Origin of the sequence: Crossiella sp. SN42 (genome assembly GCF_023897065.1) — a bacterium.
Lineage (GTDB): Bacteria > Actinomycetota > Actinomycetes > Mycobacteriales > Pseudonocardiaceae > Crossiella.
In genome coordinates, this window is sequence record NZ_JAMHIV010000008.1 from 1 (window position 1) to 55,953 (window position 55,953).

Sequence of the window (55,953 nt, forward strand, 5' to 3'; positions counted from 1 at the left end):
GTTCCGGCGGCACCGCCAGGGGCGGCCTGGGCCCGGCGATCGCGTGCAAGATCCACCACACACGACCTCTAGCCGATCGCCAGGCCGATCCCGGTGCCGAGGGACCACACCAGCATCGCCAGTGCGGTGTCCTTGAGCACCGGGATCAGCTTGAGCCCGGAGTCCCCGCGCAGCACCCGTCGCAGCGAGAAGAACACCAGCGGCGCGGCCAGGAACCCGAGCAGCGCCCACGGTTCCCGGAAGCCGATCAGCGTGGTGAGCAGGAACGGCACCACCACCAGCGCGGTGTAGAGCCCGCGGGTGTCCCGGTCGCCGAGCAGCACGGCCAGGGTGCGCTTGCCGGTCTCCCGGTCCGAGGGGATGTCGCGCAGGTTGTTCGACACCAGCACCGAGGCGGAGAACAGGCCCGCGCCGACCGCGCCGCCGATGCCCGCGCCGGTGAGCTCGCTGGACTGGATGTAGAGCGTGCCGAGCACCGCGACCGGGCCGAAGAAGAGGAAGACCGCGATCTCGCCGAGGGCCGCGTAGCCGTACGGCTTCTTGCCGCCGGTGTAGAACCAGGCGGCCGCGATGCACACCGCGCCGAGCGGGATGAACCACCAGTGGCCGGAGGTCACCGCGATCACCGCGCCGGCCACCGCGGACAGCGCGAAGCAGGCCAGCGCGGCGCGCAGCACCGTCTTCGGCGGCGCGGTGCCGGAGCCGACCAGGCGGAGCGGGCCGACCCGGTTGTCGTCGGTGCCGCGGATGCCGTCGGAGTAGTCGTTGGCGAAGTTGACCCCGATGACCAGGCTGAGCGCGACCACCAGGCACAGCACGGCCTGCAGGGCGTTGAAGCCCTCCACCGCGGCGGCGGCGCCCGAGCCGACCACCACCGGCGCCACCGCGTTCGGCAGGGTCCGCAGACGAGCACCTTCAACCCACTGGGCGACTGTCGGCATGCCGTCATCCTGCAACACGGCTGGTGGGAACGCGTGCCCGCCCCCGCGCGGGCGGGCACGCGCCACGGTCAGCAGCGGCCGACCGTGCCCACCCCGGCGATGTAGGCCTTGGAGACGAACTTCCCGGCGCTGATCCGGAACCAGACGTTGCTGGTGCCCTGGGTGCCGGTCACGTTCTCCCCGGTCACCTGGCACTCCACCTTGACCCTGGCGAAGTTCGCGGCCAGGCCGACCTGGGCGTTGGCCGAGCTGGCCCCGGTGCGCACGTTGAGCGTGTCGCCCGAGGTGCGCACGGTGCCGAAGGTGCCGCCGCCGGTCCACAGGTACTCCACGGTCACCCAGGAGTTGTCGGTCAGCTTCAGGCCGTCCCAGAACGTGCCGTCGGCCAGGTCGATCCCGGCCGGGTTGGCCACCTTGCGGCCGAAGCCGTCCTTGCCGCCGTTGTAGCCGTCCTGGTAGGCGGCCTGGGCCTGCGGCTTGCCCTGCGGCAGGTTCTTCCACATCTCCCTGGTGGCCGAGGGGTTCCAGTAGTCGTCCTTGATGTTCCACGGACCGACGTCCCACACCGGGGCCCATTCGCAGCGACCGTTGGCCGCGCACACCTTCACGCTGTAGGTGCCGGTGCCCTTGCTGGCCAGGCCGCGCCGGGACGGCAGCGCGACGAAGTGGTCCCTGGCCACGATCACGTGACCGTTCGCGGTGGTGCCGCCGACCAGGCCCTCCCTGGTGGCGAACACCCGGTAGCTCAGGCCCTGCACGCCCTGTGCCGACGGGGCGCTGGGCGCGAGGTCGGCGGTGAGGGTGAGCGCGGTGAGCTTGGGCGTCTGGCCCTTGGGCGCGGTGAGCGCGACCCGGATCTGGATCACCTTGGACGGCGCGGAGATCACCGCAGGCTCGCCGGGCTTGGCCTCGGCCCACTCGGTCCACTCCTCCTCGCCGAGCTGACCGCGGACGTCGATGGCCAGCTCCGCGCCTGCCGGGACCTCGCTGCGGACGGCGGCCGCGACGCGGTTGACCGGCTGGTCGAGCTGGTGCGGGGTGAGCTGGAGGAAGCCGGTGGCCAGGCCGGTGCGCGCGCTGGCGTGCTCGGCCGCGGTGGAGCCGAGGGTGACCGCGCCGCCGGTGGTGCTGACGTTGCTGTCGTCCTCGTCGATCACCGTGAGATCAGGAGTCCAGGTCGGGGGACCGGTTGGCGTTGCGACTGCTGGTGCGGTTAGCAGGGCGAGCAGGGCAATCGTTGGCATGGCGAGGCCCAGTAATCGCGTCCGGGCCTTGTTCGGGACGCGCATGACTGCTCCGTTCCCCGGAGCACGCGGAGCGGATCAACCGCAGCAGGGGCCGCATGTCCGGATCGCCCAGACAGGGAAACCGGACAAGTGGTGAGTTGTCAACGGATCGTATGAACCAGTTGAAAGTTGGTAACCGGTTTGGCCTAGTCGGGTTCGGCCAGCAGCTCGCCGACCGCGCGCCGGTCGATCTTGCCTGGTCCGCGCAGGGGCAGCTCGGGCAGGAACACCACCCGGCGCGGCGCGCAGGCCCGGCCCGCGACCTCCCGGACCGCCTCCCGCAACCGCTCCGGCGCGGGCGGCTCGGTCCAGTCGGCAGGCACCACCGCGGCCGCGACCGCCTGGCCCCACTCCGGATCCGGCACACCGACCACGCAGGCCTCCAGCACGCCGGGGCAGTCCGTGAGCGCGCGCTCGACCAGCGCCGGTGGCACCTTCTCGCCACCGGTGATGATCACGTCGTCGGCCCGGCCGAGGATCTCCAGCCGCCCGTCCCCGGTGAGGCGGCCCAGGTCGCCGGTGCGGAACCAGCCGTCGGCGAACACCGCGGCGGTGGCCTCCGGGGCCAGCCGGTAGCCGTTGGCCAGCGTCGGACCGCCCAGCTCCACCGCGCCGCCCTCGCCCAGCCGGACCTTGGCCCCGGTCAGCGGCAGGCCGTCGTAGACGCAGCCGCCCGCGGTCTCGCTCATGCCGTAGGTGGTGGTCACCGCCACGCCTTCGTCCCTGGCCGCGCGCAGCAGCGCGGGCGGGGTGGCCGCGCCGCCGACGATCACCGCGGCGAACCCGCGCAGCGCGGCCAGCGCCGCGCCGCCCTCGGCGACCAGTCGGGAGAGCTGGGTCGGCACCAGCGCGGTGTAGGCCCGGCCCTGCGCCAGCAGCGGCTCGGCGGCCGCGGCGAAGGCGGCCGGGCGGAAGCCGGTGGCGGAGTCGAGCACGCAGGGGTCGAAACCGGCCAGTAGGGACCGAGTGAGCACCTGGAGTCCGGCGATGTGGTGCACCGGCAGCGCGAGCAGCCAGCGACCGGGACCGCCCAGCCGCTCGTGCGTGGCGGCCGCCGAGGCGCGCAGCGCGGCCTCGGTGAGCAGCACGCCCTTGGGCGTCCCGGTCGAGCCGGAGGTGGGCACGATCAGTGCCACACCGAGGTCTTGCTCACCCTCTTCCGGTCTAAGGGCGGCGGCCACCCGCTGTCCGGCCAGGCCCGGGGCCAGCGGCAACAGCGCCGGACCGCCGTCCAGCGCGGCGCGCAGGGCGTGGTGAGCATCACTAGCCGAGCCTGCGGTGTTGTCGCAGGTCAGGGTCAGAATCGGACGGCAGCGCATCGGGGTTAGCCTAATCTTGTGACCGCGACCGACCCCGCCCACTCCTCGATCGAGCTCGCTGCCGACTGGAAGTCGGATGGCGACTACCGGGACATCCGGTACGAGACCGCGGAGGGCATCGCCAAGATCACGATCAACCGGCCCGAGGTGCGCAACGCGTTCCGGCCGCAGACCCTCTTCGAGCTCTCCGACGCCTTCAACCGCGCGCGCGACGACGACCAGGTTGGCGTCATCATCCTCACCGGGCAGGGCGATATGGCCTTCTGCTCCGGCGGTGACCAGCGCATCCGCGGCAACGACGGCTACATCGGCGAGGACGAGGTGGCCCAGAAGGGCATCGGCCGCCTGAACGTGCTCGACCTGCAGATCCAGATCCGCCGCACGCCCAAGCCGGTGATCGCCATGGTCGCCGGGTACGCCATCGGCGGCGGCCACGTGCTGCACGTCGTCTGCGACCTGACCATCGCCGCGGACAACGCCAGGTTCGGCCAGACCGGCCCCAAGGTCGGTTCCTTCGACGGTGGCTACGGCTCCGGTCTGCTGGCCAGGATGGTCGGGCAGAAGAAGGCCCGCGAGATCTGGTACCTGTGCCGCCAGTACGACGCCCACCAGGCCGAGGCCATGGGCCTGGTCAACACGGTGGTGCCGCTGAAGGACCTGGAGAAGGAAACCGTGCAGTGGTGCCGCGAGATGCTCCAGCACTCGCCGCTGGCCCTGCGCATGCTCAAGGCCTCGCACAACGCCGCCGACGACGGCCTGGCCGGCATCCAGCAGCTCGCGGGTGATGCCACCCTGCTCTTCTACATGTCCGAAGAGGCGCAGGAAGGCCGCAACGCCTACACCGAGCGGCGCAAGCCCGACTTCGGGAAGTTCCCGAAGCGACCGTGAACCCTTCCACAGCGCAAGCCAGGGTCGTCGTTGACGAGTTGATCCGCAACGACGTGCGTCAGGTCGTGCTCTGCCCCGGCTCGCGCAACGCCCCGCTGTCCTTCGCCCTCTACGAGGCCGCGAAGGCAGGCAGGCTCACCCTGCACGTGCGCATCGACGAGCGCAGTGCGGGCTTCCTCGCCCTCGGCCTGGCCAAGGGACTGGCGCACCGGCCGCACCGGCGCGGGTTCGCCGCCGTGGTGTGCACCTCCGGCACCGCGGTGGCGAACCTGCACCCGGCGGTGCTGGAGGCGTACCACTCGGGGGCCGCGCTGCTGGTGGTCACCGCGGACCGGCCGCCGGAGGTCTACGGCACCGGGGCGAACCAGACCATCCAGCAGAACGGCGTCTACGGCGGCGCGGCGGGCACCATCGACTTCCCGGTGGCCGAGCGGCGGGCCGGGCAGAACGCGGTGTGGCGCGGGCTGGTCTGCCGCGCGGTGGTGCAGGCCGACACCGGCACCCCGGTGCACGTCAACATCCCGTTCCGGGAACCGCTGGTGCCGGACGGGGACCTGGCCGACTGGCCGGAGCCGCTGGACGGGCGGCCGGAGTCCGAGCGCTGGACCTCGGTCAGCCCCGGCTTCGTCGGCACCGACCCGGTCGGCGGCGGCCCGATCTTCCACCTGCGGCCGCGCACCCTGGTCGTGGTGGGTGACGCCGACCTCAACGCCGCGCACTCCGCCTGCGAGGTGGCGGCGAAACTGGGCTGGCCGGTGATCACCGAACCGACCGCGATGAGCGGGCCGATGGCCTCCGGCGCGGTGGTGCTGCAACACGGTTCGCTGCTGCTCAACGCGGGCGAGCTGCCGGAGCAGCTGCGGCCGGACTCGGTGGTGGTGATCGGGCGGCCCACCCTCTCCCGCGGGGTGCAGAAGCTGCTCAAGACGGTGCCGGTGGTGCACGTGGTGCGCAACGGCGAGTCCTGGGCCGACCCGCAGCACGTGGCCACGCACGTCACCGGCTACCTCGGCCTGGACGACCTCAACTACGCGGCCATGGACATCGAGCAGGGCAGCCGCAACTGGGTGGAGACCTACCCCGGCGACCCGGACTGGCTGACCGACTGGCAGCAGGCCGACGCGCTGGCCTCCTCGGTGGTGGCGGAGCTGCTCGCCGGTGAGCAGTGGCCCACCGGGCTGCACGTGGCCCGCGCGCTGATGAGCGAGCTGCCGGAGGACGCGGTGCTGTTCCTGGGCAGCTCCAACCCGGTGCGCGACATCGACCTGGTCGGCGCGCGCAGGCTCGGCCCGGTGGTGATCTCCAACCGCGGCGTGGCCGGTATCGACGGCAGCGTCTCCAGCGCGATCGGCGCGGTGCTCGGCGCGGTCAGCGCGGACAGCCGGGTCGGCCACGGCTACGCGCTGCTCGGCGACCTGACCTTCCTGCACGACCTCAACGGCCTGCTGCTCGGCCCGCTGGAGCAGCGGCCGGACCTGACCATCGTGGTGCTCAACGACGACGGCGGCGGCATCTTCTCCTTGCTGGAGCAGGGCGCGCCGGACCACTCGGACTCCTTCGAGCGGGTCTTCGGCACCCCGCACGGCTCCGACCTCGGCGCGCTGTGCGCCGGCTACGGCATCCGGTACCGGCTGGCCACCGACGGGGCGGACTTCCGGGCGGCGCTGCGACCGGCGCCGGGCATCCAGGTGGTGGAGGTGCGCGCGGACCGGCAACGGCTGCGCGCCGTGCACGAGCTGTTGCGGACCAGGGTGCGGGCCGTGATCACCGCGTCCTGAGCTCGTTCAGTTTTTCCGTTTCACCCCATCCCATGTCCTGGGCATACCCGTAACAGCCTGGTGCTGACCTGCGCATCTGACTATGTTCCAGCGTGCGATTACCTGCACGATCGCACACTCAGGAGGGGCAACCATGCTTCGACGACACAGCCTCCGCGTGGCGGCGGCGACGGCAGCGGCCGTCGCGCTGCTCGCGTGGCCGGCGTCGGCTGGCATCGATTCGGTCGGTACTCCCGGCATCGGTGACGAGTACCACCCGAACGACGGCAACGGCGGATACGACGTCTCGCACTACGACATCCGCCTCAAGTACCAACCGGCCAGCGACACGCTGACCGGCACCACGACCATCGTGGCCGCGGCGACCCAGGACCTGACCCGGTTCAACCTGGACTTCGCGCTGCCGGTGAAGTCGGTGCGGGTCAACGGGGCCAAGGCGAGCTTCACCCAGACCCCCGAGGCCGAGCTGGTGGTGACCCCGGGCCGCCAGGCGACCAAGGGCTCGCTGCTGACCGTGGTGGTGGAGTACGAGGGCGTGCCCTCCACGGTCAAGATCAACGGCCAGACGCTGTGGAAGCGGACCTCCGACGGGGCGACCGCGATCAACGAGCCGCACATCGCGCGCTGGTGGTACCCGAGCAACGACCACCCCACGGACAAGGCGACCTTCGACATCAGCGTCGCGGTGCCCACCGGGGTGGAGGTGCTCTCCAACGGCTCGCTGAAGAGCCGGGCGGTGCAGCCGGGCGGCTGGACCCGCTGGAACTGGCGCTCCACCAAGCCGATGGCGACCTACCTGGCCTTCCTGACCATCGGCCAGTTCGAGATCCACCAGAGCACCGGGCACAAGGGTCAGCCGTTCATCACGGCCTACTCCGAGGGCCTCGGCGAGTTCGAGGGCGCGGCCAAGGCCTCGCTGGAGCGCACGCCCGAGGTGATCGAGTACCTGGAGACCGTCTTCGGCGAGTGGCCGTTCGAGGCCCAGGGCGGGGTGGTGCCCAAGGAGGGCCTGACCTTCGCGCTGGAGAACCAGACCCGGCCGACCTACGCGACCGGCTTCTTCCGCAACGGCGTCAACGTCAACGTGGTGGTGCACGAGCTGGCGCACCAGTGGTTCGGCGACTCGGTGTCGGTGGCCAAGTGGCGCAACATCTGGCTGAACGAGGGCTTCGCCACCTACGCGCCCTGGCTGTGGTCGGAGCACAAGGGTGAGGGCACCGCGCAGGAGTGGTTCGACTTCACCTACGCGCGCTACGCCGAGAGCGACCCGTTCTGGCAGGTCGTCGTCGGCGAGCCGGGCTCGGGCAACGAGTTCCACAACGCGGTGTACGACCGCGGCGCGATGGCCGTGCACGCCATCCGCAAGACCGTCGGCGACCAGGTGTTCTTCCAGACGGTGAAGACCTGGACCGAGAACAAGAAGTACGGCAACGCCACCATCGAGGAGTTCAAGGCGCTGGCCGAGGTGCTCTCCGGCAAGAAGCTGGACGAGGTCTTCAACACCTGGCTGTTCACCAAGGGCAAGCCGAAGCTCAACCCCGAGGTCTCCACCCAGGGCACCGAGCGCGCGGCCAAGGTGAAGGAGCCGAAGAACGCCAAGAAGGCGATCGAGAACCAGCAGATCCTGCACGACCTGTCCGCCCGCGCGGGCAAGTAAGTCCACAAAGGACGGCGGGAACTCCTTCTTCGCGAAGGGGTTCCCGCCGTTTCCTTATGCCCCTTCGAGCGCGTCCCTGACCGGAATCATCTTGGCCCGCGCCTCCGCCACCTCGGTGTCCGGATCGGAGTCGGCCACGATCCCGCACCCGGCGAACAGCCGCGCGGTGTTGCCGTCCAGCTGCGCGCACCGCAGCGCGATGCCCAGCTCCCCGTCGCCCGCGCCGTCGATCCAGCCCACCGGTCCGGCGTAGCGGCCCCGGTCCATGCCCTCCAGCTCGGCGATCAGCGCCACCGCGTCCGGCGTCGGCGTGCCGCCCACCGCCGCGGTCGGGTGCACCGCCTGGGCCAGCCGCAACAGCGAGCCGTCGTCGTGCAGCCTGCCGCGCACGTCGGTGGACAGGTGCAGCACGTTGCGCAGCCGCAGCACCTCCGGCGTGGCCGGGGCGGCCAGCTCGGCGCACAGCGGACCGAGGCAGTCCACGAAGGAGCGCACCGCGTACTCGTGCTCCTCCCGGTTCTTCGCCGAGGCCAGCAGCTCCGCGGCCAGCTCGTCCTCGGTAGCGCCCTCGCGCGGCCAGGTGGTCCCGGCCAGCACCCGGGAGGAGAACTCGGACCCGTTGCGCCGCAACAACAACTCCGGGGTCGCGCCGACCAGCCCGGCCACCGAGTAGGCCCAGCAGCTCGGATACCGGCGGGCCAGCCCGGCCAGCAGGAACCGCGGGTCGAACGGCTCGGCCGCGGTGGCCAGCAGGTCGTGCGCGAGCGCCACCTTGGCCAGCTCCCCGGCCCGCATCCGGGCCACCGCGGCCCGCACCGCCTCCCGGTACCGGGTCACCGGCAGCCGGCCCTCGGCGTAGCGCACCAGCCCCGGCCCGCGCACCGGCCGCACCGGGTCCCCGGCCGGCTCGCCGATCTCGGTCCGCCAGGCCCGCCCGTCCCGCCGCCCGACGATCACCCGCGGCACCACCAGCACTGACTCGGCGGGCCCGTCCGCGAACGTCACGCTGACAAAGGCCACCGCCCCGGTCCCGGGCAGTCCCACCTCATCCTCGACTTCCACCGAGGCGCGCAGCTCCCGCCACCAGTCATCCGCGGCGGCGAACCGGCCCGGCCCGGAACAGCGGAACTCGGCCGCCACTCCCCAGCCGACCAGCCCGTCCCCCTCCCGCACCCAGGCGAGCACGTCGTTGGCGTCGGGCAGCTGTCCGAGCAGGTCAACCCCGGCGGGCAGCTCCCGGGTGCGCACTCGCACGGCGCGCGCACTGCGGCGATACGGAGCGAAGGTCACCCCAGCAGCGTATGGCCCGCGCCCGCCCGGCCGCGCGCACTACAGTTCGTGCTGTGGCGGAGAACGCAGGACTACTGGACCGGCTGCGCCGTCGCGTGGCGACACTGCCCAAGCCGCGCAGGCTGCGCCGCACCTCGGTCGCGGTGCTGGCGGCCGCGAGCCTGCTCACCCTGATGTGCGTGGTGCTCTTCGGCGCCATGCTGGTCAACGACTACAAGATCGGCAAACGCACCGGCACCGCCGTGGCCGAGGTCCAGGCCGTCACCTTCGGCCGCACCATCGTCCGCTACAACACCCCCGACGGCGCCATCCACAGCCCCAGCCGCGGCATCCTGTACCCACAGGGCCTGGCCGAGGGCAACATGGTCCAGGTCGAGTACGACCTCAACGCCCCGGACGACCTGGTCCGCGTCGCCGGCCGGCACGCCTGGATGGGCATCTGGCCGATCATCGCGGTGATCGCGGGCGCGTGGGTGGTCGCGTATCCCCTGGTTCGCTGGCTGGAGAAGCGCCGGCAAACCTGAGCCGGGGAACGATCACGGCTCGGTCCAGCACGGCCAGCGCAGGATCGCGAACAGCAGCGGCGCCGAGACGGTAAGTCAGTCCCAGCGGGGCCTCCCATCTGCGGGACGCTTGGTGAGGTGACAACTGGCCGACGATACGTTCCGGATGTGGCCTACGAAACTCGCGACCCCTGGCAGCCGCTCTGTGACCGCCTCTGCTGGGCCGTGGTTGTCATCACGGTCTGCGCCGCGATCTTGGTCTTCTTCCATCCGGTCACCAAGACCATCGTCGCGCTGGGCGGCTGCCTGGTGGCCACGGTCCTAGCGGTGTTCTCCTGGCGAGCGCCGACCAAGCGGGAGTCGGCTTGGTTCACGCTCGGCGCCTTGGTTGCCCTCGACGTCGCCGGGCTGTGCTTCGCCTGGATTCCCGTGTGACACTTTCTTCCAACTTCGGCGATTCGGTGTAACATCGAGCGTGTTCCCGACCGGCCGGAGGTGTCTGCCGTGCTCGAAACCGAACCGCCAGGGCTGGAAGCCGAGTTCACCGCCACGGTCACCGCGGACGGGCGGATCGAGCCGAGGGACTGGATGCCGGAGGCCTACCGGGCCACCCTGATCCGCCAGATCGCCCAGCACGCGCACTCGGAGATCATCGGGATGCAGCCGGAGGGCAACTGGATCAGCCGGGCGCCCAGCCTGCGGCGCAAGGCGATTCTGCTGGCCAAGGTGCAGGACGAGGCCGGTCATGGGCTGTACCTGTACGCGGCGGCGGCCACGCTGGGCGCGGACCGGACCGACCTGACCGAGAAGCTGATCAGCGGGCGGCAGAAGTACTCCTCGATCTTCAACTACCCCACGCTGACCTTCGCCGACGTCGGCGTGATCGGCTGGCTGGTGGACGGGGCGGCGATCTGCAACCAGGTGCCGCTGTGCCGCACCAGCTATGGGCCCTATGCCCGCGCGATGATCAGAGTCTGCAAGGAGGAGTCCTTCCACCAGCGGCAGGGCTACGAGCTGCTGATGACCATGATGCGGGGCAGCGAGAACCAGCGGCGGATGGTGCAGGAAGCGGTGGACCGCTGGTGGTGGCCGTCGCTGATGATGTTCGGGCCGCCGGATGACAGCTCGCCGAACACCGAGCAGTCCATGGCCTGGCGGATCAAGCGGCACACCAACGACGAGCTGCGGCAGAAGTTCGTGGACATGTCGGTGCCGCAGGCCGAGGCGCTCGGCGTCACCTTCCCCGACCCGGAACTGCGCTGGAACGCCGCGCGCGGGCACTACGACTTCGGCACGCCGGACTTCGCCGAGCTGATGCGGGTGGTCAAGGGCGACGGGCCGTGCAACGCCGAGCGGATCGAGCACCGGCGGCGGGCGCACGAGGACGGGGCCTGGGTGCGGGAGGCGGCCGCGGCCTACGCGGCCAAGCGGGCGGCACGGGCGAAGGGAGTCGCGTGATGGCAGAGGTGCGTTCCTCCTGGCCGCTGTGGGAGGTCTTCGTGCGCGGCCGGCGCGGGCTCAACCACGTGCACGTCGGCTCGCTGCACGCCCCGGACGCGGAGATGGCCGTGCGCAACGCGCGCGACCTCTACACCCGGCGCAACGAGGGCGTGAGCATCTGGGTGGTGCCCGCCGAGTCGATCACCGCCTCCAGTCCGGACGAGAAGGACCCGTTCTTCGCGCCGGCGGGGGACAAGGTCTACCGGCACCCCACGTTCTACGACATCCCCGACGGCGTCCCGCACCTGTGAGGCACTGATGTCCTTCGACAACGCCTACCAGGCACTCGCCGAGGAGCACGACGACGCCCGGTGGGCCTACGGTTCCGGCTTCCACGACGAGATGTCCACTGTGGACAGAGCGATTCCGTCCATAGTGGACCGTGCGGACCTGTTCGCCTACGCGCTGATGCTCGGCGACGACGCGCTGGTGCTGTCCCAGCGCACCGCCGAGTGGTGCTCGAACGCGCCGGAGCTGGAGGAGGACGTGGCGCTGGCCAACATCGCGCTCGACCTGCTCGGCCAGGCCCGGCTGCTGCTGACCCGTGCGGGCGAGGTCGAGGGCGCGGGCCGCGATGAGGACCGGCTGGCCTACTTCCGGGACGAGACCGAGTTCCGCAACGTCCGGCTGGTCGAGCAGCCCAACGGCGACTTCGCCCAGACCATCGCCCGCCTGCTGCTGTTCGCCACCGCCCGGCTGGCCCTGTTCGCCAGGCTGTCCGCCTCGGCCGACCCGGTGCTCGCCGCGGTCGCGGCCAAGGGCGTCAAGGAGCTGGCCTACCACCGCGACCACGCGGCGCAGTGGACCGTCCGGCTCGGCGACGGCACCGAGGAGTCGCACCGGCGGATGCAGGCCGGGCTGGACCGGATGTGGCCGTACCTCGAAGAGCTGTTCACCGCGCACCCGGTGGAGCTGCGGCTGGCCGAGGCCGGGGTCGCGGTGGACCCGAGCGAGCTGCGCGCGGAGGTGGACGCGGTGCTGGACCAGGTGCTGGCCGCGGCCACGCTGACCCGCCCCGAGGTCCTTCCGCTGGCCACCGTGGGCGGCCGGGCCGGGCGGGACGGCGTGCACTCCAAGCCGATGGGCTACCTGCTGGCCGAGATGCAGCACATCGCCCGCTCCCAGCCGGACGCGGTGTGGTGACCGCCATGGCACCGTCCACAGTGGAGCGAGCACGCGCGGCGGCCGAGGCGGTGCTCGACCCCGAGCTGCCCGTGCTCACCCTGGCCGACCTCGGCGTGCTGCGCGAGGTCGCGGTCAGCGGCGACAGCGTGCTGGTCACCATCACGCCCACCTACTCCGGCTGTCCCGCGCTGGACGAGATGCGCGCCGACCTGCGCAAGGGCCTGCGTGAAGCGGGATTCGAGCGCGTCGAGGTGCGCACCGTGCTCAGCCCGGCCTGGACCACCGACTGGATCAGCGAGGACGGCCGCCGCAAGCTCCTCGAGCACGGCATCGCGCCGCCCCAGCGGATCGGGCCGCGGCTGGCCGGACCGGTGCCGCTGCGGCTGGACCCGCCCAGCGCGGTGGTGCCCTGCCCGCGCTGCGGATCACGGGACACCGTCGAGCTGTCCCGGTTCTCCTCCACCGCGTGCAAGGCCCTGCGCAGCTGCTCGGCCTGCGCCGAACCCTTCGAGCACGTCAAGGAGATCTGATGGCCGCTCCGGCGATGTCGCGCCCTCGCGCGGCCTTCCACACCCTGGAGGTGGCCAGGGTCGACCAGTTGTGCGCGGACGCGGTCGCGGTCACCTTCGCGGTGCCCGAGGAGCTGAGCGCGGAGTTCGCCTTCCGCCCCGGCCAGTACCTGACCCTGCGCAGGCTCACCCCGGACGGCGTGGAGGAGCGGCGGTCCTACTCGATCTGCGCCCCGCGCGGGCGGGCCCCGCAGATCGGCGTGCGCCGGGTGGACGGCGGCCTGTTCTCCTCCTGGCTGGTGGACGAGGTCCGCGCGGGCGAGAAGATCGACGTGCTGCCGCCCTCCGGCGGGTTCAGCCCGACCGAGCTGGGCGGCCACCACGTGCTGCTGGCCGCGGGCTCGGGCATCACCCCGGTGCTGTCCATCGCGGCCACCCTGCTCGCCGACTGCCCGGACAGCCGGGTCACCCTGTTCTACGGCAACCGGCGCAGCGACACGGTGATGTTCGCCGAGGAGCTGGCCGACCTCAAGGACGCCTACCGCGGCCGCCTGCAGCTGGTGCACGTGCTCAGCCGGGAGCGCGGCGACGTGGAGCTGTTCGCCGGGCGGCTGGACGCCCAGCGGATCGGCAAGCTGCTGGACCTGCTGGTCCCGGTGCGGGATATCGCGCACTGGTGGCTGTGCGGGCCCTACGGCATGGTCACCGCGGCCCAGGACGTGCTGCTGGCCAGGCAGGTGCCCGTCGAGCGGGTGCACCAGGAGCTGTTCTACGTCGACGAGCCGCCGCCCGAGCTGGTCCGCGAGGAAGAGTCCATTGTGGACGGTGAAGCGGCCGAGGTGGTGGTGCTGCTGGACGGCCGGGAGACCGTGCTCGCGCTGCCCAGGGACACCCCGATCCTGGACGCCGCGCAGCGGGTCCGCGCCGACCTGCCCTTCGCCTGCAAGGGCGGGGTCTGCGGCACCTGCCGGGCCAAGGTCACCGAGGGCGAGGTGCGGATGCGGCGCAACTTCGCGCTGGAGCCGCACGAGGTGGCGGCCGGGTTCGTGCTGACCTGCCAGGCCCTGCCGGTGACCGACACCGTGACGGTGGACTTCGACGCCTGAGCTTGCGGTAGCCCGTAAATTGGGGTGGGTGACCACCTTGCCTGGTATTCCGGGCTTGCCCGAGCGCGGGCCGCGCACGTCGCTGGCCCGTGTGCGCGTCCCCCGGCTGTCCACCTCGACGGCGCTCGGCTCGCTGGCCGGGGCGGTGGCCACCTTCCTCGGCGGCCACCTGCTGGTGCCGGTGGACGCAGACATCCCGGTGCTCCCTGTGCTGGTGCTGATCAGCCTGGTCGGCGGCGGGCTGGGCGCGCTGGCCGGGGCCACGCTCGGGCTGCTGCGCGGCGGCCCGGTCGCCGAGGCGCTGCCGGAGCCCGCGCCGGAGCCGGTCGCGCCACCGCGGCCGTCGATGGCCCGGCCCGCCGAGTTCCGCGCGCCGCCGCCGGATGTCTGGACCGCGATGTTCGAGGAGTGCGCCGGCTCGCTGCGCCGGGTCCGGCATGCGGCCGAGGCGGTGCCCGCGTCCCCGGCCAAGGACTGGCTGGTCCGGATCCTGCGGACCATGCGCGGCGAGCTGGACGCGGCGCGGACGCTGGCCGAGACCGGGCGGCGGCTGCACGCCGGGCCCGAGCACCCGGCGCGGGTGCGGCTGGCCGCGGCGGTGGCCGAGTTCGCCGCGGCCGAACGGCACCTCGGCGAGATCATCGTGCGGCTGGCCGGCGCGCCAGGGCTGCATCGAGCGGGTGACGAACTGCGCATGCTGGAACAGCAGCTGCCCCTGTTGCGTCAGATCGACCATGACTGACCGGGATCCGCGCCACCGCGAGCACAACCCGGTGCTGACCGGGTTCCTGATCGGCTACGGCGTGGTCTTCCTGCCCTTCCTGCTGATCCTGATCATCAGCGGGTCCTTCGCCGGCGGCACCGCGGTGATCGCGCTGTTCTCGCTGCTGTTCGGCCCGGCCATCGTCGGCGGGCTGCCCGGACTGGTCATCGGCGGCGTGGTGATGGCGGTCAGCACGGTGGGGGAGCGCCGCCGTCCGGCGCTGCCGCCGCCGATGCCCGCGCACCGGCCGCTGCCGCCGCTGCCGCCGGTCAACGACGCCTGGTCCCGGCTGCTGGCCGACTGCGAGGGGCCGGTGTGGCGCTGCGACCAGGCCCTGGCCCAGGTGCCGCCCTCGCCCGCGCGGGACTGGCTCAGCCAGATCGTGGCCACCATGCGGGCCGAGCTGCCCACCGCGCGCTCGCTGGCCGAGACCGGCCGCCGCCTGCACCCGCCCCGGCAGCCCCGGCTCACCGAGCACCCGCTGTACCGGCGGCTGGTGGCCGCGGCCGCGGAGTTCTCGGCCACCGAGCGCCGGATCGGCGAGCTGATCACCCAGCTGATGGCCCAGCCCGACCTCAAGCGGGTGGACAGCCAGCTCCAGCTGCTCGAACAGCAGCTGCCGCACCTGCGCCAGGCGGACTGAGGCATCGCCTGATCAGTTCGTTTCCCGGCGGAGGGGCTGGTCCCGCTGTTACCGTTCCGCCGAACGGGGGGAAGGACCAGACCGAGTGCGCCAGAGGACCCCATGTCAGCCATGTCCCGCCTCCTCCCCGGAGTCGTGTGCCTAGTCGCGGTGATCGCGGCGGGCTGCACCACCGCCATCCCCGGCACCCCGCAGGCCGCGCAGACGCCCAGCGGCGCTGCCCGGCCCACCAGCACCGGACGGCCGGGCGCGCCCGTGGAGTCGGACAAGTCCTCCGAGACCGCGGTCGCGCTGATGAAGAAGATCCAGGAAGCCGACATCTGTGCGCTGCACGACCAGGAGTTCCTGAAGAAGTTCGGGCCCAAGGTGATCGTCACCCCCGGGCCGGGCTTCCACGGCTGCACCGGGATCGGCGGCACGCCCAACGCCGAGCACTTCTGGCTCTTCGAGCTCAAGGTGGGCGCGCCGTACGAGCCGAAGGACAAGGCCAAGGACAAGGCCGAGGACGTGGGTGGCCGCAAGGTCTACTTCCCCACCTTCAGCAGTGGCGACAAGGACGACACCTGCCACGCCAAGATCCAGCTCGGCCAGACCGACTTCTCCGCCACCCTGCGCGCCCGGATGGTGCCCAACACCGGTAAGCCCGCGCCCTGGCCCGAGCGCTGCCAGCAGGCAGGCGCCTACCTGGCCCAGCTCGCGCCGAAGCTGGAGTCGCCGCCCGCGCGCACCGCGGCCCCGGACAGCCGCCTGCTCGGCAAGGACCCGTGCGCCAAGAAGGACCAGCTCACCGCGCTGTACCCGAACTACCAGCTCCAGCGGGTGGACTACGTCAGCCCGTACGACTGCCGGATCTACCTGACCAGCCCCACCGAGCCGCTCAAGCTGCTGGTCAGCGTCAGCTGGGACCTCGACGACGAGCCCGAGGCCAACTCCAGCGGCGGCCTGCGCGCCGAGAAGATCACCATGGCCGACCTGCCGGGGGTCCGGGTGATGAGCGTGGACCAGGGCAAGGGTGGCCGCTGCCTGAACTCGATCACGGTCAAGCCGGGGCAGAAGGACGTGAAGTTCAGCGCCCACCTGGTCAAGGTGGAGGCCGACGTCTCGATCGACTTCAGCAAGCCGCCGAACGGCAAGCAGGTGCCGCCCGCCGACTGCGGCACGGTGAACCAGGCCACCGAGCAGGTGCTCGCCGGGCTCTAGGCGAGTCGGGTTAGGCCCCGCGATGGGTCAGTAGCCGGGCGTACCGGCGGGAGCGCAGGTCCAGGCGCTGCCGCCGGTTCAGCACCACGTGCAGGAACAGGGTCACCGCGCCGAGCAGTCCGCCGACGACCATCGGCGTGCCGTCCTCGGCCGCCGCGCCCAGCGCCAGCAGCAGCAGGCTCAGGCCGAGCCCGATCGCCACGGGCGCGTACCTGGTGCCGGGACTCCACACCCACGCCTGGTCCGCCTCGGCCTCCGCGCGCAGGTCCGCCGCGGCCTGGTTGAGCAGCGGATCCTCCAGGCCCAGCGCGGTGATCCGGTCGGCCAGCGACCGGCAGGTCTCCGCCTGCCGCCGCGAGATGATCATCGGCGCGCCGCCCCTGGTGTGCGCCCGGACCTCCAGGCTGTCCGCGTAGAGCGCGAGGCCGAGGTGGAAGCGGGTCACCGGATCGCCCTGGCGCTGGGCGAACCGGGTCTCCATGATCGACAGGGCCGGCTGGGTGGCGCCGGTGGCCAGCAGCGCGACCACCTCGCCCAGCGCGGCGACCTCGTTGGCCGGGTCCTGGGCGAGCGCGGTGCGGTAGCCGGTCAGCGCGCCCTCGTGGTCCTGCGCCAGGGCCAGTTCGTCAGCGGTCAGCACCTGCTCGTCGGCCGGGGAGGAGCCGGGGGCCCGCAGTCCCCACTTGGCCCGCACGATGGTGCGCAGTCGGTCCGCCTGGACTTCGGTGGTCATGGGTGAAGTCTGGCGATAACGGTCGAATCTTCTGTGACCTATGACGCAGTGGGGCTGCTCCGCCGGGGCTAGCTTCCTCGAGTGCCTCCGAACGGAACCCCCAGGCAACTGAGTTCCTTGGCGCTGGGCGCGGTGCTCGCGCTCGGCTGGCTCACCGTCAGCGGTGGGGCGATCGCGCTGGTCACGCTGACCGGCGACAGCTATCAGGAATATCCCGTCGAACCGAGCTTCGAGCCCACCGACACCTACTTCCCGACCTACTTCCCCACCGCCCGCCCGACCACCCGCACCACCCGGCCCACCACCCGCCGCACCAGCACGCCGACCACCACCGGTGAGACCACCACGACCGGCCCGTTCGGCGGATTCGGAGGAGAACGGTGACCGACACCGTGTTGCCCTGGGCCAGGACCGCGACCCGCCACGCGGCCAGGGCGCCGTGGCGGCAGGAGGACGAGACCACCCGCTACCTGTGCGCCGCCGCCCACCTGGACCAGGAGTTCGCCGACCAGGCGATCCGGGAGACGCTGGTCGAGCCGCTGCGCGCGGCCCCGCCGATGCCCGGGGTGAACGTGGGCGCGGTGCTGCGCGAGGCGGTGGCCGCCCGCACCCGCCGCCGGATCCGGGACGCGATCCTGCTGGTGTGCCTGCTCGGCGTGGTCTACACCGGCGGCTACCTGTTCATGCTGTGGCTGCTCTACGCCATCGCCTGGAGCTACCTCTCACCCCGGCACGCCGCGGGCCAGCGCTCCACCCTGCTGCGCGAGTGGAGCGGGGTGGTCAAGCTCCAGGCGGTGCGCCGGATCCGGCGCTGGGCGCTGATCCTGTTCCTGGTGCTGGCGGTGCTGGTGGTGGCCAACCAGTTCGCGCCCCGGGAGGTCACCGGCTCCCGCCGCGCCCCGGACCCGACCGACATCGGTCTGCTGCCCTGGGTGTTCGTGCTGATCGCGCTGCTGGTGGTGCTGGCGGATGAGTTCCTGCTGGCCGCGCTGCTGAACCGGAGTTTCCGTCCTGGCCCCGGTTTCCAGGCCGCGCCCGCCGAGGGCGCCTGGCGCGGCGAACGCCTGGTCCGCAACCTCGGCTTCCCCCGGCTGCGCCGCGCGCTGGGCCGGTTCGAGGAGACCAAGCAGGACACCGACGTGCTGGTCTACCGGGACTACCACCCGTTCGTCGGCAGCGGGGTGCCGTTCCAGCCCTGGTCCATCGCGCTGCCGCTGGACCCGGCCGGGGCGAGCCAGCCGACCGGGTTCACCCTCACCGAGCTGTACGACCACGTCACCACCGAGCTGGCCAAGCTGGGCGGCTCCGCCTCGCTGTCCCCGCAACGCCGGCTGGGCGGCCTGACCCCGCGGCACCAGGTCGTGGTGGCCGCGGAGACCCTGCTGGACCACCTGCACGACGAGCGGGCAGGCTGGGTGCTGCCGGATGTGGACCGGCCGCCGGTGCGCACCCTGCCCGCGGAGATCGTCGCCGAGCTGCGCGAACGGCCGCTGGAGTGGATGCGCTACTACCGCTGCTTCCAGGTCGAGACCTGGGACCGCAACCTGGTGGTCTCCACCTACCTGCACCTGGCCGCGGACAAGGAGATGCTCTACCTGGAGTGGACGCCGTGCGTGCTGCGCCCGGTGGCCGAGCACTACCGGGTCGCCGACCGCCGCCCGGCCACCCCGTGGGCGCCGATCCGGCACGCCTTCGGCAGCCTGCTCAGCCTGCCGGTCACCGCGCCCCGCCGGATCCAGGGCCTGTTCCGCACCCTGCGGCCGATCCCGCAGCCGCACGGCATGCTGGTGCCGGACAAGTACGGCGCGGCCGCCAGCCTGCGCGAGCTGACCGCCGATGAGGACGTGGCCAACTACTTCCAGCGCAAGGACCTGGAGCGCTACCTGCAACTGCTGGAGGCCAAGGCGTTCCGGGCCATCGGCGAGTTCCTCACCGCCCGCGGCATCTCCGTGGTCGAGTTCCAGGCCCGGGCCAACCAGGTGATCAACAACCACATCGACAACACCGGCGGCAGGCTGAACTTCGTCGGCGGCAACATGGACAGCTCGGTGCAGGCGGGCAGCGTCAGCGGCGGGGTCAGCCAGGGTGGGAAGTAGTCCCGGCCTGCCACCAGGACAGCACGTCGGCGGCCGCGGCCGGGGTGGCCACCAGCATCCCGTCCGCGGGCAGCGACCGCCGCCGCCCCTGCCGGTCCAGGATCACCGCGCCGGACTCCAGGGCCAGCGCGATCGACCCGGCCACGTCCCACTCGCGATAGCTCTCCAGCACCGCGGCCACCGCGTGTCCCAGCGCCACCTGGGCCACCGCCAGCGCCGCCGAGCCGAGCACCCGCACCCCGGTGTGCGCCAGGGCCGCGGCGGTGATGAACTCGCCCATGCCCGGCCAGGGCCCGGCCCTGGTCAGCTCGGCGCAGACGATGCCGCCGGAGACGCCGGCGTGCGGGTCCAGCCGGACCGGGGCGCCGTTGGCCCGGATGCCCCGGCCGCGGGCGGCGGCGTAGATCTGGCCGCGGTAGGGGTCGGCGACCACACCGACGACCGGGCCCGCGCTGTCCATCAGGGCCAGGCTGTAGGCGCACCAGGGAATGCCGGCCACGTAGTTGGCGGTGCCGTCCACCGGGTCGACCAGCCAGCGGTACTCCGCGCCCGGCGGGTGCGCCTCGGCGCCGAACTCCTCGGCGATCACCGGGATGCCGGGGAACTCCCTGGCCAGCACCCGGCGGGTGTGCCGCTCCAGGGTGTGATCGGTGTCGGTCACCCAGTCGAAGGGATTGTCCCCGGCCTCCGGGTGCGCGCCGCGGCCCGCGGTGGCGGTGATCACGTCGGCGGCGTCGTTGGCCAGCCGGCCCGCCACCTCCAGCGCCCTGGACAAAAGCCCTGGTTCGACGGGGTGCGGAGGCGCTGGGGGCACGACGGTCATGCCGACCTAGCCTGACCGCGTACGGTGTCAGTGACGCGAAGCGAAGGTGACGTGTCGGGGATCACCAGGTCAAGACTGCGGTTCGGCCCACGGCGCGCCGGAGTGGCGGGCACCCGCGATGGGGGTGAACATCCGTCTGCCGGGGTAGTCGGGAAGGAGCTGAGCAGGCGAGGTGCGGCGGTCGTGAAGCAGGACAACGAGGAGTTCGACAACAGTTACGCGGCGCGTCACGCCCGTGTCGACCCACGGGCCGCGAGTGACGGCACCGTGAGTGCCGTGCGAGTCGCGATCGTGACCGAGAGCTTCCTTCCGCAGGTGAACGGCGTGACGAACTCCGTCATGCGCGTGCTCGAACACCTGCGCAGGTCGGGGCATGAGGCGCTGGTCATCGCGCCCGGCAACGGCGTCAACGAGTACTGCGGCTACCCGGTGGTCCGGGTGCCGGAGCTCCAGCTGCCCGTGCTGAAGGCCCAGCCCATCGGCTGGCCCAGCCGCAAGATCCTCAAGGCCCTGCAGGACTTCCGGCCGGACGTGGTGCACCTGGCCTCGCCGTTCGTGGTCGGCGCCCGCGGCCTGGTGGCCGCGCGCAAGCTGGGCATCCCGACGGTGGCGGTCTACCAGACCGACGTGGCCGGCTTCGCCTCCTCCTACGGCCTCGGGCTCACCGCCCGCGCCGCCTGGAAGTGGACGAAGTGGCTGCACACCATGGCCGACCGCACCCTGGCCCCCTCCACCTGGGCCGTGCAGGCCCTGGAGGAGCACGGCATCCCGAGGGTGCACCGCTGGGCGAGGGGAGTGGACACGGTCCGCTTCAACCCCGGCAAGCGGGACGAGTCCCTGCGCGCCCGGCTGGCGCCCAACGGCGAGCTGCTGGTCGGCTACGTCGGCCGGGTCGCGCTGGAGAAGTGCGTCGACCGGCTGGCCCCGCTGCACGACATGCCGGGGGTGCAGGTCGTGGTGGTCGGCGACGGTCCCGAGCTGGGGCACATGCGCAAGCTGCTGCCGGACGCGCACTTCCTCGGCTTCCGCGGCGGCGAGGAGCTGGCCACCGCCTACGCCAGCCTGGACGTGTTCGTGCACACCGGGCCGTACGAGACCTTCTGCCAGGCGGTGCAGGAGGCGCTGTCCTCCGGCGTGCCCGCGCTGGCCCCGGACGCCGGCGGCCCGCGCGACCTGGTCACGCCCGGCCGCACCGGCTTCCTGCTGCCGCCCTTCGACGCGGAGGCGCACGCCGAGGCGCTCTGTGCCGCGGTCAACACGCTGCGTGACCCGGTGCTGCGGGCCAAGTACGGCGCGGAGGCCCGGAAATCGGTGCTCCGCCGCACCTGGCCTGCCGTGTGTGACGAACTCCTCGGTCACTACGCCGAGGTCACATCCCTGCCCGAAGCGGACAGCCACGCCGCGTAGGGCACTCTGGAAGGGCTCTAGCCCGACTACCAAGGACCGGTGCCCCGATGCGGATCGTGCAGCTGGCGAACTTCTACGGCCCGCGTTCGGGCGGCCTGCGCACCGCGCTGAACCACCTGGGCGCCGGGTACGTGGCCGCGGGGCACGAGGTGGTGCTGATCGTGCCCGGCCCGCGCCGGGACGACGAGCTGCTGCCCTCCGGCGTGCGGCGGATCACCCTGCCCGCGCCGAAGGTGCCGTTCATGGGCGGCTACCGGGTGGTCGACCCGCTGCGCGTGCAGTCGCTGCTGAGCAGGCTGCGGCCGGACCGGCTGGAGGTCTCCGACCGGATCACCCTGCGCGGCATGGGCCGCTGGGCCAGCAAGCGCGGGGTGCCCAACGTGGTCATCTCGCACGAGCGCTTCGACCGGCTGCTGGAGCAGTTCTTCCTGCCGGGTCCGGCCGCCCGCCGGGTCGCCGACTGGGCGAACACCCGGATGGCCGCCGGGTACGAGACCGTGGTGTGCACCACCGAGTTCGCCCGCGAGGAGTTCGACCGGATCGGCGCGGACAACGTGCTGCGGGTGCCGCTCGGGGTCGACCTGGACACCTTCACCCCGGCCAGGCACGACCCCGCCCTGCGCGCGGAGCTGGCCGCCGGTGCGGAGAACCTGCTTGTCCACTGTGGACGGTTGTCGGTGGAGAAGCACGTGGAGCGCAGCGTGGACACCCTGGCCGAGCTGCACGAGTCCGGCCACGACGTGCGGCTGGTGATCGCCGGTGACGGCCCGCGCCGGGAGGCCCTGGAACGCAGGGCCGCCGGGCTGCCGGTGACCTTCCTCGGCTTCGTCAACTCCCGCAACGACGTGGCCGACCTGCTGGCCACCTCGGACGTCTCGCTGGCCCCCGGCCCGCACGAGACCTTCGGCCTGGCCGCGCTGGAGGCACTGGCCTCCGGCACCCCGGTGGTGGTCTCCCAGTCCTCCGCGCTGCGCGAGATCGTCCGCCCGAACTGCGGCGCCGCCGTGCCCGACTACGCCCGCGCCTTCGCCGGCGCGGTCACCGCCCTGCTGGACAAGCCGGAGGTCGGCCGCCGCGCCGCCGCCCGCGCCCGCGCCGAGCAGTTCCCGTGGCCGCGCGCGGTGGACGGGATGCTCGAAGCGCTGCAAGTGACCCGATAAGTACGCTGCCCCCATGGTCAGGGCTGGTTTGGACAAGAACCCGCGCGAAGTAGCCGAGATGTTCGACGGCGTCGCGCGGCGCTACGACTTCACCAACACGGTGCTCGCCATGGGCATGGACCGGCGCTGGCGGGCCAAGACCACCCGCGCGCTGGACCTGCGGCCGGGCGACCGGGTGCTGGACCTCGCGGCGGGCACCGCGACCTCCACCGCGGACCTGGCCAGCACCGGGGCCTGGTGCGTGGCCGCGGACTTCTCCTTCGGCATGCTGCAGCGCGGCAAGCGGCGCGGGCTGCCCATGGTGGCCGCCGACGGCCTGCGGCTGCCCTTCGCCGACGGGGTCTTCGACGCGGTCACCGTGTCCTTCGGGCTGCGCAACATGCAGGAGACCAGCCTCGCGCTGAGCGAGCTGGCCAGGGTCACCCGCTCCGGCGGGCGCCTGGTGATCTGCGAGTTCTCCCGGCCCACCTGGGGTCCGATGCGGCTGGGCTACCACACCTACCTGCGCGCCTTCCCGGTCATCGCGCGCCGGTTCTCCTCCAACACCGACGCCTACGCCTACCTGGCCGAGTCGATCAAGGCCTGGCCGGACCAGCGCGAGCTGGCCGAGCTGATCGCGGGCGCCGGCTGGGAGGACGTGGCCTGGCGCAACCTCACCGGTGGCGTGGTCGCCCTGCACCGCGCAGTGAAGCCCTGACCACCGACTACACTCCGACTTGGGACTTCGTGAAGAAGTTCACAAGCTCGCCCCGATGACTGAGGAGCCTCGATGACCACCCCGACCAGCCGACGTCAGCCGCACGAGGACGCCGAGGTCATCGTGGTCGGCGCCGGTCCGGCCGGCTCCACCGCGGCCACCTACCTGGCCCGCGCCGGCCTGGACGTGCTGCTGCTGGAGAAGAGCGAGTTCCCGCGCGAGAAGGTCTGCGGCGACGGCCTCACCCCGCGCGGGGTGAAGCAGCTGATCGACCTGGGCATCGACACCAGGGAAGAGGCGGGCTGGCTGCACAACCGCGGCCTGCGCGTGGTCGGCGGCGGGGTCACGCTGGAGCTGGACTGGCCCGACCTGGCCACCTTCCCGCCCTACGGCGTGGTCCGCCCGCGCCAGGACTTCGACGAGATGCTGGCCCAGAACGCGCAGCTGGCCGGGGCCCGGCTGCTGCAGAACACGCACGTCACCGGCGCGGTCACCGACGACCGGACCGGCCGGGTGATCGGCGTGACGGCCAACGCGGGCAAGGAGAAGACCCCGGTCACCTACCGCGCCCCGCTGGTGCTGGCCTGCGACGGCGTCTCCGCCCGGCTGGCCCTCTCGGTCGGCCTGGAGAAGCGCGACGACCGCCCGATGGGCATCGCGGTGCGCCGCTACTACGAGTCCCCGCGCAGCAAGGACGACTACCTCGAGTCGCACCTGGAGCTGTGGGACAAGTCCAACGCCGGTGAGCCCAAGCTGCTGCCCGGCTACGGCTGGATCTTCGGCATGGGCGACGGCACGGTGAACGTGGGGCTGGGCATCCTGTCCACCTCCAAGGCCTACGGCAAGGTTGACTACCGGCAGCTGCTGCGCTCCTGGCTGGACGGCACGCCGGAGGAGTGGGGCCTGCGCGAGCCCAACGCGATCGGCAAGGTCGGCGGCGCCGCGCTGCCGATGGGCTTCAACCGCACCCCGCACTACCGCAACGGCCTGCTGCTGGTCGGCGACGCGGGCGGCATGGTGAACCCGTTCAACGGCGAGGGCATCGGCTACGCCATGGAAAGCGCCCGGCTGGCCGCCGAATGCGTCGTGCACGCCCTGGCCCGCCCGGAAGGCCTCAGCCGCGAGCGCGCCCTGCACCGCTACCCGGTGGCCGTCTCCGAGGCCCTCGGCGGCTACTACCGGCTCGGCAACATCTTCAGCAAGCTGATCGGCAACCCGACGATCATGCGCACCGCCACCAAGTACGGCATGCCGATCAAGCCGCTGATGCGCTTCGTGCTCAAGCTGCTGGCCGGCCTGTACGACCCCAAGGACGGCGACGCGATGGACCGCGTGATCACCGCCGCCACCAAGCTCGCCCCGACTGCCTGATCCCCCAAGCGAAACCGGCCCGGCCCGCGTCCGTTCCAGGACGCGGGCCGGGCCTGCTTCACGCTGCGGACTGGGCTGTTCGGTGGTAACCACTGATCTTGATGGCGCAGCCCCGGCGGGGGAGATCGGCGGCGTGATCCCGGCGCGCGGGGGCAGTGGGACAGGTCATACACTTGCCCATTGGAGTTCGTGAACGAGTTCACAAGCTCCGGCAGCACCTTCCCAGCTAGTTAGGTGAACCTTACTACAAGGGGTGGTGCACCGGGTGCCTAGGGTGCCCATCGGACGGCGGCTGTCACGGCCGTTGACGAGCGCGGATGAGGAAAGGACGGCGGCGGGACAGTGCTCCACTCTTACCTCCCCCTCGTGCTGATGTTCTTGCTGGCCTTGGTGTTCGCCCTGGGCTCGGTCGCGGTCGCGCCGTACATCGGGCCCCGCCGGTACAACAAGGCCAAGCTCGACGCGTACGAGTGCGGAATCGAGCCCTCGCCCCAGCCGGTGGTCGGCGGTGGGCGGATGCCGGTCGCCTACTACCTGACGGCGATGCTGTTCATCCTGTTCGACATCGAAATGGTGTTCCTCTACCCCTTCGCGGTCACCGCGGGCCAGCTCGGCCTGTTCGGACTGGTAGAGATCGCCCTCTTCATCGGCACGGTCGGCTTCGCCTACGTCTACGTGTGGCGGCGCGGCGGCCTGGACTGGAGCTGAGTCATGGGTCTTGAGGAGAAGCTGCCCAACGGAATCCTGTTGGCCAGCGTGGAGAAACTGGTCAACTGGTCCCGCAAGTCCTCGCTGTGGCCTGCCACCTTCGGGCTGGCCTGCTGCGCGATCGAGATGATGACCACCGGCGCGCCGCGCTACGACCTCGGCCGCTTCGGCATGGAGGCCTTCCGCGCCTCCCCGCGCCAGGCCGACCTGATGATCGTGGCCGGCCGGGTGACCAACAAGATGGCCCCGGTGCTGCGCCAGATCTACGACCAGATGCCCGAGCCGCGCTGGGTGCTCGCGATGGGCGTGTGCGCCTCCTCCGGCGGCATGTTCAACAACTACGCGGTGGTCCAGGGCGTCGACCACATCGTGCCGGTGGACATGTACCTGCCGGGCTGTCCGCCGCGGCCGGAGATGCTGCTGGACGCGATCCTGAAGATCCACGCCAAGATCATGGACGAGCCGCTCGGGCCCAAGCGGGCCGCGCTGCGGGCCGCCAGCGGCGCGCGCACCGAGATGATCCCGTCCTCCGTCCGGTACGCCAAGAAGAAGTGATCGGCTGTGACTGACGCGAACCTCCCCGAGCCCAAGGGTGAAGCCCACAGCTCGGCGGACATGACCGAGGCCCAGCACGAGGAGCACCTCGCCGCTGGCGGTGTCGTGGCCGGCAAGAACCGCAAGGGCATGTTCAACGTCTCCGGCTCCGGCGACACCTCCGGTTTCGGCGGCCTGCGCCTGCCCGCCTACGCGCCCGCGCCGAGCGAGCGCCCCTACGGCGGCTGGTTCGACGAGTTCGTCGACGAGCTGTCCATGGCCATGGCGGAGAAGGGCATCCCGGCCGAGGCGGTCCAGCAGATCACCGTGGACCGCGGCGAGATCACCTTCTACGTCCGCCGCGAGCACCTGCTCGAACTGTGCCGGCTGCTCCGCGACGACCAGGCCCTGCGCTTCGAGCTGTGCAGCTCGGTCTCCGGCGTGGACTACGGCGTGGACGTGCCGCAGCGCCTGCACTCGGTCTACCACCTGACCTCGATGACCTACCGCCGCCGGATCCGGCTCGAGGTCGCCATGGACATCGAGGACCCGCACGTGCCCAGCGTGGTCGAGGTCTACCCGACCGCGGACTGGCAGGAGCGGGAGGCCTGGGACATGTTCGGCATCGTCTACGACGGCCACCCCGCGCTGACCCGGATCCTCATGCCGGACGACTGGGACGGCCACCCCCAGCGCAAGGACTACCCGCTCGGCGGGATCCCGGTCGAGTACAAGGGCGCGGAAATTCCTCCGCCGGACCAGAGGCGGTCTTACTCATGAGCCACGAACGTCTCGCCGACGTCACCGACGGCACCGACACCAGCGCCACGGGCAGCGACAGCACGGTCGCCGGCACCGCCACCGGTGGGCGCGACCCGTACGCCGCCGACTCCCGGCAGACCACCGAGGGCCCGGTCTACACCGTCAGCGGCGGTGACTGGGACGAGGTGCTGGAGGACGCCACCCACGACGAGCGCATCGTCATCAACCTGGGTCCGCAGCACCCCTCCACGCACGGGGTGCTCCGCCTGGTGCTGGAGCTGGAGGGCGAGACCGTCACCCAGGCCCGCTCGGTGATCGGCTACCTGCACACCGGCATCGAGAAGAACGTCGAGTACCGCAACTGGACCCAGGGCGTCACCTTCGTGACCCGCATGGACTACCTGGCGCCGCTGCACAACGAGGCCGCCTACTGCCTCGCGGTGGAGAAGCTGCTCGGCGTCACCGCGCCGCGCCGCGCCCAGGTGGTCCGGGTGCTGCTGATGGAGCTCAACCGGATCAGCTCGCACCTGGTGGCGCTGGCCACCGGCGGCATGGAGCTGGGCGCGCTGACCGCGATGACCGCGGGCTTCCGCGAGCGGGAAGAGGTCCTGCACCTGCTGGAGCACCTGACCGGCCTGCGGATGAACCACGCGTTCATCCGGCCCGGCGGGCTCGCCCAGGACCTGCCGGAGGACTACCACGAGAAGATCACCGACTTCCTCAAGGTGATGCACTCCCGGCTGCCGCAGTACGACAAGCTGCTCACCGGCCAGCCGATCTGGCGCCGCCGCCTGGAGGGCGTCGGCTACCTGCCGCTGGACGGCTGCATGCAGCTGGGCATCACCGGACCGATCCTGCGTTCGGCCGGGCTGCCCTGGGACCTGCGCAAGGTCGAGCCGTACTGCGGGTACGAGGAGTACGACTTCGAGGTCCCCACCTCGACCGAGGCGGACTGCTTCGCCCGTTACCTGCTGCGGGTGGAGGAGATCCACCAGTCGCTCAAGATCGTCAAGCAGTGCCTGGCGAAGCTGGAGCCCGGCCCGGTGATGGTCGAGGACGGCAAGATCGCCTGGCCCGCGCAGCTGACCATCGGCTCCGACGGCATGGGCAACTCGCTGGAGCACGTCCGCAAGATCATGGGCCAGTCCATGGAGTCCCTCATCCACCACTTCAAGCTGGTGACCGAGGGCTTCGACGTGCCTGCCGGGCAGGTGTACGTGCCGGTGGAGTCCCCGCGCGGCGAGCTGGGCTACCACCTGGTCTCCGACGGCGGCACCCGCCCGCTGCGCGTGCACGTGCGCGAACCCAGCTTCGTGAACCTGCAGTCGATGCCCGCGATGAGCGAGGGCAGCCTGGTCGCCGACGTGATCGCCGCGGTGGCCTCGATCGACCCGGTGATGGGTGGTGTGGACCGATGACAAGGACCCCAGAGCGAATGTCCGAAGTGGACAGTGTGGACACTTCCCAGTTCGCGGACATCGTTGACAAAGCTCAGCAGATCATCGCGCGCTACCCGGTGAGCCGCTCCGCGCTGCTGCCCATGCTGCACCTGGTGCAATCGGTTGAGGGCCACGTCAGCCAGGCGGGCATCGCCTTCTGCGCCGAGCAGCTCGACCTGGCCACCGCCGAGGTCAGCGCGGTCGCGACCTTCTACACCATGTACAAGCGCAAGCCCTGCGGCGAGCACCTGGTCAGCGTCTGCACCAACACGCTGTGCGCGGCCCTGGGCGGGGACGCGATCTACGGCAAGCTGCGCGAGCACCTCGGCGTCGGCCACGAGGAGACCGCCGGTGAGCCCGGCACTCCCGGCTCGATCACCATCGAGCACGCCGAGTGCCTGGCCGCCTGCGACCTCGGCCCGGTGCTCCAGGTCAACTACGAGTTCTACGACAACCAGACGCCCGAGTCGGCGCTGGAGCTGGTCAAGGCGTTGCAGCGGGGGGAGAAGCCGGACCCCACCCGCGGCGCCCCGCTGACCGACTTCAAGCAGGCCGAGCTCCAGCTCGCCGGTTTCTTCGAGGGCCGCGAGCAGGACGTGGCCGGACCCTCGGCCGCGGTGGAGACCCTGCGCGGAGCCAAGATGGCCAACGAGCGCGGCTGGACCGCCCCGGTCATGCCGGAGGACGTCCCGCTCCCGGCCGTCCCCGAGAAGAAGTGAGGCTGGCATGCCCGAGCCGTTGACGCCGGTGCTCACCAAGCGCTGGCTCTCCCCGACCTCCTGGACGCTGCGCACCTACGAGCAGCTGGAGGGCTACAGCGCGCTGCGCAAGGCCTTCGGCGCGCACCCGGACCAGCTCATCCAGCTGTGCAAGGACTCCGGCCTCCGCGGTCGCGGCGGCGCTGGCTTCCCGACCGGCCTGAAGTGGGGCTTCATCCCGCAGGGCGACGGCAAGCCGCACTACCTGGTGATCAACGCCGACGAGGGCGAACCGGGCACCTGCAAGGACATCCCGCTGATGATGGCCGATCCGCACTCGCTGATCGAGGGCTGCATCATCACCTCCTACGCGATCAGGGCCAACTTCTGCGCGATCTACGTGCGCGGCGAGGTCCTGCACTGCATCCGTCGGCTCAACGCCGCGGTGCAGGAGGCCTACGCCGCCGGGTACCTGGGCAAGAACATCCTGGGCAGCGGCTTCGACCTCGACATCGTGGTGCACGCCGGCGCGGGCGCGTACATCTGCGGTGAGGAGACCGCGCTGCTGGACTCGCTGGAGGGCAAGCGCGGCCAGCCCCGGCTCAAGCCGCCCTTCCCGGCCACCGCGGGTCTGTACGCCTCTCCCACTGTGGTGAACAACGTCGAGACCATCGCCTCGGTTCCCTACATCGTCAACGGCGGTTCCGGCTGGTTCCGCGAGATGGGCCGGGAGAAGTCCCCTGGCCCGACGATCTACTCGCTGTCCGGGCACGTGACCAACCCCGGCCAGTACGAGGCGCCGATGGGCACCACGTTGCGCGAGCTGCTGGAGCTGGCCGGTGGCATGAAGGACGGCATCCCGCTGAAGTTCTGGACGCCGGGCGGTTCCTCCACCCCGCTGTTCACCGCCGACCACCTGGACGTGCCGCTGGACTTCGAGGGCGCGGCCGAGGCCGGTTCGATGCTGGGCACCAAGGCGCTGCAGATCTTCAACGAGACCGTGTCCGTGCCGTGGGCCGTGATGAAGTGGACCGAGTTCTACAAGCACGAGTCCTGCGGCAAGTGCACCCCCTGCCGGGAGGGCACCTACTGGCTGGTGCAGATCCTGCAGCGGATGGTGCGCGGCGAGGGCACCCCCGCCGACATCGACACCTTGCTGGACGTCTGCGACAACATCCTCGGCCGCTCGTTCTGCGCCCTCGGTGACGGCGCGACCAGCCCGATCACCAGTGCCATCAAGTACTTCAAGCACGAGTTCCTCGAGCTGTGCGCGAAGAACGCCGGGAACGCGCAGGCCGAACTGGCCGGAGCAGGAGCGCACTGACATGACCGTCGCACCCGAGAAGAACACCGAGAGCACCCCGGTGCCCGCGGGCCATGTCCGGCTGACCATCGACGAGCAGGAGATCATCGCGCCCAAGGGCGAGCTGGTCATCCGCACCGCCGAGCGGCTGGGCATCGTGGTGCCGCGCTTCTGCGACCACCCGCTGCTCGAACCGGCTGGCGCCTGCCGCCAGTGCCTGGTGGACGTGGAGATGGGCGGGCGGCCGATGCCGAAGCCGCAGGCCTCCTGCACGCTCACGGTGGCCGACGGCATGGTCGTGCGGACCCAGCACACCTCGCCGGTGGCGGACAAGGCGCAGCAGGGCGTGATGGAGCTGCTGCTCATCAACCACCCGCTGGACTGCCCGATCTGCGACAAGGGCGGCGAGTGCCCGCTGCAGAACCAGGCGCTCAAGCACGGCCGCACCGAGTCCCGGTTCGTGGAGACCAAGCGGACCTTCCCGAAGCCGATCCCGATCTCCACCCAGGTGCTGCTGGACCGCGAGCGCTGCGTGCTCTGCCAGCGCTGCACCCGCTTCTCCGACCAGATCGCCGGTGACCCGTTCATCGAGCTGCTGGAACGCGGGGCGCAGCAGCAGATCGGCATCGCCGAGGGCAAGCCGTTCCAGAGCTACTTCTCCGGCAACACCATCCAGATCTGCCCGGTCGGCGCGCTCACCAGCGCGGCCTACCGGTTCCGCTCCCGGCCGTTCGACCTGGTCTCCACCCCCGGCGTGTGCGAGCACTGCGCCGGTGGCTGCGCGACCCGCGTCGACACCAGGCGCGGCAAGGTCATGCGCCGCCTGGCCGGCGACGACCCCGAGGTCAATGAGGAATGGCTGTGCGACAAGGGTCGCTTCGCCTTCGTCTACCCGACCCTGCCCGACCGGATCCGCCGCCCGCTGGTGCGCGACGAGCAGGGCGAGCTGGTCGAGGCCTCCTGGACCGAGGCGCTGCGCGTCGCGGCCGAGGGCCTGGCCAAGGCCAGGGACGGCAAGGGCGTCGGCGTGCTGCCCGGCGGCCGGCTGACCGTCGAGGACGCCTACGCCTACAGCAAGTTCGCCAGGGTCGCCGCGCGCACCAACGACATCGACTTCCGGTCCCGCCCGCACTCCGACGAGGAGCTGGCGCTGCTGTCCTCCTCGATCGTGGGCGTCACCCCGGAGACCGGGGTCACCTACGGCGTGGTCGAGGCCGCGCCCTCGGTGCTCTGCGTCGGCCTGGAGCCGGAGGAAGAGGCGGGCATCCTGTTCCTGCGCCTGCGCAAGGCGGCGCGCAAGGGCCGGACCAAGGTCTTCCACCTCGGCCAGTACACGACCCCGGCGGTGCGCAAGACCTACGGCACGCTGATCCCCGCGGTGCCCGGCGGCGAGCCGGCCGCACTGCGCGCGCTGCCCGAGGACGTGGACACCTCGCTGCGCAACCCGGGCGCGGTGCTGCTGCTCGGCGCCCGCGCGGTGGAGGTGCCCGGCCTGATCTCGGCCGCGGTCGAGCTGGCCACCAGCACCGGAGCCACCCTGGCCTGGATCCCCCGCCGCGCCGGTGAGCGCGGCGCGGTCGAGGCCGGCGCGCTGCCCACGCTGCTGCCCGGCGGCCGCCCGGTCACCGACGCGGAGGCCCGCGCCGAGATCGAGCTGGCCTGGGGCGTGGAAGCGGGCTCGCTGCCGGAGACCCCCGGCAGGGACGCGGCGGGCATCCTGGCCGCCGCGGCCGCGGGCGAGCTGGACGCGCTGCTGGTCGGCGGGGTGGACCCGTTCGACTTCGGCGACCCGGCCGCCGCGCTGGCCGGCGTCCAGGCGGCTGGCTTCGTTGTCTCCCTTGAGCTGCGGCACTCCGCGGTGACCGAGCACGCCGACGTGGTGCTGCCGGTGGCCGCCTCGGTGGAGCGCGCGGGCAGCTACCTCAACTGGGAGGGCCGCCGCCGCGAGTTCAAGGCCGCGTTGGACGTCGCGGGCGTGGTCCCGGACTGCCGGGTGCTGGACACCCTGGCGATCGAGATGGACTCCGACCTGTTCACCCAGACCCCGGCCGCCGCGGCCGCGGACCTGGCCAGGCTCGGCGCCCACCGCGGCGCCCGGCCGGTGTTCACCCCGGCCGCCGAGGCAGGCGCGCCCGCGCTGACCAACGGCCACCTGGTGCTGGCCAGCTGGCCGCAGATGCTGGGCAACGGCTCGCTGCAGGACGGCGAGCCCAACCTGGCAGGCACCGCCCGCCCGGCAGTGGCCAGGCTGGCCCCGGCCACCGCGGCCAAGCTCGGCCTGGCCGAGGGCGAGCCGGTCAGCGTGGCCACCGAGGCCGGTGCGATCACGCTCCCGCTGGAGCTGGCCGACCTGCCGGAGCAGGTGGTCTGGCTGCCGGGCAACTCGGGCGCCTCCACCGTGCGCCGCACCCTGGGCGCCGGGCACGGCGCCCTCGTCACCGTCACCGACGGAGGAAACGCATGAAGCCCCTCGCAGCCGGGGAGATCGGCGCTCTGCTCGCCGACGACCCGTGGTGGCTGAGCCTGATCAAGGTCGTCGCCGTCTTCGCCTTCCTGGTGGTACTGGTGATCGGCCTGGTCTGGGGCGAGCGCCGGATCGTCGGGTTCATGCAGCAGCGGCCCGGGCCGAACCGGGCAGGCCCCTTCGGCATGCTGCAGTCGGTGGCCGACGCGCTGAAGATGGCCTTCAAGGAGGACATCCGGCCGGTCATGGCGGACAAGTGGGTCTACTTCCTGGCCCCGGTCATCTCCGCGGTGCCCGCCTTCCTCGCCTTCTCGGTGATCCCGTTCGGTGGCGAGGTCCAGATGTTCGGCGTGCAGACCGCGCTGCAGGTCGCGGACGTGCCGGTGGGCGTGCTGGTGGTGCTGGCCTGCGCCTCGGTCGGCGTCTACGGCATCGTGCTCTCCGGCTGGTCCTCCGGCTCGCCGTACCCGCTGCTCGGCTCGCTCCGCTCGGCCGCGCAGGTGATCTCCTACGAGATCGCGATGGGCCTGGCCATCGTCTCGGTGATCCTGTTCGCCGGGTCGCTGTCCACCGGCGACATCGTGAACGCGCAGTCGGGTGTCTGGTTCGTCTTCACCCTGCTGCCCAGCTTCCTGATCTACGTGATCTCCATGGTCGGTGAGACCAACCGCGCCCCGTTCGACCTCCCCGAGGCCGAGTCGGAGCTGGTCGGCGGCTTCCACACCGAGTACTCGACCTCGCTGAAGTTCGCCATGTTCTTCCTCGCCGAGTACATCAACATGGCCACCGTCTCCGCACTGGCCACCACGCTGTTCCTCGGCGGCTGGCGGGCGCCCTTCGGCCTGAGCTACATCGCCGACGGCATGCTCAACACCGGCTGGTGGCCGCTGCTGTGGTTCATCGGCAAGATGCTGGCCTTCCTGTTCTTCTTCGTGTGGCTGCGCGCCACCCTGCCCCGGCTGCGCTACGACCAGTTCATGCAGCTGGGCTGGAAGGTCCTGGTCCCGGTCGCGCTGGTCTGGTTCGTCGCGGTCACCGTGGTCAAGTACATCCGGGAGAACTGGGCCACGATCAGCTCCACCCAGATCCTGATCTTCGGCGGGGCCGCGCTGGCCGTGCTGATCCTGCTGGTGTTCCTGATCCCGGAGCGCGAGATCCGGGAGGAGCGGGTGCAGGTGGCCGGCAGCGGCTACCCGATCCCGCCGCTGGACCTGGCGGTGCCCAAGCCCCCCAAGCGCCGGACCCCCGTGGCCGCCGCGCAGCAGAGTTCCACGCCGGCCGCGATCGGCACCGAAGGCGGAAAGGAGGCTGGCGATGGGACTTCTTGATCCCATCAAGGGCTTCGGCGTCACCTTCTCGACGATGTTCCGGAAGGTCGTCACCGAGGAATATCCCGAGGTCATGAAGGTCACCGCGCCGCGGTACCACGGCCGCCACCAGCTGAACCGGCACCCGGACGGGCTGGAGAAGTGCGTCGGCTGCGAGCTGTGCGCCTGGGCCTGTCCGGCGGACGCGATCTTCGTCGAGGGCGGTGACAACACCGAGGACGCCCGCTACTCGCCGGGTGAGCGCTACGGGGCGGACTACCAGATCAACTACCTGCGCTGCATCGGCTGCGGTCTCTGCATCGAGGCCTGCCCGACCCGTTCGCTGACCATGACGAACGAGTTCGAGCTGGCCGATGACAACCGGCAGAACCTGATCTACACCAAGGAACAGCTGCTGGCGCCGCTGCTGGAAGGCATGGAGCAGCCGCCGCACCCGATGCGCCTTGGTGAGAACGAACAGGACTACTACGTGAACGGGCCGCAGCTCGCTCGCGGAGAGAAGCCCGCCGAGGGGGCCGTGCGTTGAGCTCCGTCATCGCCATCCTCGCCCAGGCGCCGCCGGCGGCCGACGTGGTCGGCATCGGCGAGCAGATCATGTTCTGGGTGCTCGGCCCGGTGTCGCTGATCGGCGCCATGGGCATGCTCTTCGCCCGCAACGCGGTGCACTCCGCGCTGTGGCTGGTGCTCACCATGCTCAGCCTCGGCGTGCTCTACATCGTGCAGCAGGCGCCGTTCCTGGGCGTGGTGCAGATCATCGTCTACACCGGCGCGATCATGATGCTGTTCCTGTTCGTGCTGATGCTGGTCGGCAAGGACAGCTCGGACTCGGTGGTGGAGGTGCTGCGCGGCCAGCGGCTCACGGCCACCTTCCTCGGCCTCGGCCTGGCCGCCCTGCTGGTGGCCGCGCTCTCCCGCGCGTTCACCGACGTGCCCTCGACCGGGCTGGCCCAGGTCAACGGCAGCCAGGGACCGGGCAACGTGCTCGGCCTCGGGCAGCTGATCTTCCGCGACTACGTCTTCGCCTTCGAGCTGACCTCGGCGCTGCTGATCACCGCCGCGCTCGGCGCGATGCTGCTGGCCTTCGTGGACAAGGAACACTCCACCAAGCGCAGCCAGCGCGAGCTGGTCGAGGCCCGCCTGCGCGGCGAGCACGACCGGCCATCGCCGCTGCCCGGCCCCGGTGTGTTCGCCACCGCCAACTCGGTGGCCACCCCGGCGCTGCTGCCGGACGGCTCGGTCGCCCCGGAGTCGCTGTCCAAGATCATCGAGTCCACCTCGCGCGAGCGCCTCGCCGACGACATCACCGAGGTCAAGGGCGCCGGCCCGCAGCCGGACGCGCACGCGCTCACCGGACCGTCCGCCAAGGACGAGAAGTCCGGTACCGAGGAGGGGAAGGCATGACCCCCACCTACTACCTGCTGCTGTCCGCGCTGCTGTTCTCCATCGGCGCGGTGGGCGTGCTGGTCCGGCGCAACGCCATCGTGGTGTTCATGTGCATCGAGCTGATGCTCAACGCGGTGAACCTGAGCCTGGTGACCTTCGCCCGGATCAACGGCGCGCTGGACGGCCAGGTGATGGCCTTCTTCGTGATGGTCGTCGCGGCGGCCGAGGTGGTCGTCGGACTCGCGATCATCATGTCGATCTTCCGCACCCGCCGTTCGGCCTCGGTCGACGACGCCAACCTGCTCAAGTACTGAGGTGCAGACGGTGAAGGGAAACATTCTGGCCGCCACCGAGGTGGTGGAGGCCACCGGCGCGGCCCAGTACGCCTGGCTGCTGATCTTGCTCCCGCTGATCGGCGCCACCGTGCTGCTGGTCGGCGGCAAGCGCACCAACGGGTGGGGGCACCTGCTCGGCAGCGCGATGGCGATCCTGTCCTTCGTCTACGGTGCCGTGCTGTTCGTGCAGACCATCGGCAAGGACGCGGGCTCCAGGGTCGCCGAGCTGCCGGTGTTCGAGTGGTTCAGCGTGGCCGCGCTCAAGGTCGAGTTCGGCCTGCGCATCGACCCGCTGTCGATGACCTTCGTGCTGCTGATCACCGGTGTGGGCTCGCTGATCCACATCTACTCGGTCGGCTACATGAGCCACGACGCGGACCGGCGGAAGTTCTTCGCCTACCTGAACCTGTTCGTGGCCGCGATGCTGGTCCTGGTGCTGGGCAACAGCTTCGTGACGCTGTACCTGGGCTGGGAGGGCGTCGGTCTCGCCTCCTACCTGCTGATCGCCTTCTGGCAGCACAAGCCGGCCGCGGCCACCGCGGCGAAGAAGGCCTTCCTGATGAACCGGGTCGGTGACGTCGGCCTGGCGCTGGCCATCTTCCTGATGTTCCGGGACCTGGGCACCACCCAGTACACCGAGGTCTTCGCCCGCGCGGGCGATCTCTCGCCGGGCGTGGTCACCGCGATCGCGGTGCTGCTCCTGCTGGGCGCCTGTGGCAAGTCCGGCCAGTTCCCGCTGCAGGCCTGGTTGCCGGATGCGATGGAGGGCCCGACCCCGGTCTCCGCGCTCATCCACGCCGCGACCATGGTCACCGCCGGTGTGTACCTGGTGGCGCGGGCCAACCCGATCTACAACCTCACCGAGGACGGCCGCCTGGTCGTGGTCATCATCGGCGCGATCACGCTGGTGATCGGGTGCATCATCGGCTGCGCCTACGACGACTTCAAGAAGGTGCTGGCCTACTCCACGGTCAGCCAGATCGGCTACATGATCCTGGCCGTCGGCCTCGGCCCGGCCGGGTACGCGATCGGCATCATGCACCTGCTCACCCACGGCTTCTTCAAGGCGGGGCTCTTCCTCGGCGCCGGTTCGGTGATGCACGGCATGAACGACGAGGGCAACATCCGCCGGATGGGCGGGCTGGCCAGGCACATGCCGGTCACCTTCGTCACCTGGGGCCTGGGCTACCTGGCGCTGATCGGCTTCCCGCTGCTGTCCGGCTTCTACTCCAAGGACGCCATCATCGAGGCGGCGCTGGGCCAGGGCGGCTGGCGCGGCTGGGTCTTCGGCGGCGCGGCCCTGCTGGGCGCCGGGCTGACCGCGTTCTACATGACCCGCCTGATGCTGCTGGTGTTCTTCGGCGAGAAGCGCTGGAAGAACCTGAAGTCGGCGGACGGCCGCGATTACCACCCGCACGAGTCCCCGGCCAGCATGACCGTGCCGATGATCGTGCTGGCGGTCGGCTCGGTGGGCGCGGGCTTCTTCTTCGCCAGTGGCGGCAGGCTCGCCACCTGGCTGGAACCCGCGCTGGGCAAGCTGGAAGTGGCTGAGCACGGGGTGATCCCGCACGCGCTGGTGCCGATCCTCACCGTGGCGCTGGCCGCGCTCGGCGCGCTCACCGCCTGGCTGATCTTCGGCCGCAAGCCGGTCCCGGTGGAACGCCCGGAGAAGGTCTCCTTCCTGGTGCGCGCCGCCCGCAAGGACCTCTACGCCAACTCGATCAACGAGGGGCTGATCGCGAACCCGGGCTTTTTGCTCACGCGGTTCCTGCTCTTCTTCGACAACAAGGGCGTCGACGGGGTGGTCAACGGCACGGCCGTGCTGCTCCGGGGCGTCTCGAGCCGGGTCCGCCGGCTCCAGACCGGTTTCGTGCGCTCCTACGCGCTGAGCATGCTGGGCGGTTCGGTCCTCCTGATCGCCGCCCTGCTGATGGTGAGGTTGGCGGGATGAACGGCCTCGTGCTGCTCGCACTACTGCTGCTGCCGCTGCTCGGCGGCCTGGTGGTGGCGTTCCTGCGTGGCAACGACCGCGCGGCGAAGCTGACCGCGCTGGGCTTCGCCCTGGCCGAGCTGGCGCTCGCCGCGGTGGCCTGGGCCGGGTTCACCCCCGGCGGGGACCGGATCCAGCTGGCCTTCGGGGTGGACTGGATCCCGGCCTTCGGCGTGCGCTTCTCCCTCGGCGTGGACGGCATCGCGCTGGTGATGATCGCGCTGATCGCGGTGCTGGTGCCGATCGTGATCGGCGCGGCCTGGGAGGAGAAGCTGCCGGAGGGCCGCACGGTCGCCGGGTTCTTCTCCCTGCTGCTGGTCATGCAGACCTTCATGATCGGCGTCTTCGCGGCCACCGACGTGTTCCTGTTCTACGTCTTCTTCGAGGCGATGCTGGTGCCCGCCTACTTCCTGATCGGCCGCTTCGGCGGGCCGCGCAGGCAGTACGCGGCGGTGAAGTTCTTCCTGTACTCGCTCTTCGGCGGCCTGGTCATGCTGGCCTCGGTGATCGGCGTGTACGTGGTGGCCAGCGGCCGCCTCGGCAAGGGCACCTTCGACTGGGCCACCCTGGTCGGCATCGCCAAGGACATCCCGCAGGGCGTGCAGATCTGGCTGTTCCTCGGCTTCCTGATCGCCTTCGCGATCAAGGCGCCGCTGGTGCCGCTGCACACCTGGCTGCCGGACGCCGGTGGCGAGGCCCCGGTGGGCGTGGGCGTGCTGCTGGTCGGCGTGCTGGACAAGGTCGGCACCTTCGGGTTGCTGCGCTACGGCCTCTCGCTGTTCCCCGACGCCAGCCGGATCCTGGCGCCCTGGGTGCTGACGCTGGCGGTGATCGGCGTGATCTACGGCGCGATCCTGGCCGCCGGACAGACCGACATGAAGCGGTTCGTCACCTACACCTCGATCGCGCACTTCGGCTTCATCGCGCTGGGCATCTTCGCCTTCAGCACCCAGTCGATCTCCGGCGCGGTGCTGTACATGGTCAACCACGGCCTCTCCACCGGCATGCTCTTCCTGGTGGTGGGCATGGTGATCGCGCGCGGTGGCTCCAGGCAGTTCAGCGACTACGGCGGTATGGCCAAGCTCACCCCGGTGCTCGGCGGCATGTTCTTCATCGCCGGGCTCTCCTCGCTGGCGCTGCCCGGCACCAACTCCTTCGTCAGCGAGTTCCTGGTGCTGATCGGGTCGTTCCCGAGGGAGCCGGTGTTCACCATCATCGCCACGGTCGGCATGGTGCTGGCCGCGCTGTACGTGCTGTGGGCCTACCAGCGGGTCATGCAGGGCCCGGTGCGCGGCAACGCGCTGGTGGGCCTGGCCGGTGGCCCCGGTTCCGCGGTGGACCCCAGCTCGGAGACGGCCAAGGCCAAGGTGCCTGACCTGTCCAAGCGGGAGATCGCGGTGCTGACCCCGCTGGTGGTGCTGATCATCGCGCTCGGGGTCTACCCGAAGCCGGTGCTCGATGTGATCAACCCGTCCGTCGGCGCGACGATGACCGAGGCCGGGCAGCAGGACCTGGTGAAGGAAGGCAAGTGACGTGGTGACCCTGACTCACCTGGCACAACAGCAGCCTCAGCAGCTGCTGGAACTGCCGGACTTCCTGCTCGAGCACATGGTGCCGGTGCTGATCGTGCTCGGCGCGGCCTGTGTCTCGGTGCTGTTCGAGGCGCTGCTGCCGCGGCACCTGCGCTGGTCGGTGCAGGTGTTCCTGAGCCTGTTCTCGATCGCCGCCGCCGCGGTGGTGCTGGTCGTGAAGGGCTTGGGCGACAACGGCACCGGTGTGCTGCCGATGGCCAAGGCGCTGGCGGTGGACTACCCCACGCTGTTCCTGTGGGGCACGCTGCTGGCGCTGGGCTTCGGCTCGATCCTGCTGATCGCGGACCGCTCGGTGGAGCGCGGCGGCTACTTCGTGGCGCACGCCGCGATCCGCCCCGGCACCATCCAGGACCGCGCCCAGGCGGCCACCAGCGGCATGCAGACCGAGGTCTTCCCGCTGGCGCTGTTCGCCCTCGGCGGCATGATGACCTTCGTCGCGGCGAACGACCTGCTGACCATGTTCATCGCGCTGGAGGTGCTCAGCCTCCCGCTGTACCTGCTGTGCGCGCTGGCCCGTCGGCGCAGGCTGATCTCGCAGGAAGCCGCGGTCAAGTACTTCCTGCTCGGCGCGTTCGCCTCGGCGTTCTTCCTCTACGGCCTGGCGCTGCTCTACGGCTACGCGGGCTCGGTGAACCTGGCCGCGATCGCCAACGCGGCCGCGGGCAACGAGCGCTCCGACACCCTGCTCTTCGCCGGGGTCGGGCTGCTGGTGGTCGGCTTGCTGTTCAAGGCGGCGGTCGGCCCGTTCCACACCTGGAGCCCGGACGTCTACCAGGGTGCGCCCACGCCGGTGACCGCGTTCATGGCCGCCTGCACCAAGGTGGCGGCCTTCGGCGCGATCCTGCGGGTGTTCCAGGTGGCGCTGAAGTCCAGCAGCTGGGAGTGGCAGTACGTGCTGTGGGCGGTGGCCATCGTGTCCATGGTCATCGGCGCTGTGCTCGGTCTCACGCAGAGCGACATCAAGCGGATGATCGCCTACTCCTCGGTGGCGCACGCGGGCTTCCTGCTCGTCGGCTCGATCGCGCTCACCCCGCAGGGCCTCTCCGGCACGATGTTCTACCTGCTGGCCTACGGCTTCACCACGCTGGCCGTCTTCGGCGTGATCAGCCTGGTCCGGGACAGCAACGGCGAGGCGACCGACATCAAGCAGTGGGCCGGTCTGGCCAAGCGGTCGCCACTGGTGGCCGCGGTGTTCTCCTTCCTGCTGCTCGCACTGGCCGGCATCCCGCTCACCAGCGGGTTCATCGGCAAGTTCGTGGTGTTCGCGGCGGCGATCGAGGACGGGGCCGCGCCGCTGGTGGTGGTCGGCCTGGTGACCAGCGCGGTGGCCGCGTTCTTCTACCTGCGGATCATCGTGCTGATGTACTTCCAGGAGCCGAAGGAGGACGGCCCCACGGTCACCGTGCCCGGGGCGTTCACGGTCATGGCCATCACACTCGGTGTGACCGTGACCTTGCTGCTCGGAGTCGTTCCGCAGTTCGCCCTCAACTGGGCGGACCTCGGGGTGTTCGCGTTCTGAGGCCTACGTAGGCTGCAAGTGTGACGACGAGTGAGCAGGCCGGTCGGGGCGCCGGCATCGTGCTGGCCGACCCCGACCTCGAGGCCACGGTCCTTGCCGGACTGGCCGCGGTCGAGGCAGTGCTGCAGGACTCGGTCCGCAGCGACCTCGACTTCGCGACCGAGGCCTCCCTGCACCTGATGGAGGCGGGCGGAAAACGAATCCGCCCGCTCTTCGCCCTCCTGGCCGCCCACTTCGGTGACCCGAGCCGCCAGGAGGTCATCACCTCGGCCGTCGTGGTGGAGCTGATCCACCTGGCCACGCTCTACCACGACGACGTGATGGACGAGGCGCCGATGCGGCGGGGCGCGCTCAGCGCCAACGCCCGCTGGAACAACTCGGTGGCCATCCTCACCGGCGACTTCCTGTTCGCGCACGCCTCCAGGCTGGTGGCCGACCTGGGCACGGACGCCGCCCGGATCATCGCGAACACCTTCGCCGAGCTGGTCACCGGCCAGATGCGGGAGACCGTCGGCCCGGCTGAGGGCGTGGACCCGGTCGCGCACTACCTGTCGGTGATCGATGAGAAGACCGGTTCGCTGATCGCCACCGCGGGCCGCTTCGGCGGCATGTTCGCCGGGGTGCCGGAGCCGCAGGTCGAGGCGCTGCGCCGGTACGGCGACGTGATCGGCGCGGCCTTCCAGATCTCCGACGACATCATCGACATCGCCTCACCCGCGGTGGAGTCCGGCAAGACCCCCGGCACCGACCTGCGCGAGGGCGTGCGCACGCTGCCGATGCTCTACGCGCTGGCCGACGACCACGTCTCCGGCGCCCGGCTTCGTGAGCTGCTGTCCCGGCCGCTGGAGACCGACGCCGAGGTCGAGGAGGCGCTGGAGCTGCTGCGGGCGTCCTCGGGCCTGGAAGAGGCCCGCAAGACCCTCAACGAGTACTCCGAGCGCGCGCACGCCGCCCTGGTGGACCTGCCGGAGTGCCCGGCCCGCTCGGCGCTGTCCGCACTGGCGAACTTCGTGGTGGCCCGCTCCCAGTAAGTCAGGTGATCTGCGGGGCCGGTTCCGCCCGGCTCCGCAGCGTCGCCGCCCTGGTGGCCCTGGCCGCGCGCACCCCGTCCACGGTGAACACCAGCACCGCCACCCACACCAGCGCGAACCCGGTCCACCGGCCCGGCGACATCGGCTCACGCATGACCAGCACGCCCCAGGCGAACTGCAGGATCGGCGCCAGGTACTGCAGGATGCCCAGCGTGGTCATGGAGACCCGGCGCGCGGCCACGTTGAACAGCAGCAGCGGCAGCGCGGTGATCGGCCCGGTGACCGCCAGCAGCACGTCGTGCGCCGTGCCCGCGCCGAGGAAGGTGCCCTGCCCCGCCAGACCCAGCCAGATGAGGAACACGATCGCGGGCGGGCCCAGCACCACGCTCTCCGCGGTCAGCGAGTCCACCGCGGCCAGCTTCGTGGTCTTCTTCAGCAGCCCGTAGGTGCCGAAGCTGGCGGCCAGCACCAGCGCGATCACCGGCACCTGCCCGTGCTCGACGGTCAGCACGCACACCGCGGCGCCGCCGACGGCCACCGCGACCCACTGCGGCCAGCGCAGCCGCTCGTTGAACACCAGCACGCCGAAGAGCACCGAGACCAGCGGGTTGATGAAGTAGCCCAGCGAGGTTTCCACGACCTGCCCGCTGGTCACCCCGTAGATGTAGGTGCCCCAGTTCACCGCGATGAGTGCTGCCCCGGCGGCGGCCAGCGCCCAGGTGACGGGGGAGAGGCTCAGCAGGATCTTGCCGCGGCGGAGGAGCAGGGTGACCAACGCCATGACGGCCAGGGTCCAGGCCAGCCGGTGGGCCAGGATCTCCACGGGACCGGCGGGCGTCAGCAGCGGCCAGAAGGCGGGGAAGAAACCCCACAGCACGTACGCGCCCGCCCCGCACGCCAGCCCGGCCGCACCGGCCGAGGACGAGGGCGAGGACGGCACCAGCCGAGCCTACGCCGCGGAGCTGTTCGCTCAACAAGTAACTTCGTCACATACAACTACCGCCACCTGGTCAACAGGACGCGGCGGACGGCCCTGCGCGTTAGGGTTCGCCCAAGGTATGGAGAAGGCCGGAGGGATGTCGCGGTGTCGTCGTTGTTCGGGCAGGTCTGGCTGTGGAGCCTGCTCGCATTCGTGATCGGTGGCCTGGCCACCTGGGTGCTCTTCGTCACCCCCGCCCGCCGCGAGCTGGCCGCGCTGGAAGAGGAACGGTCCCGCAGGCCGCAACCGCCGCCCACGGTGGTGCGCAAGCACGACGAGGACGACGACATCGTCTTCGAGCCCATGCAGACCCCCGTGGCCGCCCCACGCCCGGTCACCAGCAGCTCCGAGCAGACCACGGTCCTGCCGGCCCAGCCGAAGACCAGCCTGTTCACCCCCGACCCGGCCCACGAACCCACCACCCAGTCCGAGGCCCCCTGGGAACGCCGCCGCGAACCCACCTGGTCCCAGCCCAGCCCCGCCCCCAGTCAGCAGTGGTCCGCGCAGCGCGCCGAGGATGAGCGTCCGGAGCCCGCGAAGACGCAGCAGTGGTCCGCGCAGCGCGCCGAGGATGAGCGTCCGGAGCCCGCGAAGACGCAGCAGTGGTCCGCGCAGCGCGCCGAGGATGAGCGTCCGGAGCCCGCGAAGACGCAGCAGTGGTCGGCCCAGCGCGCCGAAGATGAGCGTCCGGAGCCCGCGAAGACGCAGCAGTGGTCCGCGCAGCGCGCCGAAGATGAGCGCCCGGAGCCCGCGAAGACGCAGCAGTGGTCGGCCCAGCGTGCCGAGGACGAGAGCCCCGAGTCCGCGCCCACCCAGCAGTGGTCCACCGCGCGCGCCGAGGACGACCGCCAGCCGGCGGAGGAGGCCCCGCGCCGCCCCGAGCCCGCCAAGACCCAGCAGTGGTCGGCCCACCGCGCCGAGGACGAGCGCCCGGAGCCCGCCCCCACCCAGCAGTGGTCCACCCAGCGCATCGAGCCCGAGCCGCGCGAGGACGAAGCCCCCGCCCCGACCGAGTGCTGGTCCGCCCAGCCCCCAGCCGTCCAGCCCCCGGTCGCTCAGCCCTCAGCCGCCCAGCCCCCGGCCGACGAGCCCGCCCCGGCCCAGCAGCCCACCCAGCAGTGGTCCCGCCACGACGCCGACGAGCCTGCCGAGCTGACCTGGACCGCCGCCCAGTCCGAAGCCCCGGCCCAGCCCGAGCCCCCGGCGCCGCGCGAAACCCAGCGCGAGACCCAGCCCGAAGCCCCGGCCGCCACCCAGCAGTGGTCCACCCCGGAGGACGTCGACGACCAGCCCACCGCCGCCCAGCAGTCCCCGCGCGGCTCCGACCAGCCCACCACCGCGATCTTCGCCCCGGTCCGCACCCCGGAACCGGCCGCCCAGCCCGCCAAGTCCGACGAGGACGAGCGCCCGCTGTTCTTCGAGGCGGAGACCCCGGCCTACGGCATCGCCAAGAGCGAGATCCTGGACGCCCTGGAAGAAGACCCCGAGCCGCGCCAGGCCCAGCGTCCCGTGCCCTCGCCCGCCCCGCCCGCGCCGCAGGTGAGCGCGCCGCCGGAGCTGGACGTCACCGACACCGAGCTGGCCGACCACCGGCCGTCCCGCCCGCCGCGGCCCGCCCAGCGGGTGGCGCCGCCGCAGTTCCCGCCGCGGCCGTTGCCGCCGCAGGAGCTCCAGGCCAGGGACACCGCCTACTTCCAGCACCTGGCCGCCAGCTCGGGCAACAACGCGCCGCCGGTGCCGCCCTCGGTGCCCGCGCCGCCGCGCCAGATGCCGCCGGTGCCGCCCGCCCCGCCGCGCCCGGTCACCCCGGCCGAGCAGCCCCCGCCCCCGCCGGTGGCCCCGGCCGAGCCGACCACGCCGCCGCGCGGTGAGCGGTCCCGCTCGCTGTTCGAGCCGGTGATCGACCCCGACAAGCAGTGACACGACAAGCAGTGACACGAAAAAGCCCCCCGGACGCACCGGGGGGCTTTTTTTGTTGCTGTGTCAGGCCAGCACGGTCCAGGTGTCCTTGCCGCGGAGCAGCCCGGCCAGGTCGGCCGGCTTGCTCTGCACGGCCTGCTGGACCTGGTTGCGCGCCTGGTCGTCGTAGGTCGGGCGGGGCACCGAGCGGAACACACCGGTCACGGTGTAGTCCAGGTTCTGCCCGCCCAGCCGGGACAGCGCGAAGGCGTAGCTGGGGTCCTGCAGGGTCGCGTCGTGCACCACCAGCGCGTCCTCGCCGACCTCGTCCACCTTGCGCACCACGAACGAGCCGTGCTGACCCTCCCGGATCACCCCGAACTCGCCCTCGGCGCCGAAGCGGATCGGCTTGCCGTGCTCCAGCGGGATGATCCGCCGGTCCTTCTCGCCCGGCTCCTTGAGCACGTCGAAGGCGCCGTCGTTGAAGATCGGGCAGTTCTGGTAGATCTCCACCAGCGCGCTGCCCCGGTGCTGGGCGGCCTGCCGCAGCACGTCGGTCAGCCCGGCCCGGTCGGAGTCCAGCGCCCGGCCCACGAAGCTCGTCTCCGCGCCCAGCGCCAGCGAGATCGGGTTGAACGGGTGGTCCAGCGAGCCCATCGGGGTGGACTTGGTGACCTTGCCGACCTCCGAGGTCGGCGAGTACTGCCCCTTGGTCAGCCCGTAGATCCGGTTGTTGAACAGCAGGATCTTCAGGTTGACGTTGCGGCGCAGCGCGTGGATCAGGTGGTTGCCGCCGATGGAGAGCGCGTCACCGTCACCGGTGACCACCCACACCGACAGGTCCGGCCGGGACACCGACAGCCCGGTGGCGATGGCCGGGGCGCGGCCGTGGATGGAGTGCACCCCGTAGGTGTTCATGTAGTACGGGAACCGCGAGGAGCAGCCGATCCCGGAGACGAAGACGATGTTCTCCCGCTTGAGCCCCAGCTCCGGCAGGAAGCTCTGCATGGCGTTGAGGATGATGTAGTCACCACACCCGGGGCACCAGCGCACCTCCTGGTCGGACTTGAAGACCTTCGCGGTCTGCTTCTCGTCCGTGGTGGGAACACCGTCCAGGCCGCCGATGATCGGCAACCCGATGTCGACAGTGGTCATGCCTTGACCCCCTGGATGATCTCGGTGAACACGTCCTGGAGCTCTTCGGCCTTGAACGGCGTGCCCGCCACCTTCGTGTGGCTGACCGCGTCCACCAGGTACTTGGCCCGCAACAACAACGCGAGCTGGCCGAGATTCATTTCCGGGACGAGCACCTTGCGGTAGCTGCCCAGCACCTCACCCAGGTTCTTCGGGAACGGGTTGAGGTGCCGCAGATGCGCGTGCGCGACCTTGAGGCCGAGCCTGCGGACCCGGCGCGCGGCCGCGCCGATCGGGCCGTAGGTCGAACCCCAGCCGACCACGAGCACCTCGGCGTCGCCGGTCGGGTCGTCCACCACCAGGTCCGGCACGTCCACGCCGTCGATCTTGGCCTGGCGCAGGCGGACCATCTTGTCGTGGTTGTCCGGGTCGTAGGAGATGTTGCCCTGGCCGTCGCCCTTCTCCAGACCACCGATTCGGTGCTCCAGACCGGGCGTGCCCGGCACGGCCCACGGCCGGGCCAGGGTCTCCGGGTCGCGCAGGTAAGGCCAGAACTCGCCGGAGCCGTCCGGCGCGTTGACCTCGGTGGCGAAGGAGACCCGCAGGTCGGGCAGGGTGTCCACGTCCGGGATGAGCCAGGGCTCCGACCCGTTGGCGATGTAGCCGTCGGAGAGCAGCAGCACCGGCGTGCGGTACTTCAGCGCGATCCGCGCGGCGTCGATGGTCATCTGGAAGCAGTCCGCGGGCGTGGCCGGGGCCAGCACCGGAACGGGCGCCTCGCCGTTGCGGCCGAACATGGCCTGCAACAGGTCGGCCTGCTCGGTCTTGGTGGGCAGCCCGGTGGACGGGCCGCCGCGCTGCACGTCGACCACCAGCAGCGGCAGCTCGGTCATCACCGCGAGGCCGATGGTCTCGGACTTCAGCGCGATACCGGGACCGGAGGTGGTGGTCACGCCCAGCGCGCCGCCGTAGGCCGCGCCCAGCGCCGCGCCGATACCGGCGATCTCGTCCTCGGCCTGGAAGGTGGTGATGCCGAAGTTCTTGTGCCGGGACAGCTCGTGCAGGATGTCCGAGGCCGGCGTGATCGGGTACGTGCCGAGGAAGACCGGCAGCTCCGAGCGCTGCCCGGCGGCGACGATGCCGTAGGCCAGCGCGGTGTTGCCGGTGATCTGGCGGTAGGTGCCCTGGGCCAGCTTGGCCGGGGCGACCTCGTAGGTCACCGCGAAGGCCTCGGTGGTCTCGCCGTAGTTCCAGCCGGTGCGGAAGGCCAGCACGTTGGCCTCGGCGATGTCCGGCTTCTTGGCGAACTTCTCCCGCAGGAACCGCTCGGTGCCCTCGGTCGGCCGGTGGTACATCCAGGACAGCAGGCCCAGCGCGAACATGTTCTTCGCGCGCTCGGCGTCCTTCTTCGACAGCCCGGTGGGTTCCAGCGCGCCGCGGGTCAGGGTGGCCATGGCGACCTTGTGCACGACGTAGGGCTCCAGCGAGCCGTCTTCGAGCGGGTCCGCGGCGTAGCCGACCTTGCTGAGGTTGCGCTTGTTGAACTCATCGGTGTTGACGATGAGGATGCCGCCGTGCGGCAGGTCGGCGATGTTGGACTTCAGCGCCGCGGGGTTCATCGCGACCAGGACGTCCGGCCGGTCGCCCGGCGTGAGGATGTCGTAGTCGGCGAAGTGCAGCTGGAAGCTGGACACCCCGGGCAGGGTTCCTGCAGGCGCCCTGATCTCGGCGGGGAAGTTGGGCAGCGTGGCCAGGTCGTTGCCGAAGGCCGCTGCCTCCGATGTGAACCGGTCTCCGGTCAGCTGCATGCCGTCACCGGAGTCGCCGGCGAACCTGATGACCACTCGGTCGAGCTTGCGGACCTCCGCGGTCTCGTGGCCCTCGGTGCTCACACTCATGGGCTCGCGATCCCTCTCTTCACCTCACGCGCCTGCATCGGCCATCGAAAACCGATGCCCCCCAACGAGGGTAGTCCGCGTCAGGGACCGTCAGCGTCGGGGAACTCACGGATCGGAGTTGCTGGTACTGCCTTGACAACGCTTCGAACACGGTAAGGGTGCCCTTGCCGTGTTATCACTAGAGAGACGCACGTCACACGCGCCATCCCACATAGTCGTGCCGAGGCTGGGTGTTACTCCAGAGTAACAGTCACTTCCCGCTGATCCGGGCCTTCATCGCGGCCAGGCGCTCGGCGAAGGCCGGGCTGTTCATGGAGATGAGCTGGGAGACCAGCTCGACCTCCACCGCCTCGGCGTGCTCGGTCACCGCGGCGGTGCGGCGCATGGACTGCTTGGTGGCCAGCACGAGTTCCCGGGGCGCTCCGGCAGAAGCCGCCGCCAGCTCTACCGCCGCGGCCACCACATCTGCCGGTTCACCTGGTGTCCGTGCCCACACCAGGCCGGCTTTCTCGGCCGCCTCGGCGTCCAGGACCTGACCGAACAGCGCCATCGCGGTCGCGGTCTGCGGGCCGACGATCTTGTTCAGCATCCAGGTCATGCCGCCGCCGGGGTGGATGCCCAACTGCAGGAAGCGGGCGTCGAAGCGGGCCAGCGGGCCGGCCAGCCGCACGTCGCAGGCCAGCGCCAGGTTCAGGCCCGCGCCGACCGCGGCCCCGTTCACCGCGGCGATGGTGGGCAGCGCGCAGTTGGCCACTGCCAGGAACCCGGCGTAGATGGTGCGCAGCCCGGCCTCGCGGGACTCGCCCAGCGCGGTCAGGTCCGCGCCCGCGCAGAAGGCGGGCGGGGCGCCGGTGACCACCACGGCGTGGATGTCGCCGTTCTGCTCGCAGGCGGTGACCGCCTCGGCGAGGCGGGTGGAGCTGGCCGGGGTCAGGGCGTTGCGGCGGTCGGGGGCGTTGACCGTGATGATCGCCACCCGGTCGCGCTGCTCCAGGAGCACCTCAGCTGACATGGCGGTGATCCTGCCGCATCGGAGTGGCCAATTGCCGATCCGGCCGGTGATTTACGCCTCTTCAGCGAGGGGGCTCCGGCGCGGGCGGCCGTTCCAGCAGGGTGGAGAGGATGACCGTGGAGACGGTGCGGTCCACGAAGTCCAGCGCGCGCAGCCGCTCCAGCGCGGTCTCCAGGTGGTGGATGTCCCCGGCACGCAGGTGCACGATGGCATCGGCCGAGCCGGAGACGGTGTAGGCGGCGACCACCTCGGGCAGCGACTCCAGCCCGGCGCGGATCTTGCCGGGGGTCACGTTGCCCTGCCCGTGCACCTCCACGAAGGCCTCGGTGCCCCAGCCGAGCGCCTCCGGGTCGACCACCGCGGTGAAGCCACGTAACACGCCCGTATCCAGCAACTTGTCCACCCGGCGCTTCACCGCGGGGGCGGACAGACCGACGCTGGAACCGATCTCCGCGTAGCTCGATCGGGCGTCGGCGACCAGGCACGAAATGATTCGATGGTCGATGGTGTCCATGCGCAACATTCTGCCCCAATCCGGGCACAATGCGGTGTTGAACGAACGTCAGGTGGCCATTTACATTTCGAATCATGTCCTCCGCTCTCGACGTCTCGCCCGCCGCCTCGGTGGAGACCTCCGCGACCACCGCCCCGGCGGTCCGCACGCCGACTCGTCGTCGTTACCTGATGTGCCCGCCGCGTTACTTCACGGTGGAGTACTCGATCAACCCCTGGATGGACCCCAGCCAGCCGGTCAGCGCGGACCGGGCGCTGGAGCAGTGGACTGCCCTGAAATCCGCCTACGAGTCCCTCGGCCACCAGGTCGAGGTGATCGAGCCCGCCCCCGGCCTGCCCGACATGGTCTTCGCGGCCAACTCCGGCACCGTGGTCGACGGCCGGGTGCTGGGCGCCCGCTTCCGCGCCCCGCAGCGCGCGGACGAGGCCGAGCACTTCCGCCAGTGGTTCCTGGCCAACGGCTACCGCGACGTGGTCATGCCCGCCAGCGTCAACGAGGCCGAGGGCGACTTCGCCTGGACCGGCCGCCTGCTGCTGGCAGGCACCGGCTTCCGCACCGACCCCGGCGCGCACGCCGAGGCCCAGGAGGTGCTCGGCGTCCCGGTGGTCTCGCTGCAGCTGGTCGACCCGCGCTACTACCACCTGGACACCGCGCTCGCGGTGCTCGACGACCGCCCGGAGCAGGGCCTGGTCGTCTACTACCCGGAGGCCTTCTCCACCGGCTCCCAGCAGGTGCTGCGCTGGCTGTTCCCGGACGCCGTGCTGGCCACCGCCGAGGACGCGGCCTGCCTCGGCCTCAACGCGGTCTCCGACGGCCGCAACGTCATCCTGCCCACCGAGGCCACCGCCCTCGGCGAACGCCTGGCGATGCGCGGCTTCGACCCGAGGTACGTGGACATCTCCGAGCTCCGCAAGTCCGGCGGCGGCCCGAAGTGCTGCACGATGGAGCTGCGCGGCTGATCCGTTGAGCTGTGAAGGGCCCGGTCTGGCAAGCAAGGCCGGGCCCTTCACTTCCCTTATGAGGCATGCCTCACAAGGGAAGTTCGCTGCTGATCCCAAGCTGCGCCATGACTTTCCTGGCGGCGGTGTCCACAGGGCCGCGCAACGTGACGATCTTGCCCCCTGCGGCGACCACGTTTCCGTCCCAGATCGGCGCGTCCCTGCGCCAGTCGATGGCCTGTGCCAGCTCGACGTACTTCGCCACTCGCTCCTGCTCGGACGACAGCTTGTTGATCTCCCATGCGACCCGGCCGATGATGACCAGCCCGGTGGCAGTCATGTTGACGTGGCTACTCCGGAAATCCGGGATCTTGTTCGCCTCGCCGCCCGCAGTGGGGATCTTGGCGATTTCCGACCACGGGTGCATGTTCGCGGTCAGCGTCTCAATCAACTGGACTGCTTGAGCGATGAACACCTCCTGCTGCTCTTCGGTGCCGATCACCGCCGGTGCTCGTCGGGACAGGTTGTCCTCGGACAGCGCGTAGTCCCGGAACAGCAGCTCCTTCACCAGTCCTCGAACCTGGTTCAGAAGGAAGATGGACTGCGAGAGCTTGGGCAGAGTCTTGGACGTCTCGTCGATCCGGTCCCGGAAAAGGCTGCACCTGTCGACGATCGAGGTCAGGACGCGGTTCACCGGTTCGCGGGTGTTGTAGACGGCCAGGAGGCTGGCTGGGATCTGCTTCGTTTGGGCCGCGTCGGCGAAGTCCTGATGGATCCTCGGGAGCTCAGGCTCGACAACGATCAGAACTGCCAACCCGTCGTTGTGGAAGGTGCCGTCCTCGCCGTCCAGGAGTCCCGGAGTGGGCGACTTGCCTGTGCGGTGTCCGGCGATCGCTGCGATCCGGTGCTGACCGTCGGTCACGTGGAAGATCGTGGTGTCATCAACAACCATGTAGCCGATCCGTACCGCGAAGTTGCCCTTCGGGATGTGCAGTGCGGGCAGTCGGCGAACGTTCAGGGTGACCGGCGGCAGGATGTACTGGCTGGGGTTCGCGCTCAGGTAGTCCCGAATCGAGCGCACGTGATCCGGGATGAGTGGCCGGTTTGTGGCGCCACGAGGACTGCTGCCCTTGATGGCCGAGTCGGGCTGTACGTGACGGCGCACGAAGGCCAGCGGGAAACTGGTCGACAACATCAGGCGTTGTCCCTGGCGAAACACGGTGCAGGGGAAGGCGCGCCCGCCCGATGCCGCGGCTGCGGCGTTGGCCGCGTCCATAGCCGCCTGGATAGACGCATGCTCGATCGGCTCGGTATCCGACTCGAAGATCGATCTGGTCATGTAATCCCCTCTTACGTGTTTGCAACGCCAAGGCAAGGTCACCTTGGCGCGTATTACGTGCCAACTAGCGCGTAAATATGGAGAACTTCGGGATAGCTGGGCTGCATCCGCAGCTGATCGTCACGGCCCTCGGTGCCACACCAGGCCGTAGAAGATGAACCGGCCGTTGCTCTTCGGCGAGGTCGGCAGTGCGATCACCCGGAGCCGGGCGTAGCGACCCTCCCGGCTCCGGGCGCACAGGTGCCCGTCCACCCGCAGCGCGGAGAACTCCGCGCGGGTGGTCATGCCGGTGGCGTTGCGGCAGGCGAACCAGTCCGGCTCCGCGCTGCCGGACATGACGGTCAACTTCGCGCCCAGCGCGGTGAAGATCCCGTTCCGGTCCATGTTCAGGTCGCCGTCCTGCTCGTGCTGCTGGCGCCAGTAGTCGATCCAGACCGAGTCGTCGCCGGGCGTGGTGTTCAGCGTGACCTCGTGCTGGTGGCTCACCGGCGGCGCCTGTCCGGTGGTCGGGCCGGGGCCGTCCAGCAGGCGGTCGGTGGTGCTGGGGGACGGGCCGGGCCGCTGCGGTGAGCTGGTCGCGGAGCCGGTCGTGCGGCCTGCGGTGGGCGATGGCTGCCCCGGCAGGCCGCTGGGACTCGAGCTGGGGCCGGGCGTGCTGCTGCCCGGCTGTCCGGCCGAGGTCGAGCTCGGCGGGGCGTCGGTGGCCGGCCCACTGGTCTGCCCGCCGCCCCCGCCCTGGGACGCGCCAGGCGGCTGGCCGGAGGACTCGGCGCGGGGCAGCGCCAGCACCAGCCCACCGGCCAGCGCGAGCACACAGCCGACGGCCAGCAGCAGGCTGCGCCGCCTGCCGTGACGGCCGTGCCTGCGGCCCCAGGCCAGCCACACCAGCAGGTAGGCGCCAACGCCGAACAGCACCACCACGGTCAGCACGCGGCGGCCGTCCGGGGTCGTCGGGTCCACCTTGAACCCGGTGACCGTCACGGTCACCAGGCCCACCAGCGCGGTGGAGGCGGTGAACAGCTCCTTGCGCCAGTCGGCGAAGCTCGGTGCCGGTCGCCGCTGCCCGTCTTCCGGGCTCTGGTTCTCTGCCACGTCCACCTCGGGATCGGTGTCGAGGCCGCCGCGACCGGCGTTACGTCCTGCTGCTCAGGCCGGGAACTCGTACTCCAGCACGTAGGAACCCGCGTCCAAGGTCATCTCGGTGACCTCGATCGCCTCGCCGGTGGTGGTGAAGGCGGTGCGCACGATCACCACCAGCGGGGTGCCCGGCTCCAGCCGCAGCGCCTTGGACTCCTCGCCGCGCGGCATCCTGGCCCGGATCTCCTCCCGGAAGGCCGCGGCAGGCTTGCCCAGCTCGCGGAGCCGGGCGTACACCCCGCCAGGACCCGGATTGGCCCTGGTGAGCGCCGAACCGGCGACCAGCGAGGCCGGGAAGTAGGACACCGAGAGCATCACCGGGTGACCGTCCACCAGGTTGCGCCGCCGCCGCGCCCAGACCCTGGCCGGCTCGTGTAGCCCGAGCACCCGCGCCACGTAGTGCGGCGCCTGCTCCTCGGCCACCTCGACGCTGTCGATGGTCAGCGTCCGGCCGGTCAGGTCGGTCTCCCACCGGCTCGGCCAGGACGCGCTGCGGTCCCCGCGCAGGCGCTGCGGCGAGTTGCGCCTGATCGGCCGGTCGTCCCGGACGTAGACCCCCGAGCCCCGGCGGGACCAGGTCAGACCCTCGTTCTTCAGAACCTCCAACGCCGCCCGAACCGTCATCCTCGCCGCGCCGTGCCGCTCCATGAGCTCGTTCTCGCCGGGGAGGCGCGAGCCGGGCGGGTACTTGCCGCAGGAGATCGCGGATCGGAGCTCGTCGGCTATGCCGCGGAATTTAACCCGGTACGCAGAGCCCGCCTCAGCCACTGGGATCGGCCCCTCTCGAGTCGCAGTTGCCGTTGGCCAGGGTACTCTCTTTCCGTAATCAACTAGCTACGGTCCGCCTACAAAACCCATGTCAATCGCTGCTCCAAGTGGGCGGTCTTTTACCCTCGGCAGCTGTGAACACCGCTGTTGAGCTGGACTGGGGGACCTCCTACCAGGTCACCGTCCTTGATCTCGGCCTCGCCTGCTGCGGGGTGGAGGTCATGGCCGCCCTGCACGGCGCCGACCTGGCCGGGTACGGCATCGAACCCACCGGGGGGCCGGAGCGTGCGCACGTGCTGGTGGTCTCCGGCACGGTGACCGACGTGATGCTGCCCGCGATCCTGGCCACCTACCGCGAGATGCCCGAACCGAAGTACGTGCTCTCCGTCGGCGCCTGCTCCAACACCGGCGGCCCGTACTGGGACTCCTACGCGGTCACCAAGGGCATCGACCAGCTGCTCCCGGTGCACGTGGCCGTGCCCGGTTGCCCGCCGCGCCCGGAGGCGCTGCTGGAGGGCATGGTCGCGCTGCACAAGCTGGTGCGGGCATGACCGCGCTGGCCACGGCCGAGGAGCTGGCCGCGCTGCTGCCGGGAGTCACCGTGAAGACGGCCTTCGGGCAGAGCACCGCGCACGTGCCGGTGGCGTCCTGGGCCGCCGCGGCCCGGCACGCCCGCGCGGACCTGGGCTGCGCGCTGTTCGACTGGCTGGGTGCGGAGGACGCCGGTCGCCCCGGCGCGGCCGGCGCCACCCACGCGGTGACCCTGCACGTGCTGCGGCCCGGCCCGTGGACCGGCCTGCTGCTGCGCACCGAGGTGCCCTCGGGCACGCCGCTGCCCAGCGTGGCCGGGGTGTGGGCGGGCGCGGCCTGGCACGAGCGGGAAGCGGCCGAGATGTTCGGCCTGGAGCTCACCGGGCACCCGGACCCACGACGGCTGCTGCTGCCGGACTCCTTCGCCGGGCACCCGCTGCGCAAGGACTTCGTGCTGGCCGCCAGGGTGGTGCGGCCGTGGCCGGGCAGGCTGGAGCCCGGCGAGGACGGCTCCGGCGCGCCCAGCCGCAGGCGGATCGCGCCGCCAGGAGTGCCCGGCCCCGAGTGGGGACCGCGTCGAGAAGAGGGAGACCAGTGACCGATCCCGAGGACCTGGCGCCGCGGACCCGAGGGGTCATCGCGCTGCTGGAGGCCAACTGCACGGTCTGCATGCTGTGCGTGCGGGAGTGCCCGGACTGGTGCATCCACATCACCTCGCACACCGAGACCGTGCAACCGCCAGGCGCCGCCCGGCCGCGGCAGGTCAACGTGCTGGACCGCTTCGCCATCGACTACGGCCAGTGCCTCTACTGCGGGATCTGCGTGGAGGTCTGCCCGTTCGACGCCCTGCACTGGGCCCCCGACTTCGGCTATCCCGGCACCGGGTCGGCCGAGGGCGAGGGCGCGGTCGCCGAACTGGTGCACGAGCGGGACCGGCTGGGCGAGTGGGTGGCCGCCGCGCCCCCGCCGCCACCGCTGGACCCGGCGGCCGAACCGGCCCCGGAGGCCGCGCCCAGGGGCGGCAGGCCGGGCCGCCCAGGAACCTGACGCCCCTTTCACACGTTGACTCATCAGTAGGCCGGTTCGTCCGACGAGGCCGGGAGGAGGCCGAAGGGACCATGCGAAGTCACTACAACGGGCTCAAGACGGCCCTGCTGCTCGGCGGGCTGAGTGCGCTGATCATCCTGGTCGGCTCGCTCTTCGGCGGCGTCTGGCTGTGGGTCGCGCTCTTCGGCGCGCTGGCGGTCAACGCCTACGCGTACTTCAACTCCGACAAGCTCGCGCTGCGCGCCATGCACGCCAGGCCAGCCTCCCAGTGGGAGCAGCCGGGGATGTACCGGATCGTGCGCGAGCTGGCCACCTCGGCCCGGCAGCCGATGCCCCGGCTGTACCTCAGCCCGACCGCCGCGCCGAACGCCTTCGCCACCGGGCGCAACCCGCGCAACGCCGCGGTCTGCTGCACCACCGGCATCCTGGAGCTGCTGGACGAGCGCGAGCTGCGCGCGGTGCTCGGGCACGAGCTGGCGCACGTCTACAACCGGGACATCCTGATCTCCTCGGTGGCCGGCGCGCTGGCCAGCGTGGTGACCTTCCTGGCCAACATCGCCATGTTCGCCGGGTTCTTCGGCGGCAGCGACGAGGACCGGCCAGGCCCGCTGGCGGTGCTGCTGATCGCCATCCTCGGCCCGGTGGCCGCCGGCGTGGTGCAGCTCGCGGTGAGCCGCTCGCGGGAGTACCAGGCGGACGAGTCAGGCGCGGCGCTCACCGGCGACCCGCTCGCGCTGGCCTCGGCCCTGCGCAAGCTGGAGCTCGGCACCCAGGCCGCGCCGCTGGCGCCGGAACCGCAGCTGATGTCCCAGTCCCACCTGATGATCGCCAACCCGTTCCGGGCGGGCGAGTCGATGGCGCGCTGGTTCTCCACCC

Annotated in this window: 54 protein-coding genes (1 of these 54 only partly in view); 40 read left to right on the forward strand and 14 right to left on the reverse strand. The window is 71.1% G+C overall.

What is annotated here, in order from left to right; all coding sequences use genetic code 11:
- Positions 1–68 precede the first annotated feature (68 nt).
- The 3 genes from M8C13_RS11175 to menE all read right to left on the reverse strand — a co-directional run bounded on the left by M8C13_RS11175 (position 69) and on the right by menE (position 3,546).
- Complete coding sequence (locus M8C13_RS11175) at positions 69–941, reverse strand: 1,4-dihydroxy-2-naphthoate polyprenyltransferase (RefSeq protein ID WP_252480464.1); 873 nt, start codon at positions 939–941, stop codon at positions 69–71.
- Positions 942–1,009: 68 nt separating this feature from the next.
- Entirely contained in the window at positions 1,010–2,098 is a 1,089-nt protein-coding gene (locus M8C13_RS11180) for a hypothetical protein (RefSeq protein WP_252480465.1), read from the reverse strand.
- A gap of 275 nt (positions 2,099–2,373) precedes the next feature.
- On the reverse strand, positions 2,374–3,546 hold the full coding sequence (gene menE / locus M8C13_RS11185; RefSeq protein ID WP_252480466.1) for an o-succinylbenzoate--CoA ligase: 1,173 nt from the start codon (positions 3,544–3,546) through the stop codon (positions 2,374–2,376).
- Between the two features lie 18 nt (positions 3,547–3,564).
- Between menE and menB the strand changes: the two genes are divergently transcribed.
- The 3 genes from menB to M8C13_RS11200 all read left to right on the forward strand — a co-directional run bounded on the left by menB (position 3,565) and on the right by M8C13_RS11200 (position 7,869).
- Positions 3,565–4,434 (forward strand): 1,4-dihydroxy-2-naphthoyl-CoA synthase, encoded by an 870-nt coding sequence (gene menB, locus M8C13_RS11190; protein WP_252480467.1) that lies wholly within the window; start codon positions 3,565–3,567, stop codon positions 4,432–4,434.
- Complete coding sequence (gene menD / locus M8C13_RS11195) at positions 4,431–6,212, forward strand: 2-succinyl-5-enolpyruvyl-6-hydroxy-3-cyclohexene-1-carboxylic-acid synthase (protein WP_252480468.1); 1,782 nt, start codon at positions 4,431–4,433, stop codon at positions 6,210–6,212. Before menB ends, menD begins: the two co-directional genes overlap by 4 nt.
- 133 nt (positions 6,213–6,345) lie before the next feature.
- A complete protein-coding gene (locus M8C13_RS11200) occupies positions 6,346–7,869 on the forward strand; it encodes a M1 family metallopeptidase (protein WP_252480469.1) in 1,524 nt (507 codons plus the stop codon).
- A gap of 54 nt (positions 7,870–7,923) precedes the next feature.
- Here the strand turns inward: M8C13_RS11200 and M8C13_RS11205 are convergent, their stop codons facing one another.
- Positions 7,924–9,159, reverse strand: coding sequence for an isochorismate synthase MenF (locus tag M8C13_RS11205; RefSeq protein WP_252480470.1), 1,236 nt, complete (start codon positions 9,157–9,159; stop codon positions 7,924–7,926).
- A gap of 53 nt (positions 9,160–9,212) precedes the next feature.
- On the opposite strand from M8C13_RS11205, the gene M8C13_RS11210 reads away from it, so the two are divergent.
- The 10 genes from M8C13_RS11210 (at position 9,213) to M8C13_RS11255 (ending at position 16,508) form a co-directional block, all read left to right on the forward strand.
- Complete coding sequence (locus M8C13_RS11210) at positions 9,213–9,683, forward strand: DUF3592 domain-containing protein (RefSeq protein WP_252480471.1); 471 nt, start codon at positions 9,213–9,215, stop codon at positions 9,681–9,683.
- Positions 9,684–9,830: 147 nt separating this feature from the next.
- Positions 9,831–10,097 carry a hypothetical protein gene (locus M8C13_RS11215; RefSeq protein WP_252480472.1) on the forward strand — a complete coding sequence of 89 codons (267 nt, stop codon included), beginning with the start codon at positions 9,831–9,833 and terminating at the stop codon, positions 10,095–10,097.
- Between the two features lie 69 nt (positions 10,098–10,166).
- A complete protein-coding gene (gene paaA, locus M8C13_RS11220) occupies positions 10,167–11,120 on the forward strand; it encodes a 1,2-phenylacetyl-CoA epoxidase subunit PaaA (protein WP_374213055.1) in 954 nt (317 codons plus the stop codon).
- Positions 11,120–11,413: a 1,2-phenylacetyl-CoA epoxidase subunit PaaB gene (paaB, locus tag M8C13_RS11225; protein ID WP_252480473.1), complete on the forward strand. Its 294-nt coding sequence runs from the start codon at positions 11,120–11,122 to the stop codon at positions 11,411–11,413. The genes paaA and paaB overlap by 1 nt, the downstream gene beginning before the upstream one ends.
- Positions 11,414–11,420: 7 nt before the next feature.
- Positions 11,421–12,305: a 1,2-phenylacetyl-CoA epoxidase subunit PaaC gene (gene paaC / locus M8C13_RS11230; RefSeq protein ID WP_252480474.1), complete on the forward strand. Its 885-nt coding sequence runs from the start codon at positions 11,421–11,423 to the stop codon at positions 12,303–12,305.
- A 5-nt stretch (positions 12,306–12,310) separates the two neighbouring features.
- Positions 12,311–12,817 (forward strand): 1,2-phenylacetyl-CoA epoxidase subunit PaaD, encoded by a 507-nt coding sequence (gene paaD / locus M8C13_RS11235; RefSeq protein WP_252480475.1) that lies wholly within the window; start codon positions 12,311–12,313, stop codon positions 12,815–12,817.
- On the forward strand, positions 12,817–13,902 hold the full coding sequence (gene paaE / locus M8C13_RS11240) for a 1,2-phenylacetyl-CoA epoxidase subunit PaaE (protein ID WP_252480476.1): 1,086 nt from the start codon (positions 12,817–12,819) through the stop codon (positions 13,900–13,902). Before paaD ends, paaE begins: the two co-directional genes overlap by 1 nt.
- A 28-nt stretch (positions 13,903–13,930) precedes the next feature.
- Positions 13,931–14,644 carry a hypothetical protein gene (locus tag M8C13_RS11245; RefSeq protein ID WP_252480477.1) on the forward strand — a complete coding sequence of 238 codons (714 nt, stop codon included), beginning with the start codon at positions 13,931–13,933 and terminating at the stop codon, positions 14,642–14,644.
- A complete protein-coding gene (locus tag M8C13_RS11250; protein ID WP_252480478.1) occupies positions 14,637–15,308 on the forward strand; it encodes a hypothetical protein in 672 nt (223 codons plus the stop codon). Before M8C13_RS11245 ends, M8C13_RS11250 begins: the two co-directional genes overlap by 8 nt.
- A gap of 111 nt (positions 15,309–15,419) precedes the next feature.
- Positions 15,420–16,508, forward strand: a complete 1,089-nt coding sequence (locus M8C13_RS11255; RefSeq protein ID WP_252480479.1) for a DUF3558 domain-containing protein — start codon at positions 15,420–15,422, stop codon at positions 16,506–16,508.
- A 10-nt stretch (positions 16,509–16,518) separates the two neighbouring features.
- On the opposite strand, the gene M8C13_RS11260 is transcribed toward M8C13_RS11255, so the two are convergent.
- The gene (locus tag M8C13_RS11260; RefSeq protein WP_252480480.1) at positions 16,519–17,241 is read right to left on the reverse strand and encodes a hypothetical protein; all 723 of its coding nucleotides are present in this window, start codon (positions 17,239–17,241) and stop codon (positions 16,519–16,521) included.
- A gap of 81 nt (positions 17,242–17,322) precedes the next feature.
- Here M8C13_RS11260 and M8C13_RS11265 point away from each other — a divergent pair, with 81 nt between their 5' ends.
- Together M8C13_RS11265 and M8C13_RS11270 are read left to right on the forward strand one after the other, a co-directional pair.
- Complete coding sequence (locus M8C13_RS11265) at positions 17,323–17,625, forward strand: hypothetical protein (protein WP_252480481.1); 303 nt, start codon at positions 17,323–17,325, stop codon at positions 17,623–17,625.
- Positions 17,622–19,337, forward strand: coding sequence for a hypothetical protein (locus M8C13_RS11270; protein WP_252480482.1), 1,716 nt, complete (start codon positions 17,622–17,624; stop codon positions 19,335–19,337). The genes M8C13_RS11265 and M8C13_RS11270 overlap by 4 nt, the downstream gene beginning before the upstream one ends.
- On the opposite strand, the gene M8C13_RS11275 is transcribed toward M8C13_RS11270, so the two are convergent.
- On the reverse strand, positions 19,318–20,160 hold the full coding sequence (locus M8C13_RS11275) for an inositol monophosphatase (protein WP_252480483.1): 843 nt from the start codon (positions 20,158–20,160) through the stop codon (positions 19,318–19,320). The genes M8C13_RS11270 and M8C13_RS11275 overlap by 20 nt on opposite strands.
- Positions 20,161–20,436: 276 nt before the next feature.
- On the opposite strand from M8C13_RS11275, the gene M8C13_RS11280 reads away from it, so the two are divergent.
- The 19 genes from M8C13_RS11280 (at position 20,437) to M8C13_RS11370 (ending at position 41,881) form a co-directional block, all read left to right on the forward strand.
- Positions 20,437–21,567, forward strand: coding sequence for a glycosyltransferase family 1 protein (locus tag M8C13_RS11280; RefSeq protein ID WP_252480484.1), 1,131 nt, complete (start codon positions 20,437–20,439; stop codon positions 21,565–21,567).
- Positions 21,568–21,614: 47 nt separating this feature from the next.
- Positions 21,615–22,727 carry a glycosyltransferase gene (locus tag M8C13_RS11285; RefSeq protein ID WP_252480485.1) on the forward strand — a complete coding sequence of 371 codons (1,113 nt, stop codon included), beginning with the start codon at positions 21,615–21,617 and terminating at the stop codon, positions 22,725–22,727.
- A gap of 13 nt (positions 22,728–22,740) precedes the next feature.
- Positions 22,741–23,424, forward strand: coding sequence for a demethylmenaquinone methyltransferase (locus tag M8C13_RS11290; protein WP_252480486.1), 684 nt, complete (start codon positions 22,741–22,743; stop codon positions 23,422–23,424).
- A 72-nt stretch (positions 23,425–23,496) separates the two neighbouring features.
- Positions 23,497–24,795 carry a geranylgeranyl reductase family protein gene (locus M8C13_RS11295; protein ID WP_252480487.1) on the forward strand — a complete coding sequence of 433 codons (1,299 nt, stop codon included), beginning with the start codon at positions 23,497–23,499 and terminating at the stop codon, positions 24,793–24,795.
- Positions 24,796–25,137: 342 nt separating this feature from the next.
- Positions 25,138–25,503 carry an NADH-quinone oxidoreductase subunit A gene (locus M8C13_RS11300; protein ID WP_283661859.1) on the forward strand — a complete coding sequence of 122 codons (366 nt, stop codon included), beginning with the start codon at positions 25,138–25,140 and terminating at the stop codon, positions 25,501–25,503.
- Positions 25,504–25,506: 3 nt separating this feature from the next.
- Complete coding sequence (locus M8C13_RS11305; RefSeq protein ID WP_185000556.1) at positions 25,507–26,058, forward strand: NADH-quinone oxidoreductase subunit B family protein; 552 nt, start codon at positions 25,507–25,509, stop codon at positions 26,056–26,058.
- 60 nt (positions 26,059–26,118) lie between these two features.
- Positions 26,119–26,817, forward strand: a complete 699-nt coding sequence (locus M8C13_RS11310) for an NADH-quinone oxidoreductase subunit C (RefSeq protein ID WP_252480665.1) — start codon at positions 26,119–26,121, stop codon at positions 26,815–26,817.
- Positions 26,814–28,217 carry an NADH-quinone oxidoreductase subunit D gene (locus M8C13_RS11315; RefSeq protein ID WP_252480488.1) on the forward strand — a complete coding sequence of 468 codons (1,404 nt, stop codon included), beginning with the start codon at positions 26,814–26,816 and terminating at the stop codon, positions 28,215–28,217. Before M8C13_RS11310 ends, M8C13_RS11315 begins: the two co-directional genes overlap by 4 nt.
- Positions 28,214–28,957: an NADH-quinone oxidoreductase subunit NuoE gene (gene nuoE, locus M8C13_RS11320; protein WP_374213056.1), complete on the forward strand. Its 744-nt coding sequence runs from the start codon at positions 28,214–28,216 to the stop codon at positions 28,955–28,957. The genes M8C13_RS11315 and nuoE overlap by 4 nt, the downstream gene beginning before the upstream one ends.
- Before the next feature lie 7 nt (positions 28,958–28,964).
- Entirely contained in the window at positions 28,965–30,260 is a 1,296-nt protein-coding gene (nuoF, locus tag M8C13_RS11325) for an NADH-quinone oxidoreductase subunit NuoF (protein WP_252480489.1), read from the forward strand.
- A gap of 1 nt (position 30,261) precedes the next feature.
- Complete coding sequence (locus M8C13_RS11330; protein WP_252480490.1) at positions 30,262–32,703, forward strand: NADH-quinone oxidoreductase subunit G; 2,442 nt, start codon at positions 30,262–30,264, stop codon at positions 32,701–32,703.
- Positions 32,700–34,031: an NADH-quinone oxidoreductase subunit NuoH gene (nuoH, locus tag M8C13_RS11335; RefSeq protein ID WP_252480491.1), complete on the forward strand. Its 1,332-nt coding sequence runs from the start codon at positions 32,700–32,702 to the stop codon at positions 34,029–34,031. Before M8C13_RS11330 ends, nuoH begins: the two co-directional genes overlap by 4 nt.
- On the forward strand, positions 34,018–34,557 hold the full coding sequence (gene nuoI, locus M8C13_RS11340; protein ID WP_252480492.1) for an NADH-quinone oxidoreductase subunit NuoI: 540 nt from the start codon (positions 34,018–34,020) through the stop codon (positions 34,555–34,557). The genes nuoH and nuoI overlap by 14 nt, the downstream gene beginning before the upstream one ends.
- Complete coding sequence (locus tag M8C13_RS11345; protein WP_256508915.1) at positions 34,554–35,432, forward strand: NADH-quinone oxidoreductase subunit J; 879 nt, start codon at positions 34,554–34,556, stop codon at positions 35,430–35,432. The genes nuoI and M8C13_RS11345 overlap by 4 nt, the downstream gene beginning before the upstream one ends.
- On the forward strand, positions 35,429–35,728 hold the full coding sequence (gene nuoK, locus M8C13_RS11350; protein ID WP_252480493.1) for an NADH-quinone oxidoreductase subunit NuoK: 300 nt from the start codon (positions 35,429–35,431) through the stop codon (positions 35,726–35,728). The genes M8C13_RS11345 and nuoK overlap by 4 nt, the downstream gene beginning before the upstream one ends.
- Positions 35,729–35,738: 10 nt before the next feature.
- Positions 35,739–37,700, forward strand: a complete 1,962-nt coding sequence (gene nuoL, locus M8C13_RS11355) for an NADH-quinone oxidoreductase subunit L (protein ID WP_252480494.1) — start codon at positions 35,739–35,741, stop codon at positions 37,698–37,700.
- Positions 37,697–39,271 (forward strand): NADH-quinone oxidoreductase subunit M, encoded by a 1,575-nt coding sequence (locus M8C13_RS11360; RefSeq protein WP_252480495.1) that lies wholly within the window; start codon positions 37,697–37,699, stop codon positions 39,269–39,271. The genes nuoL and M8C13_RS11360 overlap by 4 nt, the downstream gene beginning before the upstream one ends.
- Before the next feature lie 76 nt (positions 39,272–39,347).
- The gene (nuoN, locus tag M8C13_RS11365) at positions 39,348–40,850 is read left to right on the forward strand and encodes an NADH-quinone oxidoreductase subunit NuoN (protein ID WP_252480668.1); all 1,503 of its coding nucleotides are present in this window, start codon (positions 39,348–39,350) and stop codon (positions 40,848–40,850) included.
- A 20-nt stretch (positions 40,851–40,870) separates the two neighbouring features.
- Positions 40,871–41,881 (forward strand): polyprenyl synthetase family protein, encoded by a 1,011-nt coding sequence (locus M8C13_RS11370; protein ID WP_308202788.1) that lies wholly within the window; start codon positions 40,871–40,873, stop codon positions 41,879–41,881.
- 1 nt (position 41,882) lies between these two features.
- On the opposite strand, the gene rarD is transcribed toward M8C13_RS11370, so the two are convergent.
- The gene (gene rarD, locus M8C13_RS11375) at positions 41,883–42,821 is read right to left on the reverse strand and encodes an EamA family transporter RarD (protein WP_252480496.1); all 939 of its coding nucleotides are present in this window, start codon (positions 42,819–42,821) and stop codon (positions 41,883–41,885) included.
- A 144-nt stretch (positions 42,822–42,965) separates the two neighbouring features.
- Here rarD and M8C13_RS11380 point away from each other — a divergent pair, with 144 nt between their 5' ends.
- Positions 42,966–44,780, forward strand: a complete 1,815-nt coding sequence (locus tag M8C13_RS11380; protein WP_252480497.1) for a hypothetical protein — start codon at positions 42,966–42,968, stop codon at positions 44,778–44,780.
- A gap of 63 nt (positions 44,781–44,843) precedes the next feature.
- Here M8C13_RS11380 and M8C13_RS11385 read toward each other — a convergent pair whose 3' ends face one another.
- The 4 genes from M8C13_RS11385 to M8C13_RS11400 form a co-directional block, all read right to left on the reverse strand.
- Positions 44,844–45,914 carry a 2-oxoacid:ferredoxin oxidoreductase subunit beta gene (locus tag M8C13_RS11385; protein WP_252480498.1) on the reverse strand — a complete coding sequence of 357 codons (1,071 nt, stop codon included), beginning with the start codon at positions 45,912–45,914 and terminating at the stop codon, positions 44,844–44,846.
- The gene (locus tag M8C13_RS11390; protein ID WP_252480499.1) at positions 45,911–47,791 is read right to left on the reverse strand and encodes a 2-oxoacid:acceptor oxidoreductase subunit alpha; all 1,881 of its coding nucleotides are present in this window, start codon (positions 47,789–47,791) and stop codon (positions 45,911–45,913) included. Before M8C13_RS11390 ends, M8C13_RS11385 begins: the two co-directional genes overlap by 4 nt.
- Before the next feature lie 250 nt (positions 47,792–48,041).
- The gene (locus M8C13_RS11395; RefSeq protein ID WP_252480500.1) at positions 48,042–48,803 is read right to left on the reverse strand and encodes an enoyl-CoA hydratase; all 762 of its coding nucleotides are present in this window, start codon (positions 48,801–48,803) and stop codon (positions 48,042–48,044) included.
- Between the two features lie 61 nt (positions 48,804–48,864).
- Positions 48,865–49,317 carry an Lrp/AsnC family transcriptional regulator gene (locus M8C13_RS11400; RefSeq protein WP_252480501.1) on the reverse strand — a complete coding sequence of 151 codons (453 nt, stop codon included), beginning with the start codon at positions 49,315–49,317 and terminating at the stop codon, positions 48,865–48,867.
- A 74-nt stretch (positions 49,318–49,391) separates the two neighbouring features.
- Here M8C13_RS11400 and ddaH point away from each other — a divergent pair, with 74 nt between their 5' ends.
- Complete coding sequence (ddaH, locus tag M8C13_RS11405) at positions 49,392–50,276, forward strand: dimethylargininase (RefSeq protein WP_374213057.1); 885 nt, start codon at positions 49,392–49,394, stop codon at positions 50,274–50,276.
- Between the two features lie 70 nt (positions 50,277–50,346).
- Here ddaH and M8C13_RS11410 read toward each other — a convergent pair whose 3' ends face one another.
- The 3 genes from M8C13_RS11410 to M8C13_RS11420 all read right to left on the reverse strand — a co-directional run bounded on the left by M8C13_RS11410 (position 50,347) and on the right by M8C13_RS11420 (position 53,499).
- Positions 50,347–51,594, reverse strand: coding sequence for a DNA sulfur modification protein DndB (locus M8C13_RS11410; RefSeq protein WP_252480502.1), 1,248 nt, complete (start codon positions 51,592–51,594; stop codon positions 50,347–50,349).
- A gap of 120 nt (positions 51,595–51,714) precedes the next feature.
- Complete coding sequence (locus M8C13_RS11415; protein ID WP_252480503.1) at positions 51,715–52,686, reverse strand: hypothetical protein; 972 nt, start codon at positions 52,684–52,686, stop codon at positions 51,715–51,717.
- Positions 52,687–52,740: 54 nt separating this feature from the next.
- Complete coding sequence (locus M8C13_RS11420) at positions 52,741–53,499, reverse strand: GntR family transcriptional regulator (protein ID WP_308202789.1); 759 nt, start codon at positions 53,497–53,499, stop codon at positions 52,741–52,743.
- Between the two features lie 134 nt (positions 53,500–53,633).
- Here M8C13_RS11420 and M8C13_RS11430 point away from each other — a divergent pair, with 134 nt between their 5' ends.
- From M8C13_RS11430 to htpX, 4 genes are all read left to right on the forward strand, one after another.
- Positions 53,634–54,050, forward strand: a complete 417-nt coding sequence (locus M8C13_RS11430; protein WP_252480504.1) for an NADH-quinone oxidoreductase subunit B — start codon at positions 53,634–53,636, stop codon at positions 54,048–54,050.
- A complete protein-coding gene (locus M8C13_RS11435) occupies positions 54,047–54,628 on the forward strand; it encodes an NADH-quinone oxidoreductase subunit C (RefSeq protein ID WP_252480505.1) in 582 nt (193 codons plus the stop codon). Before M8C13_RS11430 ends, M8C13_RS11435 begins: the two co-directional genes overlap by 4 nt.
- Complete coding sequence (locus M8C13_RS11440; protein WP_252480506.1) at positions 54,625–55,077, forward strand: 4Fe-4S binding protein; 453 nt, start codon at positions 54,625–54,627, stop codon at positions 55,075–55,077. Before M8C13_RS11435 ends, M8C13_RS11440 begins: the two co-directional genes overlap by 4 nt.
- A 71-nt stretch (positions 55,078–55,148) precedes the next feature.
- Positions 55,149–55,953: the 5' portion of a zinc metalloprotease HtpX gene (gene htpX / locus M8C13_RS11445; protein ID WP_252480507.1), read on the forward strand. It continues 71 nt past the right edge of the window; only the first 805 of its 876 coding nucleotides appear in the window; its start codon is at positions 55,149–55,151; the stop codon falls past the right edge of the window.

What these genes read in the sequence shown, in the direction of transcription:
- M8C13_RS11175 (WP_252480464.1), bottom strand. Translation starts at nt 941, where the DNA reads ATGCCGACAGTCGCCCAGTGGGTTGAAGGTGCTCGTCTGCGGACCCTG.
- menE (WP_252480466.1), bottom strand. Translation starts at nt 3,546, where the DNA reads ATGCGCTGCCGTCCGATTCTGACCCTGACCTGCGACAACACCGCAGGC.
- M8C13_RS11200 (WP_252480469.1), top strand. Translation starts at nt 6,346, where the DNA reads ATGCTTCGACGACACAGCCTCCGCGTGGCGGCGGCGACGGCAGCGGCC.
- paaB (WP_252480473.1), top strand. Translation starts at nt 11,120, where the DNA reads ATGGCAGAGGTGCGTTCCTCCTGGCCGCTGTGGGAGGTCTTCGTGCGC.
- paaC (WP_252480474.1), top strand. Translation starts at nt 11,421, where the DNA reads ATGTCCTTCGACAACGCCTACCAGGCACTCGCCGAGGAGCACGACGAC.
- paaD (WP_252480475.1), top strand. Translation starts at nt 12,311, where the DNA reads ATGGCACCGTCCACAGTGGAGCGAGCACGCGCGGCGGCCGAGGCGGTG.
- paaE (WP_252480476.1), top strand. Translation starts at nt 12,817, where the DNA reads ATGGCCGCTCCGGCGATGTCGCGCCCTCGCGCGGCCTTCCACACCCTG.
- M8C13_RS11250 (WP_252480478.1), top strand. Translation starts at nt 14,637, where the DNA reads ATGACTGACCGGGATCCGCGCCACCGCGAGCACAACCCGGTGCTGACC.
- M8C13_RS11255 (WP_252480479.1), top strand. Translation starts at nt 15,420, where the DNA reads ATGTCCCGCCTCCTCCCCGGAGTCGTGTGCCTAGTCGCGGTGATCGCG.
- M8C13_RS11260 (WP_252480480.1), bottom strand. Translation starts at nt 17,241, where the DNA reads ATGACCACCGAAGTCCAGGCGGACCGACTGCGCACCATCGTGCGGGCC.
- M8C13_RS11275 (WP_252480483.1), bottom strand. Translation starts at nt 20,160, where the DNA reads ATGACCGTCGTGCCCCCAGCGCCTCCGCACCCCGTCGAACCAGGGCTT.
- M8C13_RS11285 (WP_252480485.1), top strand. Translation starts at nt 21,615, where the DNA reads ATGCGGATCGTGCAGCTGGCGAACTTCTACGGCCCGCGTTCGGGCGGC.
- M8C13_RS11290 (WP_252480486.1), top strand. Translation starts at nt 22,741, where the DNA reads ATGGTCAGGGCTGGTTTGGACAAGAACCCGCGCGAAGTAGCCGAGATG.
- M8C13_RS11295 (WP_252480487.1), top strand. Translation starts at nt 23,497, where the DNA reads ATGACCACCCCGACCAGCCGACGTCAGCCGCACGAGGACGCCGAGGTC.
- M8C13_RS11305 (WP_185000556.1), top strand. Translation starts at nt 25,507, where the DNA reads ATGGGTCTTGAGGAGAAGCTGCCCAACGGAATCCTGTTGGCCAGCGTG.
- M8C13_RS11310 (WP_252480665.1), top strand. Translation starts at nt 26,119, where the DNA reads ATGACCGAGGCCCAGCACGAGGAGCACCTCGCCGCTGGCGGTGTCGTG.
- M8C13_RS11315 (WP_252480488.1), top strand. Translation starts at nt 26,814, where the DNA reads ATGAGCCACGAACGTCTCGCCGACGTCACCGACGGCACCGACACCAGC.
- nuoE (WP_374213056.1), top strand. Translation starts at nt 28,214, where the DNA reads ATGACAAGGACCCCAGAGCGAATGTCCGAAGTGGACAGTGTGGACACT.
- nuoF (WP_252480489.1), top strand. Translation starts at nt 28,965, where the DNA reads ATGCCCGAGCCGTTGACGCCGGTGCTCACCAAGCGCTGGCTCTCCCCG.
- M8C13_RS11330 (WP_252480490.1), top strand. Translation starts at nt 30,262, where the DNA reads ATGACCGTCGCACCCGAGAAGAACACCGAGAGCACCCCGGTGCCCGCG.
- nuoH (WP_252480491.1), top strand. Translation starts at nt 32,700, where the DNA reads ATGAAGCCCCTCGCAGCCGGGGAGATCGGCGCTCTGCTCGCCGACGAC.
- nuoI (WP_252480492.1), top strand. Translation starts at nt 34,018, where the DNA reads ATGGGACTTCTTGATCCCATCAAGGGCTTCGGCGTCACCTTCTCGACG.
- nuoK (WP_252480493.1), top strand. Translation starts at nt 35,429, where the DNA reads ATGACCCCCACCTACTACCTGCTGCTGTCCGCGCTGCTGTTCTCCATC.
- M8C13_RS11360 (WP_252480495.1), top strand. Translation starts at nt 37,697, where the DNA reads ATGAACGGCCTCGTGCTGCTCGCACTACTGCTGCTGCCGCTGCTCGGC.
- nuoN (WP_252480668.1), top strand. Translation starts at nt 39,348, where the DNA reads ATGGTGCCGGTGCTGATCGTGCTCGGCGCGGCCTGTGTCTCGGTGCTG.
- M8C13_RS11385 (WP_252480498.1), bottom strand. Translation starts at nt 45,914, where the DNA reads ATGACCACTGTCGACATCGGGTTGCCGATCATCGGCGGCCTGGACGGT.
- M8C13_RS11390 (WP_252480499.1), bottom strand. Translation starts at nt 47,791, where the DNA reads ATGAGTGTGAGCACCGAGGGCCACGAGACCGCGGAGGTCCGCAAGCTC.
- M8C13_RS11395 (WP_252480500.1), bottom strand. Translation starts at nt 48,803, where the DNA reads ATGTCAGCTGAGGTGCTCCTGGAGCAGCGCGACCGGGTGGCGATCATC.
- M8C13_RS11400 (WP_252480501.1), bottom strand. Translation starts at nt 49,317, where the DNA reads ATGGACACCATCGACCATCGAATCATTTCGTGCCTGGTCGCCGACGCC.
- ddaH (WP_374213057.1), top strand. Translation starts at nt 49,392, where the DNA reads ATGTCCTCCGCTCTCGACGTCTCGCCCGCCGCCTCGGTGGAGACCTCC.
- M8C13_RS11410 (WP_252480502.1), bottom strand. Translation starts at nt 51,594, where the DNA reads ATGACCAGATCGATCTTCGAGTCGGATACCGAGCCGATCGAGCATGCG.
- M8C13_RS11435 (WP_252480505.1), top strand. Translation starts at nt 54,047, where the DNA reads ATGACCGCGCTGGCCACGGCCGAGGAGCTGGCCGCGCTGCTGCCGGGA.